This is a genomic window from Occallatibacter sp. (assembly GCF_035317045.1).
In the GTDB taxonomy this organism is placed as follows: Bacteria; Acidobacteriota; Terriglobia; order Terriglobales; family Acidobacteriaceae; genus Telmatobacter.
In genome coordinates this window covers 115,343-173,013 of record NZ_DATHHT010000002.1, presented here as the reverse complement: position 1 = coordinate 173,013, position 57,671 = coordinate 115,343, and the positions used below count along the sequence as shown (strand labels likewise).

Annotated in this window: 45 protein-coding genes (1 of these 45 cut by a window edge); 25 read left to right on the top strand and 20 right to left on the bottom strand. The window is 56.0% G+C overall.

The genetic code is table 11. The annotated features are described in order from the left end of the window. The first annotated feature begins 54 nt into the window (after positions 1–54). From VK574_RS00800 to VK574_RS00775, 6 genes are all read left to right on the top strand, one after another. Entirely contained in the window at positions 55–489 is a 435-nt protein-coding gene (locus VK574_RS00800; protein WP_472797871.1) for a MerR family transcriptional regulator, read from the top strand. Between the two features lie 268 nt (positions 490–757). Next, complete coding sequence (locus VK574_RS00795) at positions 758–1,477, top strand: (2Fe-2S)-binding protein (protein WP_472797870.1); 720 nt, start codon at positions 758–760, stop codon at positions 1,475–1,477. 30 nt (positions 1,478–1,507) lie between these two features. Beyond that, complete coding sequence (locus VK574_RS00790) at positions 1,508–2,497, top strand: FAD binding domain-containing protein (protein WP_472797869.1); 990 nt, start codon at positions 1,508–1,510, stop codon at positions 2,495–2,497. A gap of 20 nt (positions 2,498–2,517) precedes the next feature. Next, positions 2,518–4,803 carry a xanthine dehydrogenase family protein molybdopterin-binding subunit gene (locus tag VK574_RS00785; protein WP_472797868.1) on the top strand — a complete coding sequence of 762 codons (2,286 nt, stop codon included), beginning with the start codon at positions 2,518–2,520 and terminating at the stop codon, positions 4,801–4,803. A 51-nt stretch (positions 4,804–4,854) separates the two neighbouring features. Continuing rightward, positions 4,855–7,086, top strand: coding sequence for a xanthine dehydrogenase family protein molybdopterin-binding subunit (locus tag VK574_RS00780; RefSeq protein ID WP_472797867.1), 2,232 nt, complete (start codon positions 4,855–4,857; stop codon positions 7,084–7,086). Positions 7,087–7,102: 16 nt separating this feature from the next. Beyond that, a complete protein-coding gene (locus tag VK574_RS00775; RefSeq protein ID WP_472797866.1) occupies positions 7,103–8,248 on the top strand; it encodes an XdhC family protein in 1,146 nt (381 codons plus the stop codon). Positions 8,249–8,254: 6 nt separating this feature from the next. Here VK574_RS00775 and VK574_RS00770 read toward each other — a convergent pair whose 3' ends face one another. Next, on the bottom strand, positions 8,255–8,845 hold the full coding sequence (locus VK574_RS00770) for a DJ-1/PfpI family protein (protein ID WP_472797865.1): 591 nt from the start codon (positions 8,843–8,845) through the stop codon (positions 8,255–8,257). Between the two features lie 291 nt (positions 8,846–9,136). On the opposite strand from VK574_RS00770, the gene VK574_RS00765 reads away from it, so the two are divergent. The 3 genes from VK574_RS00765 to VK574_RS00755 all read left to right on the top strand — a co-directional run bounded on the left by VK574_RS00765 (position 9,137) and on the right by VK574_RS00755 (position 11,830). Continuing rightward, positions 9,137–9,739: a uracil-DNA glycosylase gene (locus VK574_RS00765; protein WP_472797864.1), complete on the top strand. Its 603-nt coding sequence runs from the start codon at positions 9,137–9,139 to the stop codon at positions 9,737–9,739. A gap of 96 nt (positions 9,740–9,835) precedes the next feature. Then, a complete protein-coding gene (locus tag VK574_RS00760; protein ID WP_472797863.1) occupies positions 9,836–10,318 on the top strand; it encodes a cupin domain-containing protein in 483 nt (160 codons plus the stop codon). A gap of 186 nt (positions 10,319–10,504) precedes the next feature. Then, the gene (locus tag VK574_RS00755; RefSeq protein ID WP_472797862.1) at positions 10,505–11,830 is read left to right on the top strand and encodes an outer membrane protein assembly factor BamB family protein; all 1,326 of its coding nucleotides are present in this window, start codon (positions 10,505–10,507) and stop codon (positions 11,828–11,830) included. Between the two features lie 81 nt (positions 11,831–11,911). Here the strand turns inward: VK574_RS00755 and VK574_RS00750 are convergent, their stop codons facing one another. The 4 genes from VK574_RS00750 to VK574_RS00735 form a co-directional block, all read right to left on the bottom strand. Then, entirely contained in the window at positions 11,912–12,409 is a 498-nt protein-coding gene (locus VK574_RS00750; RefSeq protein ID WP_472797861.1) for an SRPBCC domain-containing protein, read from the bottom strand. 322 nt (positions 12,410–12,731) lie between these two features. Next, on the bottom strand, positions 12,732–13,481 hold the full coding sequence (locus VK574_RS00745; RefSeq protein ID WP_472797860.1) for a LytR/AlgR family response regulator transcription factor: 750 nt from the start codon (positions 13,479–13,481) through the stop codon (positions 12,732–12,734). 13 nt (positions 13,482–13,494) lie between these two features. Beyond that, a complete protein-coding gene (locus VK574_RS00740) occupies positions 13,495–14,562 on the bottom strand; it encodes a sensor histidine kinase (RefSeq protein ID WP_472797859.1) in 1,068 nt (355 codons plus the stop codon). Between the two features lie 84 nt (positions 14,563–14,646). Beyond that, on the bottom strand, positions 14,647–15,696 hold the full coding sequence (locus VK574_RS00735) for a tetratricopeptide repeat protein (RefSeq protein WP_472797858.1): 1,050 nt from the start codon (positions 15,694–15,696) through the stop codon (positions 14,647–14,649). A gap of 838 nt (positions 15,697–16,534) precedes the next feature. Between VK574_RS00735 and VK574_RS00730 the strand changes: the two genes are divergently transcribed. Continuing rightward, on the top strand, positions 16,535–17,293 hold the full coding sequence (locus tag VK574_RS00730) for a LytR/AlgR family response regulator transcription factor (protein WP_472797857.1): 759 nt from the start codon (positions 16,535–16,537) through the stop codon (positions 17,291–17,293). 257 nt (positions 17,294–17,550) lie between these two features. Here the strand turns inward: VK574_RS00730 and VK574_RS00725 are convergent, their stop codons facing one another. The 9 genes from VK574_RS00725 to VK574_RS00685 all read right to left on the bottom strand — a co-directional run bounded on the left by VK574_RS00725 (position 17,551) and on the right by VK574_RS00685 (position 30,749). After that, positions 17,551–21,330, bottom strand: a complete 3,780-nt coding sequence (locus VK574_RS00725; protein WP_472797856.1) for a carboxypeptidase-like regulatory domain-containing protein — start codon at positions 21,328–21,330, stop codon at positions 17,551–17,553. A 1,103-nt stretch (positions 21,331–22,433) separates the two neighbouring features. After that, positions 22,434–23,231: an FAD:protein FMN transferase gene (locus tag VK574_RS00720; protein WP_472797855.1), complete on the bottom strand. Its 798-nt coding sequence runs from the start codon at positions 23,229–23,231 to the stop codon at positions 22,434–22,436. Between the two features lie 38 nt (positions 23,232–23,269). Beyond that, positions 23,270–24,718: a flippase activity-associated protein Agl23 gene (locus VK574_RS00715; protein WP_472797853.1), complete on the bottom strand. Its 1,449-nt coding sequence runs from the start codon at positions 24,716–24,718 to the stop codon at positions 23,270–23,272. Between the two features lie 64 nt (positions 24,719–24,782). Further along, positions 24,783–25,451 (bottom strand): discoidin domain-containing protein, encoded by a 669-nt coding sequence (locus VK574_RS00710; protein ID WP_472797852.1) that lies wholly within the window; start codon positions 25,449–25,451, stop codon positions 24,783–24,785. Between the two features lie 4 nt (positions 25,452–25,455). Continuing rightward, a complete protein-coding gene (locus VK574_RS00705) occupies positions 25,456–26,781 on the bottom strand; it encodes a Gfo/Idh/MocA family protein (protein WP_472797851.1) in 1,326 nt (441 codons plus the stop codon). Between the two features lie 5 nt (positions 26,782–26,786). Beyond that, on the bottom strand, positions 26,787–27,329 hold the full coding sequence (locus tag VK574_RS00700) for a hypothetical protein (protein ID WP_472797850.1): 543 nt from the start codon (positions 27,327–27,329) through the stop codon (positions 26,787–26,789). Positions 27,330–27,352: 23 nt separating this feature from the next. Further along, positions 27,353–28,246 carry a sugar phosphate isomerase/epimerase family protein gene (locus VK574_RS00695; protein WP_472797849.1) on the bottom strand — a complete coding sequence of 298 codons (894 nt, stop codon included), beginning with the start codon at positions 28,244–28,246 and terminating at the stop codon, positions 27,353–27,355. Between the two features lie 123 nt (positions 28,247–28,369). Continuing rightward, positions 28,370–29,785, bottom strand: a complete 1,416-nt coding sequence (locus VK574_RS00690; RefSeq protein WP_472797848.1) for a Gfo/Idh/MocA family protein — start codon at positions 29,783–29,785, stop codon at positions 28,370–28,372. Between the two features lie 454 nt (positions 29,786–30,239). Then, on the bottom strand, positions 30,240–30,749 hold the full coding sequence (locus tag VK574_RS00685) for an acetamidase/formamidase family protein (RefSeq protein WP_472797847.1): 510 nt from the start codon (positions 30,747–30,749) through the stop codon (positions 30,240–30,242). A gap of 280 nt (positions 30,750–31,029) precedes the next feature. Between VK574_RS00685 and VK574_RS00680 the strand changes: the two genes are divergently transcribed. Together VK574_RS00680 and VK574_RS00675 are read left to right on the top strand one after the other, a co-directional pair. Then, a complete protein-coding gene (locus VK574_RS00680) occupies positions 31,030–31,203 on the top strand; it encodes a hypothetical protein (RefSeq protein WP_472797846.1) in 174 nt (57 codons plus the stop codon). A 141-nt stretch (positions 31,204–31,344) separates the two neighbouring features. Further along, positions 31,345–31,698: a hypothetical protein gene (locus VK574_RS00675; protein WP_472797845.1), complete on the top strand. Its 354-nt coding sequence runs from the start codon at positions 31,345–31,347 to the stop codon at positions 31,696–31,698. 299 nt (positions 31,699–31,997) lie between these two features. Here the strand turns inward: VK574_RS00675 and VK574_RS00670 are convergent, their stop codons facing one another. Further along, on the bottom strand, positions 31,998–32,630 hold the full coding sequence (locus tag VK574_RS00670) for a glutathione peroxidase (RefSeq protein ID WP_472797844.1): 633 nt from the start codon (positions 32,628–32,630) through the stop codon (positions 31,998–32,000). A 305-nt stretch (positions 32,631–32,935) separates the two neighbouring features. Between VK574_RS00670 and VK574_RS00665 the strand changes: the two genes are divergently transcribed. Both VK574_RS00665 and VK574_RS00660 read left to right on the top strand, forming a co-directional pair. Further along, positions 32,936–36,169 (top strand): PSD1 and planctomycete cytochrome C domain-containing protein, encoded by a 3,234-nt coding sequence (locus tag VK574_RS00665; RefSeq protein ID WP_472797843.1) that lies wholly within the window; start codon positions 32,936–32,938, stop codon positions 36,167–36,169. A 32-nt stretch (positions 36,170–36,201) separates the two neighbouring features. Further along, a complete protein-coding gene (locus tag VK574_RS00660) occupies positions 36,202–37,647 on the top strand; it encodes a DUF1501 domain-containing protein (protein WP_472797842.1) in 1,446 nt (481 codons plus the stop codon). A gap of 511 nt (positions 37,648–38,158) precedes the next feature. Here the strand turns inward: VK574_RS00660 and VK574_RS00655 are convergent. Then, positions 38,159–39,067, bottom strand: coding sequence for a glyoxalase (locus VK574_RS00655; protein WP_472797841.1), 909 nt, complete (start codon positions 39,065–39,067; stop codon positions 38,159–38,161). A gap of 426 nt (positions 39,068–39,493) precedes the next feature. On the opposite strand from VK574_RS00655, the gene VK574_RS00650 reads away from it, so the two are divergent. The 7 genes from VK574_RS00650 (at position 39,494) to VK574_RS00620 (ending at position 48,830) form a co-directional block, all read left to right on the top strand. Further along, on the top strand, positions 39,494–40,186 hold the full coding sequence (locus tag VK574_RS00650; protein WP_472797840.1) for a hydrolase: 693 nt from the start codon (positions 39,494–39,496) through the stop codon (positions 40,184–40,186). Positions 40,187–40,329: 143 nt separating this feature from the next. Continuing rightward, the gene (locus VK574_RS00645; protein ID WP_472797838.1) at positions 40,330–41,070 is read left to right on the top strand and encodes a 3-oxoacyl-ACP reductase family protein; all 741 of its coding nucleotides are present in this window, start codon (positions 40,330–40,332) and stop codon (positions 41,068–41,070) included. A 72-nt stretch (positions 41,071–41,142) separates the two neighbouring features. Next, positions 41,143–42,951 (top strand): amidohydrolase, encoded by a 1,809-nt coding sequence (locus VK574_RS00640; RefSeq protein ID WP_472797837.1) that lies wholly within the window; start codon positions 41,143–41,145, stop codon positions 42,949–42,951. 49 nt (positions 42,952–43,000) lie between these two features. Then, a complete protein-coding gene (locus VK574_RS00635) occupies positions 43,001–43,261 on the top strand; it encodes a DUF1427 family protein (protein WP_472797836.1) in 261 nt (86 codons plus the stop codon). Positions 43,262–43,270: 9 nt separating this feature from the next. Further along, positions 43,271–44,692 carry an alginate export family protein gene (locus VK574_RS00630; RefSeq protein WP_472797834.1) on the top strand — a complete coding sequence of 474 codons (1,422 nt, stop codon included), beginning with the start codon at positions 43,271–43,273 and terminating at the stop codon, positions 44,690–44,692. 13 nt (positions 44,693–44,705) lie between these two features. Further along, on the top strand, positions 44,706–45,419 hold the full coding sequence (locus tag VK574_RS00625; protein WP_472797833.1) for a YoaK family protein: 714 nt from the start codon (positions 44,706–44,708) through the stop codon (positions 45,417–45,419). 357 nt (positions 45,420–45,776) lie between these two features. Then, positions 45,777–48,830, top strand: a complete 3,054-nt coding sequence (locus tag VK574_RS00620; RefSeq protein WP_472797832.1) for a PAS domain-containing protein — start codon at positions 45,777–45,779, stop codon at positions 48,828–48,830. A gap of 271 nt (positions 48,831–49,101) precedes the next feature. Here the strand turns inward: VK574_RS00620 and VK574_RS00615 are convergent, their stop codons facing one another. After that, positions 49,102–50,283 (bottom strand): rhodanese-like domain-containing protein, encoded by a 1,182-nt coding sequence (locus tag VK574_RS00615; protein ID WP_472797831.1) that lies wholly within the window; start codon positions 50,281–50,283, stop codon positions 49,102–49,104. A gap of 573 nt (positions 50,284–50,856) precedes the next feature. Between VK574_RS00615 and VK574_RS00610 the strand changes: the two genes are divergently transcribed. Further along, the gene (locus VK574_RS00610) at positions 50,857–51,996 is read left to right on the top strand and encodes a PP2C family protein-serine/threonine phosphatase (protein WP_472797830.1); all 1,140 of its coding nucleotides are present in this window, start codon (positions 50,857–50,859) and stop codon (positions 51,994–51,996) included. Between the two features lie 358 nt (positions 51,997–52,354). Here the strand turns inward: VK574_RS00610 and VK574_RS00605 are convergent, their stop codons facing one another. From VK574_RS00605 to VK574_RS00595, 3 genes are read right to left on the bottom strand one after another with little or no spacing between them, the layout of a single operon-like run. After that, on the bottom strand, positions 52,355–52,627 hold the full coding sequence (locus tag VK574_RS00605) for a hypothetical protein (RefSeq protein WP_472797829.1): 273 nt from the start codon (positions 52,625–52,627) through the stop codon (positions 52,355–52,357). A gap of 56 nt (positions 52,628–52,683) precedes the next feature. After that, positions 52,684–53,649: a 2-hydroxyacid dehydrogenase gene (locus VK574_RS00600; RefSeq protein WP_472797828.1), complete on the bottom strand. Its 966-nt coding sequence runs from the start codon at positions 53,647–53,649 to the stop codon at positions 52,684–52,686. A 29-nt stretch (positions 53,650–53,678) separates the two neighbouring features. Beyond that, complete coding sequence (locus tag VK574_RS00595; protein ID WP_472797826.1) at positions 53,679–55,064, bottom strand: NAD-dependent succinate-semialdehyde dehydrogenase; 1,386 nt, start codon at positions 55,062–55,064, stop codon at positions 53,679–53,681. 279 nt (positions 55,065–55,343) lie between these two features. On the opposite strand from VK574_RS00595, the gene VK574_RS00590 reads away from it, so the two are divergent. The 3 genes from VK574_RS00590 to VK574_RS00580 all read left to right on the top strand — a co-directional run. Beyond that, a complete protein-coding gene (locus VK574_RS00590) occupies positions 55,344–55,778 on the top strand; it encodes a universal stress protein (RefSeq protein ID WP_472797825.1) in 435 nt (144 codons plus the stop codon). Between the two features lie 63 nt (positions 55,779–55,841). Further along, positions 55,842–56,987 (top strand): HlyD family secretion protein, encoded by a 1,146-nt coding sequence (locus tag VK574_RS00585; RefSeq protein ID WP_472797824.1) that lies wholly within the window; start codon positions 55,842–55,844, stop codon positions 56,985–56,987. A gap of 148 nt (positions 56,988–57,135) precedes the next feature. Further along, positions 57,136–57,671: the 5' end (the start) of a TolC family protein gene (locus VK574_RS00580; protein ID WP_472797823.1), read on the top strand. It continues 889 nt past the right edge of the window; 536 of the gene's 1,425 nt are visible here — the first part of the coding sequence; its start codon is at positions 57,136–57,138; its stop codon lies beyond the right edge, outside the window.

The window sequence follows — 57,671 nt, the reverse complement described above, 5'->3', positions numbered from 1 at the left end:
AAGCCTCCGCCGCTCTATTGACTTTGAGCGCGCACCAAGTTGTAGGTTGAAATTGTGAGAGACGCTGGCTATACCATCCGAAGCATGGCAGAGAGGTGCGGAATGACCGCGCACACTCTGCGCTACTATGAGCGCGTCGGCCTGATCCAACCGGTCGGGCGCGCGCGCAACGGTCACCGCCGCTATTCTGAAGCCGACGAGGCGTGGCTTAACTTCCTCCACTGCATGCGGGCCACCAATATGTCCATTCGCGAGATGCAGCGCTATGCTGAGCTCCGCGAGAAGGGCGACGCCACTTCACTCGAACGGCGCAAACTGCTTGAGGATCACCAGTCCGCAATCGCCGCGAAGATCGGCGCGCTGCAGCAGGCGCACGCTCTGCTGACCCACAAGATCACCAACTACAAGAAGATCGAAGAACGAACCCGCATCGGCGGCCCTCAGCCTGCCGGGCAGGAACTCGAAAACGAGCTGGCGACGGCAAGCTGATTTGGCCGTCGTCCCGCCGCCGGCCAAATCCGGGTAAACGCCTCTAGCGGAGCTCTGCATCGAATCTGTTGATCGGACGTGGATCCCAGCTTGATCGGGTGGCAAATCCGCCCGATTTGCGTGAGCTCAAAAGTCCATTTCCCACTCGTAAGGGGATTTGGATACGATAGCGGCACGGCGTCCCCGGTTGGGGCTGTTCCCTCTGCTCTCATACGCCGGACACGCTGACGTCAATTCGAACACCGTCCTGTCCCAAGGAGGTCGACCTGTGGCAGACACTCTCGATCCGCACCTGAAGCACTTGCTCCCACGCTCTCCCCAGAAGACGAAAGAAGGCCTCGCGCCCGACCAGCAGTCTGTTGATCTCGAAGCTCTTACGGAGAATTCGAGCAAACGCGGGTTTAGCCGGCGCTCCTTTCTTTCCGGCCTGGGAGCTGCCGGCGTTCTCGCCGGTGCCGCTCCTCTGGCCGCTGCCGCTCCAGCCATGGAGCCTTCAAACCAGGATCAACCTGAAACCGCCGGCACGGGCAACGTCACGTTGCGGATCAACGGCAAAGACTACCCGCTGCGCAATCTCGACCCGCGCGCCACTCTGCTCGACACTCTCCGCGAGCGCATCCACCTTACCGGCACCAAGAAGGGTTGCGATCACGGGCAGTGCGGCGCCTGCACGGTTCATGTCAACGGCCGCCGCGTCAACAGCTGCCTTTCCTTCGCCCTGATGCATGAAGGCGATGAGATCACCACCATCGAAGGCCTCGGCCAGCCTGGCAATCTGCATCCCATGCAGGCGGCCTTCGTGGAACATGACGGATACCAGTGCGGCTACTGCACCAGCGGCCAGATCATGAGCGCTGTCGCGTTGCTCAAGGAACCCATCGGCCAGTCGGACGACGAAGTCAAGCAAGCCATGTCGGGGAATATCTGCCGCTGCGGCGCTTACACCAATATCCTGACTGCGGTGAAGCAAGTGCGCTCGCGCGCCTAGACACCCTTCGCCTGAAGGAGAAGAGACATCATGGAAACCTTTAGCTACGTCAAAGCTCCAAGCATCGACAAGGCTCTCGCAAGCGCCAGCCAGGGAAAGTTCATCGCCGGCGGCACGACACTGGTCGACTTGATGAAGCTCAGCGTCGAGACTCCGAAGACGCTCGTCGACATTAATCTCTTACCTTTGGACAAGATTGAGACTTTGCCAACCGGTGGCCTGCGCATCGGCGCCATGGTGCGCAACTCCGATCTCGCGTGGAACGCGGATGTGCAGAAGTCCTACGCCGTGCTGTCCGAGGCGCTCCTTTCCGGCGCATCGCCACAGTTGCGCAACATGGCAACAACAGGCGGCAACCTGCTGCAACGTACGCGCTGCGCATACTTTCGCGAGCCGGGCGCCGGCACTCCCGGGGGCTATGGATGCAACAAACGCACGCCCGGCACAGGATGCGCAGCGCTGGAAGGGTTCAATCGCACGCATGCCGTTCTCGGCACCAGTGAACACTGCATCGCGACTCATCCCTCCGACATGTGCGTGGCCATGGCGGCCTTGGAAGCGATCATTCATGTCGAAGGTCCGAAGGGCAAGCGAACCATTGCCTTCGCAGACTTCCACAAGCTTCCCGGCGATACACCGCATATCGAAAACGCGCTCGAACCTGGCGAACTCATCACCTATGTCGATCTGCCCAAGCCGGTCGAAGGCGCCAAGTCGACTTACCTGAAACTGCGTGACCGCGCCAGCTATGAATTCGCGCTCGCGTCGGCCGCCGTCGTCGCCCGTGTCGAAGGTGGCCACATTCGCTATATTCGCGTGGCCATGGGTGGAGTGGGCACCAAGCCGTGGCGCTCGCATGAAGCGGAATCAGCCCTGATGGGCAAGCCGGCGAACGCCGCGACCTTCAAGGCTGCGGCAGAAGCCGCGCTGGCCAAGGCAAAGCCGCAGAAGGACAATGCATTCAAGGTGGAATTGGCCAGGCGTTGCCTGGTGCGCTCGCTTAAAACCGCAACCGCGTAGTTGCATTTGACGGAGACTTTATGGCGACGGACACACTTCCTCACGCAAGTATCATTGGCGCGGTCGTGCCTCGCATTGACGGCCCTTTAAAGACAACCGGAACCGCGCGCTACGCCTGTGATCACAACATTCCGGGTCTCGTACACGCGGTGCTGGTACAAGCCACCATCGGCAAGGGAACGATTCGCAGCCTCGATACATCCGCGGCGGAAAAGATGCCGGGGGTGCTTCTCGTCCTGCACCACGGCAATCTGGAGGGCGTCTACCGCACCATCTCGCATGACGAGGATGCGAGCATGGCAGAGTCGCGTCCCCTGTTTGCCGACGACACCGTCAGCTACTGGGGCCAGTACATTGCTGCGGTGATTGCTGAGACGCTGGAGCAGGCTACCGCTGCGTCGCAGGCTATCCGCGTGCAATACGACGTGGAACAACCGAACGTGCAAACCGATCTTGGTGCCAGCTTTACCGGCGAGCCGAAGAGCAGCTGGAAACGCGGCGATCCCGATAAGGCGCTTTCCACCGCACCGGTCACCATCGACGAAACATATTCCACGCCGATTGAAGTCCACAACCCGATGGAGATGCACGGCACGGTTGCGGTGTGGGAGGGAGACAACCTGACGCTCTATGAGAGCACGCAGGCCGTGGTCAGTTCGCGCGTTGTGATGTCAGAGTCGCTCGGCGTTCCTCGTGAGAACCTCCGCGTGATTTCGCGCTTCGTCGGCTCCGGCTTCGGCGGCAAACTCTCCGCATGGCCGCAAGCAGCTCTGGCCGGAGCCGCTGCACGCCAGTTGAAGTTGCCTGTCAAAGTCAGCGTCGATCGCCGCATGATGTTCTCCAACGTCGGACATCGCCCGCGGACGCAACAGCACATCCGCCTAGGCGCGACGCAGGATGGAAAGCTGACAGCGATCCGGCACGATTTTCTGTCGGAGACATCGCAGCTCGACGAATTCATGGAGCGCTGCGGCGAGCAGACACCTTTTCTCTATAGCTGTCCGAACCTGGTGGTTACGGCAGCAATGGTGCAGAGGAATGTGGGCGCGCCGGCTCCCATGCGCGGGCCGGGCGCAGTACCGGGACTTTTCGCGCTTGAATCCGCCATGGATGAGCTTGCCATTAAGCTCAAGATGGATCCGCTGGAACTCCGCTTGAAGAACGATGCCGAGCGCGATGAAGGAAGGAATCTGCCCTTCTCGTCGCGACACCTGAAGGAGTGCTACACCACCGGCGCCGAGAAAATCGGGTGGAAACATCGCACGCCCGAAATCGGTTCCATGCGGCGCGACGGAAAGGTGATTGGCTGGGGCCTGGCAGGAGCATCATGGTCCGCGGCGCGCATTCCCTGCACAGCCTCAGTGGAATTGTGCCCCAACGGACGCGTGTGTGTTCGCTGCGCCACGCAGGATATCGGCACCGGGACGTACACCGTTTTCGCCCAGGTGATTCACGCGAAGACGGGAGTGCCGCTCGATCGTATCGACGTCTTTCTCGGCGACAGCTCGCTGCCGGATGGGCCGACGTCCGGCGGGTCGATGGCGACCAGCGCCGTGCTGCCGGCGGCCACCAGCGCGGTTTCTGAGGCGATAACGCGCCTTCTTCACATCGCCGCAACCATACCCCAATCGCCGTTCCATGGCATGGACCCATCCGCCCTCTCTATGACAAACGGCCTCGTGCATGCGAAGCAGCAACCTCAGGTTGTTGGCATCGCAATGCATTCGGGTGCGAACCTCACTGCAAACGGAATTCCGTTTGAACAAGTGCTCAATCTCGCCAATCTTGCGGGGCTGAGCGCAACGGGCCGCACCGCTCCGTCATTTGACGATCCCAAGGCAAAGCAATACTCGCTGCACTCCTACGGCGCGCATTTTGCCGAAGTTGAGTGGGAGCCGGAGATCGCTCGCCTGCGCGTGAGCAAGACATTTTCAATTTTCGATTGCGGCCGGATCATCAACAAAGGAGCGGGCACAAACCAGATGCTGGGCGCAACCGTGATGGGCGTGGGCATGGCGCTATTCGAAGACACCATCTTCGATCACCGTTCAGGACAGCCCATCAACAACAATTTCGCCGACTACCTCGTACCGACCTGCGCAGATTTGCCGGTGCAGGATGTCACCTTCCTCGATTATCCCGACTACATCGTGAATGAGTACGGCGCGCGCGGTATCGGCGAGATCGGCATGGCCGGCGTTGCCCCCGCAATTACGGCCGCAGTCTACCACGCGACAGGGGTACGTGTTCGCGAATTGCCGATTCGCATTGAGGATCTTTTGAAATCAAATATTCGCGAAGCATGACGTTCGAGCAGAAGCACGACTAGAATCTGTGAGCACGAAGGGAAGCAAACCATGAGCACGACCTCCGCTTCGATTATTGGAAGACCGACACCACGCGTTGATGGGCCGCTGAAGACCACGGGCACCGCGCAATATGCCGCCGACTTTCACTTCGAAGGCATGGCGCACGCTGTACCGGTGGTGGCTACCATCGCGAGCGGCCGCATCCGCGCTCTCGATACGTCCGCGGCTGAAAAAATGCCGGGCGTGCTCCTCGTGCTCCATCACGGCAACATCGGGCCGTTGTACCGGACCGCCCCTGGCGACGACAACGCAACCAACAGCGAAGTACGCTCCGCCTTTGAAGATGATGTGGTCCGTCACTGGGGCCAATACATCGCTGTGGTTGTCGCGGAAACTCTCGAGCAGGCGAGAGCAGCGGCTGCGGCCGTTCACGCCGAATACGATGCGGAACCGACGCAGTTGCGGACAAGCCTGGATGATTACAAGGGCGAGCGCAAGAAAGGGAGCACGCGCGGCGACTTCGATAGCGCATTCAAGGATGCGCCCGTAAAGGTCGACCAGACCTACGTCACGCCGATCGAGACGCACAATCCAATCGAATTGCACGCATCGGTCGCTGTTTGGCAGGGCGACCACCTCACCATGTATGAGACATCGCAGGGCGTCGTGAATCATCGTGTAGTGATGGCCCAGACGCTCGGCATCCCGGTGGAGAATGTGCGCGTGGTGACGCGCTTCCTCGGATCCGGATTCGGCGGCAAACTTTTTCCCTGGCCACACTGCGCGATGACGGCCGTCGCCGCGCGCCGGCTCGGCCGTCCAATCAAACTAAGCGTCACGCGAAGCATGATGTTTTCAAGCGTCGGCTACCGGCCACGCACCGAACAACGTATTCGTCTCGGCGCTTCGAAAGACGGCAAACTGCTTGCTCTCAAACAGGACTACCTCAACGTCACGTCCATACTCGACGATTATGACGAGGGCTGCGGCGAGGCCACGCCGTATCTCTACAGTGTGGCGAACCTCGGAGTGACAAGCGGCCTGGTGCATCGCAACCTTGGCGCACCGATGTATATGAGAGGACCGGGAGCTGTTCCGGGCTTGTACGCGCTCGAGTCGGCGATGAACGAGCTGGCAGATGAATTGAAGATGGACCCGCTAAGGCTTCGAATTCTGAACGACGCCCAAACTGACGAAGATAAGAAGATGCCCTTCTCATCGCGACATTTTCGCGAATGCTTTGAAGTGGGCGCAAAGAAATTCGGCTGGGAGCGCCGCACGCCGGAAATCGGCTCGATGCGGCGCGACGGAAAGATCCTGGGATGGGGACTCGGCGGCGCGAGTTGGGTAGCGCTGTCGCTGCCGTGCACGGCACACGTGGAATTGCACGCGAATGGACGCGTCTCCGTTCGGTCCGGCACGCAGGATATCGGCACCGGCACCTACACGATATTCGCGCAGGTCGTGCACGAAAAGACCGGCATTCCACTCGATCGCATCGATGTGGTGATCGGCGACAGCGCTTTGCCGGAAGGGCCCATGTCTGGCGGCTCGATGGTAACGGGATCCGTGCTGAATGCGATTGCCGCAGCTTCGACCGAGGCAATGAAAAAGATGACGGCACTTGCCACCAGCACGGAAGGCTCGCCACTCAAGGGCGCAATGCTGGAGGATCTGGTCTTTGCAGATGGCCGCATTCGCAAGAAGGATCGGGCGGCCGGCGACCCCGAATTCGCCGACATCCTGCGTCTTGCCCGCCTCAATGGTTTGAGTGCGGAAGGCAAGACGGTACCAACCTGGGAGAATCCGAAGGCCAAGGGAGTCTCGTTGCATTCCTATGGCGCGCAATTTGTCGAAGTGGAGTGGGAGCCCGAGATTGCACGCTTGCGCGCGAGCCGCGTCGTCACCGTGATTGACGCCGGACGGATCATCAATCCAAGCGCCGCCGCAAACCAGATCGAGGGCGCAGTGGTGATGGGCGTGGGAATGGGGCTCCTGGAGGAGACGCATCACGATCAGCGCACCGGTCAACCGATCAATGGCAACATGGCAGACTATCTGATGGCGACTTGCGCCGACACACCGCAGATTGATGTGACGTTCCTCGATTATCCCGATCCTGCAATGGGCGAATATGGCGCGCGCGGCGTAGGCGAGATCGGACTTGCCGGAGTAGCGGCCGCAATTACGGCAGCGGTGTATCATGCCACTGGGGTGCGGGTGCGCGAACTTCCAGTGCGCATCGAGAATCTGCTTGAATCGAAATTGCTGGAAGCGTGAGCGAGATTAGGAGTTCATGACCGACCTCGAAAACATTCTGCCGATCTGGCACGCGTTGGAATCCGCCGGGTCAGACTACGTCCTCGCCACAGTTGTGGATGTGGACGGACCGAGTTACCGCAAGCCAGGTGCGCGCATGTTGATTGCACCGGACGGCCGGCGCGCAGGTACGGTGAGCGGCGGATGCCTGGAGGCCGAGATTGCGAAACGTGCTTGGTGGCTGACCGAACTGGGGCCGGTGGTGGAGCGCTATTCGACGGCGGAAGATGATGGCGATATGCCATACGGGTCCGGCTGCGGGGGCGTTGTTTATGTCCTGCTGGAGCGCCGGGTGACCGCTGCCCCGCTGCTAATGGCGCTTGAGGCAGCCTTCCATGCGCGCGTGCCGCTGGCAATCGCAACGGTTCTCGATGGCGCCGGGATCGCAAATCGAGCGTTCGCCCGACCGACCACACAAATCGGCCACAACGAACCAATCAACGCAGAAACGAGAGAGGCGATCCTCGGTAATCTTGCTCTCCTCGCACTCGAACGCATGCAGTCGATCGACCAGCGCATGGCGATTGACGGAAGCGAGACACGGATTTGGGTCGACTATCGCGCCGCGCGGCCGGGCTTGTGGATCTTTGGCGCGGGCGACGATGGGAAGCCGCTGCTGCGTCTCGCGCGCCAACTCGGTTGGTTTGCAGTCGTCGCGGATGGACGCAGCCACCTCGCCACCAACGAGCGATTTCCCGGCGCGGACAACGTACTCGCAATGAATGCTGCGTTGCCCGAACCCGGATCTTCGTTCCTTGCCGACTTGAAGGTAACAGACGCAGTTGTCCTGTTGACCCACAGCTTCGAACAAGATTCCCACATCCTCGCGGCACTATTTTCGGGCGATTTCGTTCCCGCCTATCTTGGCGTACTTGGTCCGCAGCGCAGAACCCTCGAAGTTCTCGCCGAGTCTGCTCGTCTGCTTGGGTTTTCAAATCCAGCTGAACACGTGGAGCAATGGCTCGCACTGATGCACGCACCGACCGGCCTCGATCTCGGCGCCGAAACACCGGCCGCCATCGCACTCTCAATCATTGCGGAGATTCAGCAGACGCTGAACAACGGCTCTGCCTTGCCATTGCGGCAGGTGCGCGCAGTGCATCCGGTGCTGAGCCGTACCTGAACGAACTCAGGCGGCCTCTTCCTTCAGGTGAGCTTCCAGAACATCGAGAAATTTGGCCAACCATGCTGGATGCGCCGTCCACGCCGGCCCCGTAACCAGTTTGCCGTCCACCGTGGCGTCGGCAAAATCGAGCGAAACAAACATCCCACCGGCCAGGGTCACTTCCGGCGCGCATGCCGGATAGCAATTGACTTTGCGGCCCTTCAGCACACCCGCAGCCGCGAGCACTTGCGGGCCATGGCAGAGCGCGGCGATCGGCTTGCCTTCCTTGTCGAAGTGCCGCACCAGTTCGAGCACCTTGGGATTGAGCCGCAAGTACTCTGGTGCACGCCCACCGGGAACCACCAGCGCGTCATAGGATGCAGGATTTACTTCATCGAAAGTGGCATTCAATGTGAAGTTGTGACCGCGTTTCTCCGTATAGGTCTGATCACCCTCGAAATCGTGGATCGCCGTGCGCACTTGTTCGCCCTTCTTCTTGCCCGGACACACCGCATCCACCTTGTGGCCCACCATCTGCAGGGCCTGAAATGGGACCATGATTTCGTAGTCCTCAACGAAATCGCCGGCTAGCACTAGAATTTTTGCTGATTTCATTTGTAAGTCTCCGGTTAAAGTCTCCGTGGTGATCTTCGGCAGCGCATCCTCCGAGGTTCGACCTCAAGCGCATCCGAAAGAAGTCAGACACATGTTATCTGATGGGTGGGCCGCGGTGAAGATTCAAGCCTAAGCGGCAGGTCAAAGCGCGCGCGAACTCCGGCTGCTCAACGTTATAACCTAGAGTCTGCCATGCTTGCTGCCCCACTTTCACTTGACGCTTTGAATGCCCGAGTCGTAGCCTGCGAACGCTGTTCGCGCCTTCGAACACATTGTGCTGAAGTGGCGCGTGTGCGGCGGCGCGCTTATGCGGATTGGGAGTACTGGGGGCGTCCGGTCCCTTCATTCGGCGATCCCAAGGCGCGGGTGCTTGCCCTCGGACTTGCACCCGGCGCGCACGGCTCCAACCGCACTGGCCGGCCCTTCACGGGAGATGGATCGGGAGATTTCCTCTATCCGATCCTCCACGAAGCCGGCTTTGCCTCCCTCCCGCAGGCAAGTTCGCGCGACGATGGTATGAAGCTCACGAACCTTTGGATCACGTCGGTTGTCCGCTGCGCTCCGCCAGGCAACAAACCAACGCCGGACGAATTGCGCAGTTGTTCCTCATGGATGGATGACGAGATGGCGCTGCTCAAGAATCTGCGTATCGTAGTCTGCCTGGGCCGAATCGCATTCGATGGGCTCCTTGCTTACGAACAGCGCAACGGCGCAAAACTTGTTCGCGGTGATTACACATTCTCACATGGAGCCGAGTACACGCTGCCCAGCGGATTGACCGTCATCGCCAGCTATCACCCTTCCCTACAGAACACGAACACCGGTAAGCTGACCCGGCCGATGTTCCTGGATGTATTCATGCGCGCCAGGCAGTTGGCCGGGTTGAAATCGTGAACGATGGTCGTGTCCCGCTCAGAGGAACGATTCTATCGACGGATCCATCTCCGTCGGATAGATTTGTGTGTGCCGGGCCGCACGAGGAGACATACGATGCAAAAAGCAGTGAGCAGGTTCTTGCTTTCCGCACTTATGCTGGGTGGAATGGGGGTTTACGCACAAACGATGAAATCCGATCACTGGTCCACGCCAGAATTACTGGAACGGGCGAAGCACCTCAAGGAACTCGCTGCGAAGGGCGACGGCTCCGCCAGCGAGACGCTCGAGAAATATCCGCACCACTACACGATGCTGGCCTATCGCCAACACAGCGGGGGCGGCGAGCTGCATCAGAATTTCGCGGACGTCTTCTTCATCCTTGACGGCCATGCGACGGTCGTGACGGGTGGCAGTCTTGTTGATGAGAAGACAACAGGCCCCGGCGAAATCCGCGGCAAGTCCGTCGAAGGCGGCACACGGCAGGAACTGAAGGCCGGCGACGTCGTGCACATCCCCGCCGGCATGCCCCATCAGACGCTGGTGGCCGACGGTGAATCGGTTACTTATTTTGTTGTGAAAGTGGAAGAGACCCGCTAAGCACGCCAAGGCATCGATGGAGCAACTTGAGGGTTGAGAGCGTGGGGCACTACCGGGCCAAGAGTACCGGCTGCCTCCGCTGGCAGTCCGCTTCGCGCCCCGGGCGCTGCTGGTCACTGAATGTCTTCAGGTTGTCCCAATTGCCTCGCGCACCTGCAAGATCGCCTCTACACTGGGGCTCAACCTATGAAACCCAACTTGCACGTGCAAAGGATCCTTCGCGTTCTCCTTCTTGTTCACCTTGCATCCACGGTCGCTCTCTGCCAGGACACTCCGATGTTCCGGGGCGATCTTACTCACTCAGGCATCTATGCGGCGACCGGAGTGCCCAGGCTTAAAGGTGCGAAGTGGACTTTTCGCACTCAGGGGGAAGTCGTCTCATCCCCAGCCATCGTCGACGGAACCGTTTTCTTCGGCAGTAATGACGGCAATTTCTACGCGGTCGATCAGGCGACCGGCACAAAGAAATGGAGCTTCACTAGCGGGTCCCGCATTCCTTCATCGCCCGCCGTGGCCAGCGGCCTGGTGTATTTCAATAGCTACGACGGGAATTTCTACGCTCTTGAAGCGGCAGATGGAAAGGTCCGCTGGAAGTTCAAGAACGCAGGCGAGCGGCGCTTTGCGGCGACCCATCTGCACGGCTCGATGCCGGTGGGCGAAACCATGCCGGACCCCTTCGACGTATATCTTTCCTCCCCCGCCATCTGGGGCGGCAGTGTTTATTTTGGGAGCGGCGATGGGAATATTTATGCGCTGGATGCAGCTACGGGCGTGCTCAAGTGGAAATTCCAGACCGGGGATGTAGTTCACGCTTCGCCCGCCATTGTCGACGGAAAACTTTTCGTGGGGAGCTGGGATAGCTACTTCTATTCGCTCGATGCGGCGACAGGCAAGGAGATCTGGCGCTTCAAGACCGGAGAAGATCACGACATTCATAACCAGGTTGGCATACAGTCTTCGGCCACAGTAGCTGACGGCGTTGTCTACTTTGGTTGCCGGGATTCGAACTTCTATGCGCTGGATGCCGAAACCGGTAAAACACGATGGACCTTTTCAAACAAGGGATCATGGGTCGTTGCATCGCCGGTGGTACAAGCGGGAAAGGTGTACTTCGCTACTTCGGATTCAGCTCTGCTGCATGTGCTCGACGCGCAGAGTGGCGCACCCATCGATGTTCTGGCGTTCAAATGGGCGATCTTTAGTTCACCCAGTATCGCCGGCGGCCTGCTGTACCTCGGCGGGCAGGACGGCAAACTGGTCGCCATCGATCTCGCCTCGAGGAAGCCGGTTTGGGTGTTCGAGACGGAAGGCTCGCGCCAGAACCTCGCGACATTTTCAAAGGCCGACGGGAACCCCGACTACCGGGTGGCTATGCGCTCCAGCTTTTATGACGACATTCTCTCTGGCACAACGAAGCTACATAGTGTTGGCATGATCCTCTCGTCTCCCGTAGTATCCGGGACGGTTGTGTACGTAGGCAGTACCGACGGCAATCTTTACGCGCTCGAATAAAAAGAAACGGGTTGCAGAATGAGCGAAAGATCGAGACGATCAAACGCTCCTCATTCCAGCGCGTCACTGGCTCATTTCCGCTTACCGATCCTGTCCGAATAAGGCGCTCAACCTGTCCAACGACCGTTGCCACATTTCAAGATGCCAGGCGCGCTCCTCCGCAGATGCGAGGCCAATGTGACGAAGGCACAATCGAGTCCGAGCGAATTCACCATAAAGGCGAATGAGCACCAGGCTCTCAGGCCCGCCTTCACGGGCATTGCTTTGCCAGGTAAAAATTAGCTTGGTCCGTCGAAACGTCTGGTAGGAACCGGAAATGTCAACCTCTCCGTGGGGGCCATATCGCTGGATTCGATAGCCGTTCGCGGTGCGCGAAGCAGATACCGAAGGCATCGTGTCGCCTGGCAAACACAGCCATGCTTCCATATATTCCGGGACTGTCAAGGCTTGAAGAATGCGGCTGCGATCTGCATTCGCGATTGACGAGACGGCGAGTTGCCACCCGCCCGCAGGAATTCGACCACCGCCAGCGGGAATTCTCAGTGGTTTTATCTGCTGCTGCAAGACGTATGTACTCATGATGAGAGACCACCTGTTACAGAGGTGTGCATGTCTCCATCCAATGCGTTGATGGGACGGACTTATGTGACGGTTGCACCCGTCAGGAGCTCGGCGTGGTCGATAACAGGGACAGGATGTAGACTTGCGAAGGTCACGCGGAGCTAGCTGGCGCACTCAACTTCCAGAGTTAAGAACAATCCGTCCGATGCTTACGTCTTTACATAAGTTGGGATGGACTGCATCAGAAAGAGGACGAATCGCAGCCACGCTAAGTCAGACGCCAGAGTTTTTCTGGAAATCGAGGAGATAAACTTCAGATTAATTCAAAAAAGTGGAATTGCTACCGATGAAGAAGACGTTGAACGCTCGACCGGTAGCTTCGGCTCATGGCGATCTTCTCGCCGTTGGTCAAGATTACGGTGGCGTCGCCATCCGCATCGTTTTTTACCTCTCGTACATACTGCAGATTGACAATCGCAGAGCGGTGTACGCGCAGAAATATCTGGGGATTCAGTCTGGACTCCAGGCTGGCCATTGTTTCCCGTAACAAGTGAGATTCCCCGACTGTACAAATGCGGACGTAATTCTCTTCCGCGGCAATCCAGCGGATGTCAGCGACGGACAGAAAGAGAATGCGGCCTCGCGATTTAAAGACAATGCGAGAGGCATACGGTTCTCGCGTCGACTCGGAAGTAAGCTCAGCGGATATCGCGACGCTGGAGTGAATTCGCTGCCGCACTCGCTGCACTGCCGACCGCAGCCTCTCCTGCGTGAACGGCTTGAGGAGATAATCCACTGCATGAATCTCAAAGGCGCGTACTGCGTATTGATCGGCCGCTGTCGTGAAGACGATGTGCGGCAATGGACTGGGTTGACGGGCAGATAAGGCACCAATCACGTCGAATCCGTCCATATCGGGCATGCAAATATCGAGAAACAGGAGTTCAGGCCTCGTTATACCTACGAGCTGAATGACCTCAGCGGCCGAGGCGCACTCGCCGACTATTTCGATGTCCTGTTCTTCTCGAAGAAGCTGGTGCATCTTCTGGCGCGCCAGCACTTCGTCGTCTGCCACGACTGCATGGATCATTGCGCAACCTACCTCAGGGATAACGTGAGAGCTCGATTGGGAGGCGAACCATGACCTGAACGCGCGTGAAATCGAGTTCGGTGATCGAGAATGAAGCTTTGTCTCCGTAGTGAAGTTTCAGTCGATTTTGGATGTTCGACAATCCAACTGCGAAGCCGTCTGAACTCGGCATCTTGTCCTTCCCCAGTCCGATACCACTATTGATCACGCTGATCTGGCTTCTCTCACCATCACGCTCGACGTCGACTCTCAGCCCACCCTTCGTGATTTTTGAAAGGCCATGAATGTACGCATTCTCCACGATTGGCTGCAAGATCATGGAAGGAACCAATGCGTCATACAATCCAGGATCGATTTTGAGCACCTGTTCCACCCGCCCCGCATATCGACGTTCCTGCATAGCCATATAGGTCTCAATGAAATCGATTTCGTCCCGCAGGGTGATCAGCTGTGCATCCCCGCGCTCAAGCGTGATACGCAAAAGACTACTGAGTTGTTCCAACATCGCATCCGCGGCATCGACATCCACTCGCATGAGGCTGGAGATGCTGTTCATTGTGTTGAACAGAAAATGGGGATTCAACTGCATACGAAGAGCGGATATCTGGGCGTTGGCCAACTGAATCTCCAGCTGCGCCGCGGTGCGCTCATTTTCGCGATATCTTTCGTAGTAACCCATTCCACGAAACAAGAAGAATGCGCACCAGAAAATGACCATGTTATAGACGAGTTCCTCATCAAGAAAAAGCGTGAGGCGGTGCCAATAGGTCAAGTGCGAATAGTTGATCGGAATGCCCGGAAATGACAAAACAAAAAGCATTTCCTCAACCACGCTAACGACGACGCTGAGGGGAAGAAAGAAGAGAAGCATCATTGCGACGCTTGCCTTTTGAACCGAATCCCTGAAAAGGCGCCACAACAGCCAGCAAATTGTTCCCCACAAGAAGAAATGAAGTCCCCATACCTCAAAGAAAATGATGGCTCCCCAGTGAGAGCCCATGCGCCTGGAAAACACCCACTCCTGCAACGCAAACAGAAAGCCAAGGCACACCGCCGTGCCTATGAAGATTACCGGATTCATGAAAAGTGGATCTTGCCGGCTTTCGTTCCCCCGCATGATGGCTGTTTGGGTACCTCGGCTTTCACTGGCTGGGATGCGGGATTCTCAAGACTGTCCCTGGGTCTGAGGGTTGGCGAGGAGCCGGCCGGCGTGAGCGTTGCTCTCGGGAGACTGGAGTGCATACCCCGGAAAGTCTTTCCAGCTTTCTCCAGCCTTAAAGACGAGATCCAAAGAGAGATGATGGTTCCGATACCACGCTGAGGCTTCCTGATCGACCTCTTTCACTTTTTCTGCTCCCAAAACTGCAGTAAGGGTGTTCAGGTCATTAGCAACCATGCGGTTGGCTGTTTCTCCTCCCTGAAGAGCTGCAACACGGAAATGAAAGTAGGCTTCTTCCCTGTTGATGGGCATTCCCTTGCCCTCGCGCGCGAGCACACCAAGCACCACTGAGGATTTCCATGAGCCTGCCAGAGATGCTTCATTGAGGACGGAAATTGCCTCGTCCGGTGAGTTTGCCAGTTGAGGGTGTTGCGCTAACAAAAGCCCGAGTTGATGCTTTGCAGGAATCAGTCCTGCATCCGCGGATTCCCGCAGCAGAGTTGCCGCTCTCTTGAAGTCATTTGCGTGGGATTGGTCAGTCGAGAGCATTAATCCCAGACGAAATTTGGCATGCGAATCGTGCAGTTTCACACCAGTCTCGTACCAATGTTCAGCCTCGGCTTTGTCAATTTGAACGCCGTCGCCGAGATAGTACATGTCTCCCAGGTAGCAGGCTCCCAGCCCATTGCCTTTTTTGACAGCTTCTTTGAATAGCTGTGCGGCAAGAATTTCGTCTTTTCGCACTCCTAGTCCAAAAAGATACACGACGCCAAGATTCACTTTTGCCTTGCTGAATCCGCTGGCGGCAGCGCGCTCATACCAACGTGCGGCGCGCGCGAGGTCCTTGGGCACACCAATGCCAACTTCATAAAAGTACCCGATCTGATTTTCCGCAGCGGGGTCGCCGGAATTCGCAGCCTTTTCATACCAGTACGCTGCGAGCTTTTCGTCTTGATTCACCCCGTGACCGACGAAGTAGGCTGCAGCAAGCTCAATCTGTTCCTGGATTAAGCCTCGCTCCGCCTCAGTTTGAATCTTCGGAATGTCAGGTTCCATCGACCTGGCTCCGAGGGAAGGGCAAAGAATGAAGGATCCAACTACGAACTGGGTGAGCAGGAAAACGATTTGGCGACGACTCGAGAGAATGTGTCTCATAATGTTTTCACCCGCCTGAATTGCTCGAATTTGCGCTCTGCGCCGGACTGGGAGCAATTCTGATGGCGGATAGACTCCGCGCATGGAAGCACGTTATCAGGAGAATCGGAGCTGCGGGTGAGGCACTGTCGTCGCTACACGCCATCACAGCTCAGTCTCACACCCATTCGTCATCGTCGCGCGGCAATTGGTCACAAATTGAGAAGTGCTCAACACATGTGCTTGCTTTCTGACGATCAGCCGAGCATTCAGATTTGCCGCCATTGGAATTGCAGGGGCCTGATCCTCGCATTTCCGCGGTGCCCGCACCGTCAATAGCCTGCTCTTCAAGACGAGCGCGATCGATCCGATTGCGATTGCCTCGACCATGGTGGGACTGATCGGGATGACCGTGGCAGCAGCAGGCATTCCACGCGACGCGCTTCCAAGTTAGACCCGACGGAAGCGCTTCGCACCGAGTAGTCAACCTTTCCGGATGAGAAGACCCGGCTGAATCGCGTAAGGCTACGGGCCGCTGGGATTGGCAAATCGAGTGTCCGTATTCGAACGATTGACATCGGAAGCGAACAGTCCGCCCGTCATTCGATCGTCGGCTGCGATCCCAAACTATTGATTCCACAATGACGGCACGATACTCGAGACTGGCACTCATCGTGCGACTAGCAAGGCGAAGACGGTCTACTCCCCCTGGCGCAACTGGTGAACAGAAATCCCACGGCTGAACGAAGAGGCTACGGTTATGGTCATTCAGACGCTGATTGCCGATGATGAAGTCCTGGCGCGGCGAAAGCTGCGCCAGTTCCTGAGCGAAGAGCCGGACATTGAAATTGCAGGCGAGGGCTCTACGGCATCGGAGGTCATGGAACTGGCGCGCGCTGCTGCTCCGCAATTGCTTTTCCTTGACGTCCAGATGCCGGGCATGAACGGCATTGACCTGGCCTATGCACTGGCGGACTCAGTGGATATTGCAATGCCTCAGATTATCTTTACGACTGCTTATGATCGGTACGCATTGCAGGCGTTTGACCTCCATGCCGTGGACTATCTTCTTAAACCTTTCACGGCGGAGCGCCTGCGCTCGGCGGTTGACCGAGCCCGTTGCCAACTCCAAGTCAAGCAAAAATCAGCGGATCGTGACCAGGGCCACGACAACGGCGCGGATTCCTTTGCTTCCCGGATTGTCTTCAAATCGCGCGGTCGCATTCTATTCCTACCCGTTTCTGAAATTCGATGGATCGGCGCCGAGGAGAACTATGTGCGCATCTGTGCTGGAGCAGAAACACATCTTCTGCGCGAGACGATGACGTCGATGGAAAAGCGGCTCGATCCGTCCCTTTTCTTGCGCGTTCACCGATCGGCAATCGTAAATCTTCAATATGTGAAAGAGGTCCGCACCGAGGCGCGCGGAGATTTTATTGTTCAGCTCAAGAATGGCCAGAAGGTTGCGATGAGTCGCAGCTATCACTCGCGCATCGGTGAGATATTTGCGACTGCGTGATCTTCGGGCCGATAAGAATGCGGTCAGTCGCGAATCACCCACGCCAGAGTTGCAACGATGACCCTGCTCTGCCAGCGATTCCGGAATAGGAGCGAACGCTGCATCCGAGGTCCAAGGCGACATGATGATTCCAATTCATCATGCTTTCCATCCAAGCCAGTCGTCTCCGATTGCAATTACACCAGTCGTGGTGGATCGGGCCAGGCGCAAAGCCCGATCCACAGCTAAAAGGGGAAGTCCACACGACTACGATTCGATCAGAACTGCAGGCGAAGAGAAAACTGCGCGACCCGAGCGTCGTCTGCTGCTACGGCCGACGATGCCGGGTTGGCGTTGCTGGATGTGATCTGACCAAAGTTGGAAGCGTTGGTTACGATGCTCAGCGCTGGTGGTCCAAAATTCGGATGGTTGAAGAGATTAAAGGCATCCGCACGGAATTCCAGGTCGAGTTTCTCGCGAACAAGTGGAAATGTCTTGGCAATTCCAGCATCAAGGAAGAAGGCTCCAGGTCCGCGTACCAGGTTTCTTTGCCCATATTCAATTCCGATTGGCCCTCTGAATTCTGACAATACTTTGGCCGCCCCTGAGGCTCCTCCCGCAAATCCATAAACCGTGTTGGTGGTGTGATCGGTGTTGACTTTTACTTTCAGGTCAGACTTCTTGCCTGTGAAGATCGCAGGATCTTTATTGTCAAATGAAGCGAGAAATGCGTCTGAATAGGGAGTCACCGTCAATCCCGTACGATAACTCGGCAAAGCCGAGAAACTCCATCCACCGATTGCCTCATCGACCCATCTCGGCGACGTTCCCAGGAACGTCCGACCATGTCCGAAGGGCAGATCATAGATAAGGTGTGAGGTAATTTCCTGCCTGACGTCAAAGTCGGAGCTAGCCCGGCAGGCACGCGGCCTGAGAATATCGCAGACAAATCCCGTGTTACTGAACAGTGCGTTGGCGTTTGCGCTCTCTGACGCGTTATCAATCGAGTGGGACCACGTGTAGTTAATCTCTCCACGCAACCCACCAGACAGATTCTTGTCCAAAGTGAGGAGGAAGCCGTGGTAGTTGGACGAACCCATGTTTGTGAGATAAGCATTCGTGCCGAACTGAGAAGGTATCCCGATATTTGTGGGAAGGAATCCGGTAAAGCCGAGGAAATAGCTGTAGTCGGCTATCGTGGCAAGGCTGTCGGTGATGTCTCCCCGATTGCCCAACTGGCCTATCATGGCCACTACCAGGTTGGTATTGTTCCCGAGTCCGATCGACTCACCAGTTCCAGGCGCGAGAACATCTTCAAACCAGGGCTGCGGCGTTAGTGGAGTACCTGCCCGCAATTGCGTTGTCAGTCCCGCGAAAGCGCCGCCCATGGTCTGGGTGGAATTTCCCGTGTAATCGGGAACGTCGATCACCTGCGATGCATCTGCATCTGCGATGAGGCGTCGCCCGAGCCTGCCAACATAGTTTGCCTTCAGGATCAGGTTGCCTGGAAGCTCCTGCTGGATGCCTGCATTCAGGGTGATTGAGTAAGGATCTTTCAATTTCGGGCTGATGACGAAGCTTGTCTGACCGGCGGCCAATCCAAAAGGAGTTCCCATGTTGTCAACGTAAGGCGTGTATGGGGCCGTGATCGGTGCTGGAGGAGGATTGAGGCTTGCCGCATAAGCGAGATTGCTTCCAAGGCGGGGATCGCTGGCAAGGGAATCCCGCGCAGAGCTGGCGCCGAATTGATTCACCTGCTGGTTAAAGAATAGATAGGAAATCTGGTCCTGCAGGAAGTTGATCGCGTTAATCACCGTTCGATCATAGACAATGCCGGCTCCGCCGTTGACCACCGTCTTTCTGGAATTGAAGGGACTGTACGCGAAAGCAAGACGAGGTGCAAAGTCCTTGTAAGACATTCCATAAAGGTTCGGTCCGTGGTTGGCCTTTCCGCCAAGAACGTAACTGTAAATTGGAAGCCCAGTATTGCTTGTATCGCCGGAAGTGCTCTGAGCGAGGCGGTCCTTGATATAGGTGTTGAGTTCGATGGGGCTGGAAACCGACTCGTCTCCATGCACTTCGTAGGGCACCGAATAGAGCTGATAGCGCAAGCCATAAGAGAGAGTCAGGTTGCGAGTCAGCTTCCAGGTGTCGCCTGCATAGGCTTCTGTCTCAAAAAAGCGGTATGCCCTTGGTCCGCCAGCACCAGCCGGTTGCGCCTGTCCTTTGTTGTTGTAGGTGTAATTGGTGGCGATATCGCCAATCACACCAAGAGCCGAGGCAAACAGTGTGTCATAGTCATTGATTGCAACGCTGTTGGCGTTGTTGTCTCCGCCGGTCGCGATATCCGACGGACGAACCGAAGGATCCAGGCCGCCATTCAGCGCGGAGCCCTGCAGCCCGGCAGCGACGAAATTGAAATTGCTGACGAGGTTTGAATTCGTTTTGACGAATTTGAAGGTACCGCCGAATGTGAAGCTATGCGTACCTCGTTGCCAGTTGAAGTCGTCCCGGACGACGGGCACTGGAATCCGGCGCTTCTGGCCGTCGAAGTTTGTGAACGGACCATTGAATCCGCTGAAGCTATACTGGTTGGCTCCTGTCGGATTGTAAAGGTCGGGGAAATTGTATTTGCTGACCGTGTCGCCGTAGTAGAACTGGTTTACCTTGTTTCGTCCGATTGTCCAAACATGGCTCACGACGTAGCCGTAGCTTCTATCCGTGAATGGGTGGGTAACTGGATCGGAGGGAAACTCCGGGAGACCGGATATTGCGTCTCTGCGTGTAATCGTGAAACGGCCAAACAGTCTCTGCGTTGGAGTCAGGTTATAGTCAATTCGGCCGACATAGGTGGTTTGGAGATCAGGAGTGGGCACCTTGAACCGATAGCCGCCAGTGTTGACGCCATCGCCCTGTGTGAGGTCGTTGGCTTTGGGATATCGCTGGTCGATGTAGGACATGACGTCGGAATTAAAGCCGGTGCCCGCCGGATCCAATCCTGCAAGTTGTCCGGGGCTGAGGGTGTTGATGCAACTCGGCTGCGTGTTCAGGCGGCTCGCGTCGCCGCATCCGGTTCCATTGTTGATATAGTTCAGGGTTCCGTTGCGAAAGGCATCGAGCGGAACAATGGGTTCGGCCGCAGACGACTGAATGATCCGCGAATCTGCGAAGTCAAAAAAGAAGAACATCTTGTTGCGCTTGATCGGACCACCGATACTGCCGCCGAATTGATTCCGGATCAGCGGAGACCTTGGAAGCCCATTGAGGTTATCGAACCAATCGTTCGCTTCGGTGGTCGTGTCGCGGTGATATTCGTTGAGGTTGCCGTGAAATGCGTTGCTTCCGCCCCTCGTCACCAATTGAAACTGCCCACCACTTCCAGTCCCGATCGAAGGAACCAAACCGGCAACCGTACCGCTGAACTGTTCCACGGAATCGACGGGCGCATTGGCGACGATTAAGAATGTCTGGCCGGTGGCAAAATCATTCACATCCATACCGTCGAGCGTCACCGCAGTCTGATCGATTCGGGCGCCCGTCACCGCTCCCTGAAACGAGTCCACACCGGGTTGCTGGGTGAACAACGTCGCGATTCCCGCGGTGCGATCATAGATTGGCAATTGATTGAGCTGATCGACGGCCATATTGTTCCCGATCGACGCGTCCGAGGTGTCCAACGTCACCTCAGTTGTTCCGGCCGACACCTCCACCGTTTCGACATTGCCCGGCACCAAGGTGGCATTCTGGGTTCGCGTGACTCCGACAGCGAGCATGATGTCCGACACCTGCGATATGGAGAATCCATCATGGCTGAATGTTGCTTTGTAACCCGGATTTGCTGGCACGCTTACAAAGCGATAGGATCCCCGGCTGTCTGTCTTCTGCGTAAACGTCACTCCCATGGAAGGATTTGAAAGGGTAACAACCACGCCCGTGATCAGGGCTCCGGTTGAGTCAGTAACCACACCGGTCATTGAGGAACTGTCCTGCGCCATTACCTCGACGGTGAGTGAAGCGGCAAGCATTAACAGCGCGAGCTTCATTAAGTGGCGTCGCATCGTGTGTGGTCTCCTTTGATGGTGATTGCTGACTGAATGTCAAGTTTCGGTAGAGCGCACATAAATCTCACGGACGTGAAGCTGGCACTCAATCTTTGCTGTTCGCTGGGAAGTGCGTGCTGGCAGTTGGTTGTCTCCGCATGCATCAACGGCTGCTTTGAATTGCTACAGAGCAGTAATGCATGCACGGAGCCAAGTTCAATTGACTAGGCAGCAAAGTGACGAACGGTTGGGGTTGGGTGATGGTCTTCCATCTCTCGGGGACGAGCGCTGTTCGTTTGTGACAAAGAGCCAGCGGAGAGCGCCGAAGCGAAGAAGGCGGAAATCTTATTATCTGTACGCGAAACGCAAGAACCTACGTAGTCGTGTATTGTCAGGAATCTGGTTAAATGTGATTTCTTGCATCCGCACAACCCTCATCTCACTGTTTTCAGGGACGAATCGCGGGGGACGCGACGCAGATCCTCGCTAATCGCACTCTCTCCAGACCATAAGACGATGCCGCCGTATTTTCGGCGCCTGCTCAAGAATTGCTGGACGGATGTCGAGTGAGCAACGTCAGAAATCAAGAGAGAAGCATCGACAGATCGCCCAAGAGCTTCATTCGGACGGCATCCGGGTAAATCGAACAGCCTCCGCCCGATGAATGGGAAAAGATTTCCGTAAAGAAGAAGCGAAGATCGATCGTATCTTATTGATTATATGGAGTGGGAGACCGGATCGAACCGGCGACATTCAGCTTGGAAAGCGGGATAGGTTTCATACTTTCAAGAGCTTACCCTGCCTTCTTTGAATTTCACGAACCGATAGAACCAGCAACCTGCGAAGGTACAGAAAAATCTGGACCAAATCTGGACCAAGGTTTTTGCAGAGCCACTATTTATGGGCCTTTCGCACTGATGCTCCCTCACTTGGTCCGACCTTGGTCCAACCTGCAGCCCACGACCTCCGATATTTCCCTGAAGAACGAGCTCGATGAGTGAATTGATCTTTGCAAAGTTGAGGGTTTCTGTTGAATTCCTGCGCGCTGATTGGCATCTTGCCCGCCATTTGTTGAACCCACGCCCGCCCTCCAGAATCTACGAATCGTCGGTCACGAGACGCTACGATTGAACCGGGAGTACGCGCCTTCCAAGCGGGCGGTATCCGTCGTCTGTTTCGAGAAAAGCCAGCCAGGAATCGTTCTGGGCGAGTACCTCTTCGAGTTCCGGCTCGCTGAGAACCATGCAGGCGGTAGAAAGCGCATCAGATTCTGCAGCAGTATCGGCGAGAGCCCACGCACGCGTTTGCCGCGATGCTGTGCGTCCGTTTCGGGGATCAAGAATGTGAGGTCCCTGCACCGCCAGCCCTGAACCGCTCAAGGAAGCGTGCGTGAGGAGAACCCTTTGCGACGCGTTATCTTCACCAAAGCCGCAGGACCATCCTGGCGTTTCGGGAGGCGGGTCTCCCGCAAGGACGCTGCTGCCACCGGCGTTCAACAAAAATGAGGGGCAATCCCACCGGTTCAGCAATTCTGCCACGCGGTCGAGTGCGAAGCCCTTGCCAATAGCGCCTAGATCGAATTGGAGTTGGCCGCTCAAGCAGAGAATTGACTGCTCATCCTGCGCTAAATCCCACTTCGGAAGAGAGACCTGACTTTTCAGGGCAGCGGGAGTTGCGCAAAACGCGCCGTGTGTCGCCCGCTCCATCCGCTCCGCGATTTGCAGGCAGGCAAAAGCCGGCTCGCTCAAGCGCATCTTCTCGCCAGGCGCCAGATCTCCGATGCGGGTAATATCGCTGTTGCTTCGAAAGCGGCTCAGGCGCGCTTCCAATAAATCGACCAGATCAAATCCGGCCTGCGCAGCCTGCGCGCCGTACGTTCTCTCGTCGCAGTTGATGCGCACCTGAAAATGGGTTGCCATGGCAGCATGGTTGAATTGATGGATTTCACGCATAGGAATCATTTTGGCGCGGGCGACCACAACAGGATGAGCACACCCTGACGGACCCCGAAGAACTCCGCACGAAAATTCTTGAGTTGATCGGCGTATTGGTCCGCAGCCTCGGTGGAAGTGATATAGAAATCCGCATCTTTCGGCTGCTGGCCCGGCTGCCAGAAACCAACTACGGAAAAGTGTCGCAAGTACCACGGAAGAGGCCAGGGATCGGAAGCAATCACCGTGATGCGTGGCGTGGCGATTCCATTCCGGCGAGCCAAATCCGCGATCTCTCCAGGAAGTCCGAGAATGTCTTCCGAAGTGTGGGCATATGCATAGGGATTGCTCTCGTCCACGGGATGGAGAAAAACGCGCTGGCGCGTGTCGTGAGCGATCAGGGCCCCTGTCAATGCTACGAGAATGCAGAATGCTGGAACCGTTGCGCGTTGACGGAATCTCGCTATGCTCCACCGCCAGAGTGACTCGACCGCCATTGCCGCGCATAACGTCAGCGGAAGCCACAGATTGAGCGCCAGCCATGGTGTCTTGTACGGAATCAAGCTGTAGATAATGGTGATCAGCGAACCGTAGTAGGCGAGCCATTGATAAGGTGAAGCGACACGTCTTCTGACAATGATGAAGAGCCCGAGGCAGGCGAATGCGACTAGCAATCTTCCGGACCAGCCCCGCGTGAGAAGCCAGCCGAAATACCAGAAGGGTTTCTCGTGACCTTGACCAGCCGCGCGTGCAAAGAGATCGGGCGCCGCATGTAATAACGCGGGCAGGGCGTTCCAGTTTCTGCCAAACCAAGTGAATAAGGTGGTGCTGAGCACCAGAAAAGAGATAGCTGCGACAAGTATTGTCTTTCGCTGGCCCCATCGCATTTGACCTGATCCGTGCGCGTTCCTGAACTTGAACACAATTGCAGCGGCTCCAAGAGCGAGAAAGTGAAGGAGCGCAGTCTCCTTGCAAGCCAGCATGAGAGCAGCACATGCGCCTGCAAGCGCTGCCTGGCGGGCAGAGCGCGTTGTCGCGGCGCGCCAACCAGACAGGATCAGTCCGAACGTCGCCGCGCAGAACAGCGATTCATGTATGAAGTACCTGTCGTAGTAAATAGGCAACGGAGCGACGGCAAACAGAATCGCTGCGAGCAGGCTGGGGATGAAGCCGAACATTTCGACGGCAGCGCCAAAAAGCAAAATGGTGATGGTCCCAGCCACGACCGGCACGACCCGCAACTCTGATTCCGTCAAGTCAGAGAATGACTTCGCTCCCTGCATCCTGACTATCGGCAGAGCAAGGGCCGCCAGCGCGGGACCATGGCGGTCCTGCGGATCGTAGATGAAAGGCTCTTTGGCAAGCAATTGTCCGACGATGTAGGCATTGACGGCTTCGTCCGTATGCATGGGCCGCGCGTCCAGTTGCGGGAGGCGAATCGCCAGGCCGATAAGCGCGACGATGAAGAAAGCCATCCACCGAGCCCAACGCGAAGGAGTAACTGCGCTCTCCATCAGTGCGCTGCCGGAGCGACTAAGTTCAAGCAGGCTTGCCCCACACTTCAACCTCAATGTAGTCGTTCAATTTGTTAGTCGTGTTCCCGTTGCTGTAGAGACGCACATAACGCCCATTCGCGCCCTTGGCATCGATCAACTTACCCTGGTAGGTTTCGACGTAATTCAAGTCCTTACCACTGCCGGCTCCAAGTTCGCCTTTGAAGTCATTGTTGAAGATGGTGGTAACACCAGACTTGAACATAGGGTCATTGGAAACTTGAACCACGACATCGCGGTAGACGCGCGCCTGGGAGTGGAAGTGCCAGAGAAGCACAGCATAGATGTTGGCGTTCTTCGCCAGGTCAATCTGCACCCATTGCTTGCCCGGCCCGAGTTCGACCCACGAGCCTTCGTCGCCGGCCTTGTCACCATCGGTGACCAGGTCCAGCGTTCCGACCACAGGATTGTTGTCGCTGGATGTAACTTTCTTCCCCTTGGCGAGATTGAGAGTGCCCGCGGGAACCATAAAGTCCGGGCGCTTTCCCTTCATCGGCGGCTCAAGGTTGGGCACATTGAGCGGAACGGGTGTGCCGACGAACAGAGGGCGAGGCAGTTGTGTCTTCAGCGGGACTTTGTCCTGCGCCAGAGCAGCACTGGCAACAACTACGAATGCGATGACAAAAGCGCAACTACGGGAGAGTTTTGTTTTCATAATCTCAGGCCTTCACTTCTTCGCTGGTGATCAAAAGCTTCTTCTCGACACCCACCGCTTCGTTGGCTTTATGAATGACGTATTCACTCGTGAAAGCCTCATCGCCAGGGCAATTCAACTTCGCCGTTCCCCGAATTGTGTTGAAGAAATTCTCGAGATGCGATTGATGCGGGGGTTTATTGAAGAACACAGGGATCTCGTATTGTGCGAGTTGCGCGGTTTCCCGCACGTCTACTTTTGTGGCGTCCACGGGTATCGGAATTGCACGCACATAGCCCTTCTGTGCCAGGTCATCCCATGAGACCGCATCGGCGCGAGCTTCACGATAGATGGCACAGAGCGACGGATCCTCTGACATTTTGATGGTGCCGTCATCCCCCATGAACGTTTCAAAGTAGCCGCCGCCGGCGCTGGTCGTTGTCTGCACCTGGTAGAAAGCGCGTGCGACACCCTGGGCCAGAGGATATTCGTAAATGACCATGGCGTTGTCGTACCAGTCGTGATTTTTAAAGTAGTCGAGGCCGCCGCTGGCAACTACGGACTTGGGCGTCGTACCAAGCCACCAATTAAAGATGTCAATCTGGTGCGCTCCGAGATCCGATAAGGGACCGCCGCCGAGGCCTTTGTACCAGCGCCAGTTGCGGAACTGGTGCATGTCTTTGTAGCCATACTTTGTGAGCATGGTCGCCGGCATTTCATATTTCTTCGGCCATCCGAAGTCCTCTTTGACGGCACGATTCCATTGTCCCTGCACGGCAGTGAGCCTTCCGCAAAACTGGGCATCGTGAAGCAGTTTGTTCAGCGCGAATACATACCGCGGGTTGCTGCGGCGTTGATGACCGATTTGCAACAGCTTTCCAGTTTCGCGCATGGTTTGCACCATGGAGCGCGCACCTTCAATCGTGTTGCTCATCATCTTTTCGCAGTACACATGCAGACCCGCCTTGAGGCAGGTATTGGTCATCGGTGCATGGCAGAAATCCGGCGTGGCGATGAGAACCGCTTGCAGGTCTTTCTCTTTGGCGAGCAGGTCCTCGTAATTTTCGTAAACACGAACTTCGTTTCCTAACTTCTGCAGGTAGCGTTCGCCTTCGCCGCGGTGGTACTCCCAGATGTCACAGAGGGCGACGAGCCGGACACCTTCGATGTTAAGGAACGACTCGAGGAGGACCTGCCCTTCCTCGCCATAACCAATGAGAGCGACATTGATGGTATTCAGCGACGACTTCTTGATGACGGCCTTCTGTTCACCGGAATCGGACTTGCAGGCCTCCAACAGCATGGCGGCGCCCGCCACCGCTGTAGTGCTGATAAACTCACGACGATTCAACTTGTCTACCATTTTTTCATGACCGCAAACCTGTTGTGCTGGACCAGCATAAATGCGGCCGCCACCAGGCCGATGTGAATGCCAAGGTAAGCCACGCCATCGTTCGCATCAATCAAAACCAGCCCGACGGTCAGGGCGACGAAGAGCAATCCCTGTATGAGCAATGAGACGCGCGTACCCAGTCCGACGATGAGCATGACTCCAGTCAGAATGAATGCTGGTCCGAGCATGCGATCGAACAGCGTCAACGCGAATTTCGGAAACATCGGATCATGCGCGAACTTGTCTCTGAGCCCGACAGGGATACCCGCGTAATTGGCCAGTGCGTAGGACTTCACGCTCACGTTGACCATCACGCCGCTTGCATCCGGCTGGCCGGTAGAAGGATCGATGAGCGGCGTTGCAACCGCTTTATACGCGGCATATTTTTGAATGCCGACAAACAGGGCACGGACACCCAGCCATAGTCGCAGAGCCATGAACGCGAAGGTAAAGTCCCAAGCGACTTTCTGGACAGGAAGCACTTTTATTTCAGTTGTGGCAGCCATGTATCCTCAAGCAAGAAGGTGCGCTAAATCGTAAGATTCTTCATGTACTCCGCATCCACCTTCAACGATTCCTTCCAGGGCATATCGAATTCCTCCTGCTCGACGAATGCGTGCGTAATCTTCTGGTTTTCTGCAGCCTGCGCAAAAATCGGCCGGTAGTCGATCGATCCGCGACCCAGCTCAGTCACCTTCGCATCGTCATGCGTCTCGATCGAGATATTTGGCGGAAGGTGGAAGTCTTTTACATGGAGCATGGAGAAGCGGCTGGGGTACTTCTTCATCAGGGCGACAGGATCCTGCCCTGCGACCTTTACCCAACCGAGATCCATTTCGAAGCTCATCTTGTCGGGCTCGCAGAGGGTGAGCAGTTCCTCGTAGGGCACCTTGCCATCGACCGGCTTAAACTCCACCCAGTGGTTGTGGTAGCCAAAGGTGATGCCGGCCGCTTTCAGCTTGTCACCGGTTTTGTTGAATTCTTCGGCGTTGTACTTCCAGTCATCTATTGTGAGTGGCCCAGCCTTTTTGCTGGAGTCAGGAGGGCTCTTGCGTCCCGGCCCGGGACAGATGATATAACTCACGCCGATGGTCTTCTCAAATTCTGTTGTGGCGTCCAGGTCTTTGGTGACGTCGAGAAACGAACGGTGTGAGCTGACACACTTCAGCCCTGCCTGGTCGAGCGCCTTGCGGATCTCTGGCGCGGGTTTCTTCGGCAGCGAAGCGGACTCCACCTCAACGTACCCAGCCTCGCGCACCGCCGCCAGAGTTCCTTCGAAGTCCTGTGCCATCTGCTGCCGCACGCTGTACAGCTGGATGCCCGGCATAAGACCCAACGGCATTCCAAACGAGAACTTCGTAGCTGAGACGGCTGCAACTGCGGCTGCCCCGCCGATAAAGTTTCTGCGCGTTACTGATCGCATTGTCCCTCCACCTGAATCGACCATTCTATCGTCGGCCGGTGATTCGGCCAAACTTCGGGAACTCGAAGTCACGCCGAGAACCGGTACTCGACTCGATGAAGGCCGGGAAAGAACATCGAGCTTCTAGCTCATCTTCCAAGGCCCGCGATATTCGCGCGTCATCAGTTTGCTCGCTCCCGGATCGCCGATGATCTTCTCTTCCTTCGCATCCCACCGGATCTTCCTTCCGGTGAGCATCGAGATAAGGCAAAGGTGTCCGGGAATCGCCGAGTTGTGTCCGACTTCCACGGGCGTCACGGTCACCTGACGCGTTTTGATGCAATCGAGGAAGTTCTGCTGATGATCGGATGAGGTGTATAGCTTGACCTTGCGCAATTCCCGCGGCAGGTATTTGCCCGGCTTCCACGCCGGATTCGAGGCGTCAAATCCCTCGCGATCGACCCATACCCAGCCCTCGGTGCCAATCCACTTCACGCCCGTCTTGATCTCGGGATAGCCGCCGGCAATAGTCATTGTGACGCCGCGCGGGTATTTCAGTTCGAACCGATATTTCGGCGCGGTGTTCCAGACCGCGTGGGCAGGTGGGAGTTCACCACTGCCTTCGACCTCCAACGGTCCGGTGCGATCGAAATCGAGGCCCCAGTGGGCAATATCGCAATGGTGACCGATCCAATCCAGAAGTTCGCCACCGCCCGTGTTGTAGTTCCAGCGCCAGGATTTGTGGGAACGAGCCCTGATGTACGGCTCCATCTTCGACGGGCCAATCCACATCTCGTAGTCCAGTTCCTTGGGAGGATCGGTGACGAGCATATTCCAGGCAGGCGTGCCTGACACGATCTGCTCCAGGCTGGCCACGTTTTGCCCTTCGGAGGCCAGGTTTGCCAGCGCCTTCTTCCCCACTTCGTCGAAGTCTGCGTTGCCGCCAGGCAAGCCGACTTCGACATGGGTCACGTCGCCAATCAGCCCGTTTCGAACGATTTCTGCGGCTTTGTGAAACATGGGAACGGAACGCTGCCACGAGCCCATCTGCCAAATGATCTGATTCTTCTGGACGGCGCGTACGATGGATTGCTGTTCGGCAATGGTGTGAGCCAGCGGCTTTTCGCCGTAAATGTCTTTCTTGTGCCGAGCGGCCTCGGTGGCGACGATCTCATGCCAGTGGTCGGGGACGGCGATCATAACGGCATCGATATCGTCACGAGCCAGCAGCTCGCGATAATCGTGATAGCCCTTGCAGTCCTCGTTTCCATATGCGTCATTGACCTTCTTGACGGCAGCCTGCAGATGATTGGCATCGATATCGCACGCGGCGACTACCTGGCAGTCCGACAAGGTCAGGAAGGCTTCGGTGTTGCCGGGCCCTTGCCACCCCATCCCGATCACGCCGAGGTTGATGCGGTTATTGGGCGCTGTTGGCGGAGTCTGAGCTCCGGCGCGGCGAAGAACTGCGGGAAGAATGGCAGCAGATCCGGCAGTCTTCAGAAAGCGACGACGATTGAAAGGGCGAACGAGGGATTCATATCCAGATTTTTGTGGCATCACCTATCTCAATATCACTTCATGCAGGGAAACTAAGATGATTTATATCACTTTCCACCGGCAGTTCGACATCGCCACTGCGTTGCTGACCGGTTTATCCACGCAATCGAGTCACCCACTTACTTGTTAGGATTCAAATTGATTTGCACGCTGAAGCCGTCCTGTCGTCCCTCAATGATTTAAGGACGCCACATTTTATTTCTAAGAATGCTCAATTCTCAGATGTAATAGCGGATCTGAGAACTCAAGCATGGCTTCTTTCCGAAGACGCCAGTTCTGCGTAGCTGACAGCCCAAGTCTCGAGAAGGCAAGTGTCCAGAGGTCTCCAAGCGCTCCAACCTCAACTATTGACAATGCGCGTTTCCAGGCTTGCCGCGGCCGGATTTCATACTCAGCGATTTGGCATAAATCCAGAACCTGATGCCACCGCCGCATTTCGCCACAGTAACATCTCCTATTTCACGATCGTGGCGAGACGGGCTTTGCTGATCTTCAACACCATGCCGGCATTCCTGTCAGCAACTTCACTGACATGGTATTCAGCGGCAGTTCCGAGCACCTGCGCAATCTCTGAAGGCGTAAGCTTGTAGTCCTCTTCGAGCCATGAAGCCATATCGCTTGTGGCTTCTTTGAAAGCGTCATCGAGCGAACCGTCAAGCCCCATGGTGATGATATCGGTGACCGTCTCCACGCGAGGGTCTCCGATGCGCTTGTTGGGGACGACGTCAACAGTCAGTTCCACGTCCATGGATGTTTCGAGGGCATTGCCATTAAGCTCGCCGTCACCTTGCGCTGCATGTGCGTCGCCGAAATAGAGCAGTGCGCCGGGGTTTGCCACACGAAGATAGACGGTCGCGCCTTCCCTTATTTCGTTGAAATCCATGTTTCCGCCGTAATATCCCGAGTCGCCCGTACCGGGTGGGGCCTGCGCAGTGCCGGGAGCGGCAGAGATACAACCGAGCATGGGCCTTAGCGGGATCGCGTAGTGCTTAAGGTGTTCTGCGGGGGGGCATCGCTCTTCTGTTGCTCAATGCATTGTGGCTCGCCGGAAGCCTTGCGCATGCCGCCAAAGTTTCTCGCCTGCCCAAGCCCTCGGGACCTTACGGCATCGGCAGGGCAGCGTATGACTGGACAGACGATTCGCGTCGCGACAGCTTTGTGCGGGAGCCGAAACGCAACCGCGAACTCATGGTTACCTCTGGTTTCCCACCGAACGTCCGGCGGCGGAGCCGCACGGCGTGTAAATGCCGGGAGCGAAGCTGATCGATGCCGATCCCGATCTACGCCGCCGGATTAGCGAGGAATTTGGCACCGAAGAGTGGGCGCAGATTCTCTCTGGTGCCGTCTACTCGCACGTAGTGGAGAATGCGCCGGCGGCCCGCAGCAAGTATCCCGTTCCTTTCGCCGACCGCGCGTGAGAAGGTGTAAGCGCTTGAAGACCAATATCCCGATCGCGGCGTTCAGTTGGAAGCGGCATGGGCAGCCGCCGCGCGCGGCGTGGAGCGCGGCTTCGAGACGCTTGAAGCGAAATGCATTGTCCGCAGGAGGCATCCGCCGCGATGCACTATTTAACCGAGCTCGGCGCCAAGGATCGGATTCCACTGAAATCGAAATCGGACGACTTCAAGGCTATCGCCGAGATGTGCCAGTGGCTTGCGCATCCCAATGAAATGGGGAGTCCGCCGCACGACATTCGTCAGGTCGACGCGCGTGAGCTCTTCTGGCTTCCCACCAGCGATCGCCGAAAACTGTGGGTATTTCGTTATGAGTATCCGCCGCGCCACAGCAAGACAGAGCCGGAAATCGACCATGGATTGGTCGGCTCGGTCACATTCGCATTGTTCGGCGAGTCCACACCCAACCTCTCCGCTGAGCAGGTGTACGGGCTGCACTGTGCCTGGGAGCTGGAGTGATTCGCATGATTACGTTCATCATGGACCAGCCGGCATACGTGCGCATTCCGCAGCTCGGTTGGGGTCACACAGATCGGCATGCCAACGCGGGACGCCAGCGGCCTTGCGTGGCAAAAAAGAAGGGCAATCGTCTTGCACCATCGCCCGCGTTCAGAGTGACAATTTTAGAAATTGAAGCGCAGCGACATCTGCACTTGGCGCGGGCTGCCGCTGATCTCTTCCGAGAAGCCAACTTCAACTGCCATTCAGGGTCTTTGCTTCGAACGCTCTAACTAGTGAGTCTCTATCAATCTCCAAAGCTAATTTGTTTCATTTTCCTCGTCGGCAGACTGATCTTTCTCCTTTGCAACCTGTTTCTTCAGCTTGCCGGCAAGAGCGAGCTCAATGGTGACGCGGAAACTCAGATCGGCTGGATCTTCGCTGACCTCGTAGCGAGCAAGTGGTTTTCCTTCCCTGTCGATGATGAACTTGGTGAAGTTCCAGTGCAGTTCTCCTCCGGGTACGCTTGCTTTCGGATCGCACAGAAAGATGTAAAGGGGAATCGCGTCAACGCCGTGAAGCTTCGCGGGAGTGAAGAGCGGAAATGAAACATGAGCGGTGTTGTTGTAGTACCCGCGCAATGCCGCAGCATCCTTTAATTCTTTCCCACCAAAGTCCGATGATGGAATCCCGAGGACAACAAGACCCTCGGCAGCATAGCTCTTCTCCAGATCGTTCAGAGCCGCAATCTGATCGCGATAGGTGGATTGGCTCGCAAGATTAACAATGAGCAATACCTTGCCCTTGTAGGTGGAGAGCGGGACGGTCTTGCCATTCACGTCGATCAGCGAAAAATCGTAGACCGTCTGCTTTGTAGCTTGCTCGTCGGGAAGTGCCCGCTGTGCGCAAGCAAGAACAATCATTAAGAGTGGCGAAATGAGGCGGCGATACATGAAGACTCCCCCGAGTTTTCCGGATCGATGTTCGCATTGTCCCATCCGAGCCGCTCGACGACCTACCTTTTTCCATTCAAAGGCCTCTTGGAGCTACAAACCAGGGCCACCCGGCCTTCCCCGTGGAGATCGATTCACTGCTGAGAATCTCCCGGTATCCGTAGGCAAAGATTAGAGTTCCCCAATTCGCGCAAACGTGGCAAACTTCTTGGGTACAAATCTTCGTGGATCTATCGAGACGAAGCATTTCCCGGCCCCGTACATCACCTGTTATGAGACATCTTCTGGCAGTCGGAAGCACGTGCATGGTTGTGGCTGGCGCAGCCCTGATAGCCGGGATCAATGTGTCAGCATCCGACGAGCCCGGCACAAGTGAGTTTTATACGAAGCGTGTCGTGCCGATCCTGCAAAACAACTGCCTGAAGTGTCACGACGAAACGGCGAAGGGCGGCCTGCAACTTGATGCCTACGCATTGATTCGCAAAGGCGGACAGGACGGTCCGGTCATTGTCCCGGGAGATCCAGAAGCCAGCATGCTGATTCAGGCAATTCGGCGGGCCGGCGATCTGAAGATGCCCCCAAAGTACGCATTGAAAGAAACTGAAGTCGCGGATCTAGAGGCGTGGGTCAAGGCAGGTGCGATGGGTGCAGATCCTGCTCCACAAATGGATGCAAAGTCCGCAACGGCTTCGTCTGATTCTTCACCGAAGGCCTCTGCGCCGATGGGAGGTTCGCCGGCTTCGAAAAATGCTTCTGTTGAAGTCGACGCGGATTTCTTTGAAAACAAGGTCCGCCCGATTTTTGCCAACAGTTGCTACGAATGCCACACGGACCAGTCCTCAGGGGGATTGCGGCTTGATTCCAAGGGTGGATTCGATCAAGGCGGCGGCCGCGGCCCGTTGATCGTCCAAGGAAATCCGGACAAAAGCCTCCTGATTCAAGCTGTCAGACAGACGGGCACGCTCAAGATGCCCAAGGGCGGCAAACTCCGCGAAGACGAAGTGGCCATTCTGGAAGCATGGGTGCAAAAGGGTGCTCCGTGGCCGTCGACTTCTGCTGCTCTGATTACGTCGATCACCGCAAGGACCGGCGCAATCACCGATAAGCAGCGCGCGTTCTGGTCATTTCAGCCGCTCAGGATCGTAACTCCGCCGCAGATCGCTGACCCGCGATTGGCGCACTGGCCTCGCACCGCAATCGATCGCTTCATTCTTGCCGGCGTGCATTCGGCCGGGCTTACACCTGCTCCGCAAACGGATCGCCGCACGCTGATCCGGAGAGCTACCTATGATCTAACAGGCCTGCCGCCAACCCAGGAGGAGGTCGACGCGTTTCTCCGTGACAAGTCAGCGAACGCATGGGAAAAGGTGGTCGATCGTCTTCTCGCTTCTCCCCGCTATGGAGAGCGGTGGGGCCGGCATTGGCTCGACGTGGCCCGCTATGCGGAAGATGATGTGCGTGGCCTCGATCCAAAGCAACGCGGATACATGCCGTTTTCGGGCGCATTTCGCTACCGGGATTGGGTCATCAAGGCCTTCAATACCGACCTTCCCTATGATCGCTTCGTGACCATGCAGCTTGCCGGCGACAAGCTTCCGTTCAAGGATCAGAACGAACACCAGGACAACCTGACCGCCACCACATATCTCGGAGCGGGCCCGTGGGTGTGGGACCAGGCTGAACCGATTCAAGGCCGCGCCGACGAACGCAATGAACGCGTCGACGCGGTTACACGCGGCTTGATGGGGCTCACTGTCGCGTGTGCAAGATGCCACAACCACAAGTACGATCCGATCCCGCAGAAGGATTACTACAAGGTCGTAAGCATCTTTGCCAACTCAACCTACACCGAGTATCCCGTAGTTTCAAGGGTTGCCGCAGATGCCTGGGACAAGAAGAATCTTGAGGCTGCGAAATTGCGAGCGGACTTGAGAGACTACACAGAAGCAGTCGGCAAACAGCTGGGCGAGGCGCTCTCGATTCAAACTTCCGACTACATGACTGCTGCCTGGAATGTTGCGGGAAAGCCAAAGAAGACCGTCGACGAAGTCTCGGCAGGCAAGCATCTTGATCCTGAAGTGTTGCAGCGGTGGGTTGACTACCTTTCCAAGGATCATCCCTATCCGTTCCTCGACGATTGGAAAGCGATGACGGCTTCGCCCGACAGCACCGAAGATCAGGCAAGGGTGCTTGGCGATGCATTCCAGAAGCTCGCCGTCCGCCTAGACCACGAGAACGCGAAGATCGAAGAAGAGAACGATATTGTCCGTGCCAAAAACGGAGTTCCAAAACACCGCTTGCTCGACGCGAAACCAAGTGAGTTTGAAACCTTCGATCAGTTTTGTCCGGGTTGCGAGCTTGAATTGAAAGCGCTGCCGACATTCGAAGGCAAGCTTTATCTCGATCTCTTCGTCACGCAATCAGGGGATATGGAGGAGAAGTTCATCCCCGGCGTGATGTTTTTCACCGGCTGGAGCCTCACGCGACGGCTTGGGCCACAGTGGCAGACTTACATCGAGACTCAGCAAAAACAAATCGCAGCCCTCGAGAAAGACCTGAAGGAAACCGAGTACCCCTACGTTCACGGCATGTCGGATAAGCCGCAGATTGCGGATGTGAAGCTGAATGTTCGCGGCAATCCGCATGCCTTGGGAGAAGTCGCGCCGCGCGGATTCCTCGCTGTTCTGAGCCCTCCCGGAAAACCCTCTTACTCCAATGGAAGCGGACGACTGGAGTTGGCCAATGACATCGCGCAACACCCGATCACCGCGCGCGTCATCGTGAATCGCATCTGGAAGTGGCATTTCGGCACAGGAATTGTGAACACGCCGGACAACTTCGGCATCATGGGTGACAAGCCGTCAAATCCGGATCTTCTGGAGTTTCTGGGGAAAGAATTCGTTGATCACAAGCAATCCGTCAAATGGCTGCAGCGCCAGATTATGCTTTCTGCCGTTTACCAGACCAGTATTGAGGAGTCGCCAGAAGCTCATGAGAAGGACGCGGCCAACCGGCTCTATTCACATTTCAATCGCCAGCGACTCGACGCCGAAGAACTGCGCGACAGCATGCTGTTTGCAGCCAGTGACCTCGATTTAAAGCAGACATCGGGCCCGTCGACCGACTTCTCACCGGAGAACGTGCGTCGCACCGTCTTCTGCAAAGTGAGTCGCTATCGACTGAACAACTATCTGATGGTCTTCGATTTTCCGAATCCGAGCTTCACGTCCGAGCAGCGCTTTTCAAGTAATGTGCCACTTCAGCAACTGCACTTCATGAACAATCCATTTGTGTATAAGCAGGCCGGAGTTCTGGCTGAACGCGTACATAGCGAGTCGACTGAGGAAGCCCGGATCGCCAAGGCCTATCAATATTTGTTCCAGCGAAAGCCCTCGGCAGACGAGGTGCAAGCCGGTCTCAAATTTCTGAGCACCACGCCCGAGAAGCCCGGCTACACCGTCGGAGGAAAACCCGTGACAGGCTGGAGTGAATATGCGCGGGCGCTTTTCAGCTCGAATGAGTTTCAATTTGTGAATTGATCAGACTAATTACCGGCATGAAGGAGTAAGACATGCGACACAAGCCTGCGGCAAACGCGATCACGCGACGCGACGCGCTCAGAACCATGGGTTGTGGCTTTGGCTATCTGAGCCTCGCGAGCCTTGTCGGACAATCATTGGCGCGCGCCGAGAGTTCGCTCGATCATCCCGGATGGATGATTACCGACCAGCCTAAGGCGAAGCACGTCATCTTCCTTTTCATGAACGGGGGCTTATCGCAAGTCGACAGCTTCGATCCTAAGCCGGCGCTTGAGAAGTATCACGGTCAGCCGATGCCAGGCGGCGATCTGCAGCACGAACGCAAGACCGGCAACCTGATGAAGTCGCCATTCAGCTTCAAGAAATACGGACAGAGTGGAATGGAAGTGAGTGAGATTTTTCCTCATCTTGCCGAATGCGTCGACGACATGTGCTTCGTTCGTTCGGTATATACCGAGATTCCGAATCACGAGCCTGCGCTGCTCATGATGAACACCGGCGCCAATTTCGCCGGTCGCCCATCGATGGGATCATGGCTTACTTACGGATTAGGAACCACGAACAAGAATTTGCCCGGCTTCGTGGTGTTGTGCCCCGACGTGCCGACGACAGTTGGTCCTCCGCTGTGGTCTTCGGCGTTTCTCTCTCCCGTGCACCAGGGAACTTACGTCGCCGACGTGATCGATAAATCGGAATTCGATCCACTCAAGCTGATTTCCAACATTCACAACGACCGATTCGATCTGAAGCAACAACAGAAGGAAATCGATCTCGTAAAGCAGCTCGATCAGTTGCAAATGAGATCCACTCCGGGGAGTGCGCATGATCCCCAGCTTGAGGCGACCATTGGCGCGATGGAGACGGCCTTTCGCATGCAGACCGAAGCGCCCGATGTGTTCGATGTGCGCAAGGAATCCGAGGCGACCATCAAGATGTACGGCGAAGGCAGTACTGCACGCGGCTGCCTCACTGCGGCCCGCCTGATCGAACGCGGTGTGCGCATGGTCCAGATCTATTACGCCAAAGGCGATCCGTGGGATCACCACTTCGACATTGAAATGCACCGCAAGACAGGTCGCGACTCCGACCAACCCTTCGCAGCGCTAATCAAGGACCTGAAGGCGCGAGGGCTTCTTGATGAAACCATCATCGTGGCGGGCTCTGAATTTGGGCGCACTCCAGTGGTCGAGGTCGGCAGCGCTTTCATGGGCGGTCAGACACACAATGGTCGAGACCACAATCCGCATGGATTCACAATGTGGCTTGCAGGCGGTGGGTTCAAGCAGGGCTTTTCGTACGGCGCGACCGATGATTTTGGCTGGAAGGCGATCCAGAATCCTGTGCACGTTCACGACATCCACGCAACAATTCTCTATCAACTTGGCATCGATCACACCAAGCTCACCTATCACTACAGCGGACGCGACTATCGTCTGACAGATCTCGCAGGCAACGTAATCCACGATTTGCTAGCCTGATCAAGTCCGGACTCGGGATCCGGCATCAAGATAGTTGCCTTTTTTGAAATGTTCAACAAATCATCGATTCCTGTCGAGTCGCCGCCTATCCGAAAATTGATATGTGGTGAGCGGTCAAGTGTGCTGGTCGTTCTTTTCGAACGAGGACACGGTCGGCAGTAGCCGTGGAATCCGATATTCGGGGGCTTCCATCAGATCTAAAGTGAAACTGCCAAACAGGGAATTATCACCCTGGTATCAGGGAATTGACATTCCATGATACCGGTTCGGAAATGCGACTCTTCACTCACATGGACGGCATTCCACGGGATAGTCGGCTACATCGAAGAAGTCGGCGCTTTGCAAATGCACATCCCGTTGTGGATCGCGGGCAGTGATGCAGCCAACTTCAAGTCGCCTCGAAGCGCAACTCGGGGTCGGCTTCGTCCTGCGTAAAGACGTCAGAAACCATGGTGAACTGGCCCATTTCACGGGAAACGACCTGATTCGCCAGTCTCTTGAACAGCGAACACTACCTATTTATCTCGTGAATCTCTGCAACGTATCCGCCGGGGAATTCGACGATTGCAGCAGTCCGCCCACTCGATGAATATGGCTGAACAAGAATGCTGACGCCCAGCGACGCAGCCTTCGCGAGCGTATCGGAAAGACTCGAAACCTCGTAGCCAGTTAGCTCCCGTCCATAAGGGTACGGGAGATGACCATCCGTAACAAAAACAGTGAGCTTGCCGAAAAGAGATTCGACGCGGACGCGCCGGAATGCGTCACCTGGTCGGCCAATCTCAATCCCGGGCGCGTGAGGATCATCAGAAACGATCTTGCCATGAGAGAAGGTCAGGAAACCTCGAAGGAAGTCGTTGACACGAACGGACGAAACATAGACGCGGTTCTCGGGAATCGTCTGAAATGCCACGTATGAAGGTTTAGTTGTGTGCCAGTAAAGCTGCATGTCGATTCCGCCTGGCCACTGAATGACTGCATCGCTTCCAATCGGATCAGGAAACAGCGCCACCAGGACATCCGCACCCGCAGACTTTGCGGAAACGATAGCCCTATCGAGGTCGGTGACAAGATAGCCAGTCCTTTCAGCACCGAAGGGATACGGAACGGGAGTCTTGAATCCAAACAGCGACACTGTGCCTACGGGAGTCTGCAGAAGCTGGGAGCTTGTACTGCTCGGAGTCGGAGTGACGGTGACCACGACTTGCTTTGTGGTGGTGCCTCCAAACGTACCAAGAAAGGCTTTCACGAAGGCGTCAACATTTTCTGGCGCGACATAGACGTGCGTTGTATCGTACTGCGGACCGACAGCGACAGTGGGCGCCGCTTTCACAGAGCGCGTCTCCGCCAGACTGCCTGAAACGCCGAAGGTCAAAATCGCCACCGTGCCAAGACGAAACGCAGAATGAAGTGCTCGCATAAGGTAGTACCCTCCTCACAATTCTGTGGTCCGGCTTCCGGAATCAAAGATAGTGCCCGCGGCGTTCTACCAACAATCCAAAGCGAGAGCGACAGCACTTCACCCTCTTTGGGGCAGACATATTCCCAAGCTATGACCTAGAACATTCTTCCAAACTCGCGTCCAGATGTAATTACCAGAAACATGTAATTTCAATGCTGTTTTCCTCTTGCTACTATCGCATTCGTTGACGGCAGGTCGTCGATCCAAATGCACAGTATCGATCGGCATTCCTTTGATGTGAACGTCAGAACCTGACTTAACGGGTCACTTATTGAGTAAGGGACTCTTGACTCGATTTGGCGCAACTACCACTCGGGTTTGGACTCAGCTGACGCAAAAGCCGGCGAGCCACTCTCAGTAATACGCAAAAGAACCGGAGGATACATGAAACTGGAACCAAGAAGCGAAAAGGGGCTGCTGACGCCAGATAACTGTGTCATCACCCTCATTGACCATCAGCCGCAAATGCTGTTTGGCGTCACCAGCATCGACAGACAGTCGCTCATCAACAACGTTGTCGGCTTCGCGAAGGCCGCAAAGATCTTCGATGTTCCCCTGATCCTGAGCACGGTCGAAACGAAGTCGTTCAGCGGAAACCTTTGGCCTCAATTGCAGGCAATTTATCCCGATCAAAAGCCGATTGAGCGCAGCAGCATGAACTCGTGGGACGACGAGAAATTCGTGGCTGCGGTGAAGAAGACGGGGCGCAAGAAGATTGTGCTCGCTGGTCTTTGGACGGAAGTCTGCGTCGCATTCCCCGGGATTCAGGCGATCCACGATGGCTATGAAGTCTATGTCGTCGAGGACCTCTGCGGCGACCTGGATGAAAAGTCGCATCAGACGGCGATGAGACGCGTCGAGCAGGCCGGAGCGAAGCCGGTTACGTGGATTCAGGTGATGCTCGAGTGGCAGCGCGACTGGGCAAAGAGAGATACGTATGACGCAGTGATGGATGTCGTGAAGCACCATGCCGGCGGCTACGGCATGGGCGTCGAGTACGCCTACACGATGGTCCACGGCGCCCCGCCCACGGTTCATCCAGGCTGGGAAGTTCCAGCGGAACTGGTTCACGGCTAGGGCACTCAAGGACGGGGCCGGTTGATCGGGCGGCCCTCAACACTCGACGAGACCAACATCTCATTCGATGGCCGCGGAGCCAAATTGGATATTGCGTAACGATTGCTCCGGAAATTACAGGGAACGGCCAGGAGGAGACGAAGATGGCTGCACTCAGTGGGAAGTCGGCACTGGTTACGGGTGGTTCTCGTGGCATTGGCGCGGCTATTGCAAAGCGGCTGGCGAAAGAAGGAGCGGACGTCGCCATCACCTACAGTTCTTCGCAGCAACGTGCACAGCAGGTCGTCGACGAGAATCTTAACGGAGGCCGCAGGGCTGTCGCGATCAAGGCGGATGCTGCGGATCAGGTCGCAGTGCGCGCGGCTGTGCAGCAAGTGGCACAGGAGTTTGGCAAGATCGACATCCTGGTGAACAACGCGGGGTTGCTCGCCTTCGGGCCGATTACAGACTTTCCGGTCAACGACTTCGAGAAGGTGCTTTCGGTGAATGTGCGAAGTGTCTTCACAGCAACCCAGGAGTCAGTGCGGCATATGCCGGATGGGGGAAGAATCATCACAATTGGTGCGGTGAATTGCGAAACAGTGCCCGTCCCGGGGGCGTCAGTTTACGCGCTGACCAAGGGAGCGGTTGCCAGCTTCACGAAGGGACTTGCGCGCGATCTGGGTGGTCGAAAGATCACAGTGAATAACATTCTGCCGGGACCAGTAGATACCGAGGCGAATCCGGCCAGCGGCCCGTTTGCGGACACCATGCTTGGGTTTATGGCTGTAAAGCGCTATGGCCACGCGGATGAGGTCGCCGCAATGGCAGCATACCTGGCCGGTCCCGAGGCGGGATATATTACCGGCGCTTCACTGCTGATTGACGGCGGATTTGCGGCGTGATAGCAGGACCGCACAATTGGCTAGGGAGTTCAAGCATAGCGCCGGCGAAACGGCAGGCTAGCGGAGGCATTAATGAGAAATCTCAGAATCTTTCATAACGGTAAGATTGCGACCAATTCAAAGCCTTATTTCGCCGAGGCCATGGCCGTTGAGAACGGGAAGATCTCTTCGGTGGGACGAAACTCCGAAATTCTTCGTTTGAAGAAACCCGACACAGAGACCATTGACTTGCGCGGCCAAACGGTCATTCCCGGGTTGAACGACTCGCACCTTCACATCATTCGGGGCGGGCTCCACTACAACCTGGAACTTCGTTGGGACGGAGTACCCTCTTTGGCCGATGCGCTGCGCATGCTCAAAGAGCAGGCGGCGCGCACTCCTGCCCCGCAGTGGGTGCGGGTGGTAGGCGGATGGAACGAATTTCAGTTTGCTGAGCGTCGTATGCCGACACTTGACGAAATCAATGCGGTGGCGCCCGAGACGCCGGTCTTTGTCTTGCACCTTTATGATCGCGCGTTCCTAAACGCGGCTGCTTTACGTGCCGTGGGATATACGAAGGACAGCCCCAATCCTCCGGGCGGAGAGATACAACGCGACAAGCAAGGGAATCCGACTGGCATGCTGATCGCGCGGCCAAACGCGGGAATACTCTACTCCACGCTCGCAAAGGGGCCGCTGCTGTCGTTTGAGGATCAGCTTGTCTCGACACGGCACTTCATGCGTGAGATGAACCGCCTTGGCGTGACCAGCGCAATTGATGCAGGAGGAGGATTTCAAAATTATCCCGACGACTATGGCGTGATCACCGAACTGCATGACCGTAACCAAATGACTGTGAGGGTTGCCTATAACCTTTTCACACAACGCCCCAAGCATGAACTCGAGGACTTCAAACGATGGACTGGCAGCACAATACTCCACCAGGGAGACAGCACTCTCCGTCTCAATGGAGCCGGCGAAATGCTTGTGTTCTCGGCCGCGGACTTCGAAGACTTTCTGGAGCCGAGACCAGACCTGGGCGGAGTGTTGGAAGGCGAACTCGATGCAGTGATTCGTCATCTCGCTGCAGCTCGCTGGCCTTTTCGCCTCCACGCGACCTATAACGAATCGATAGAACGCTTTCTCAATGTTTTTGAAAAGGTAAACCGCGATATTCCGTTCAAGGGACTCCACTGGTTCTTCGATCACGCGGAAACAATCAGCGATCGAAATATAGAGCGAGTGGTTGCGCTGGGCGGTGGCATTGCGGTGCAACATCGCATGGCATACCAGGGCGAGTATTTTGTGAACCGCTACGGTGCGGATGCAGCGCGCAAGACGCCGCCAGTGCGGCGAATGCTGGACCTGGGATGCCCCGTGGGTGCCGGAACCGATGCGACCCGCGTCGCCAGCTTTAATCCATTCGTGTCCCTCTACTGGCTCGTAACGGGAAAGACTGTTGGAGGACTGGAACTCTACCCGGAGAACAATCGGCTGACGCGAGAGGAGGCGCTGCGGCTTTACACGCAAGGCAGCAGTTGGTTTTCTACCGAAGATGGCGCGAAGGGCGGACTCTCCGAAGGCCAGATGGCCGACTTCGCCGTGCTGACCAACGACTTCTTCAAGATCCCGGCCGAGGAGATCAAATACCTCGAGTCGCAACTGACAGTAGTGGGAGGAGAAATTGTTCACGCGAGCCACGACTTTCAGTCACTTGCTCCGCCGCCGCTGCCGGCAGCGCTGGACTGGGCTCCAACCGCGCACTACGGAGGCTATCACCAGGTAGAGGCGGCCACCGCCGGGTCGCTTATTCATCGCTGCGAAGGACACTCGCACGTGCCGGGCCGGCACAAGTTAGGTGAAGCAATCTGGGGCCTGGGATGCGACTGTTTCGCGTTCTGACCTCATGCATCTCGGGAGCCGCAGTTCCCAAAAATGGAGGAAGAGTTCAATGAAAGGTCTGCTCATATCATTTGCGGTCGGAGCATTTGTTGGCCTGCTGTATGGAGTTATTAAAGTGAAAAGCCCAGCACCACCCATCATTGCCCTGCTGGGACTGCTCGGAATGGTGATAGGAGAGCAGGTTGGTGGTTGGGTTCACACCAGGAACACAAATGTGGCTCACGCTGCGGCGGCATGCCTTTCCGGCAAGCGCTGGGACACCGCTATCAAGGCGGAAGAGCAGGTTTCCGGTTTATCCCGAGCTAAGTGAGAAGTTGTTTTGACCAAGTCTCTTTGTGCTACAGCCATCATTCTGTTGGTCGGGCCAGCGCTCATTGCGCTGCGAGGGCAGCAGAATGTGCCGGCATCTGCCCCTGATTGTGGCTACAAGCTACTTCGATCGGACGAAGATTGGAGCGTTCTACGCGATAAGAAACTGCGCTGCGACTTCTGGGATCCAATCAAGTACATTCCGCTCCGGAAGACGGACCGGAATTGGTTCGTAACGTTCGGCGGCGAAGCACGCGAGACGTGGGAGCAGATCGGGAACGACAACTGGGGCCAGTCGCCCATCATGAACGGATATCTGAATGAGAGATACATGGCCTATGCCGACGTTCATTACGGACCCCATGTCAGGACCTTCCTTGAACTGAAGAGCGGCATTAGTTCTTATCGTACTGGTGGGCCGCGTCCGATCGACGAGAAGCGGCTGGACTTTCAGTCAGGGTTTCTGGAGGGTGGCGCTGCGACTTCGTGGGGATCGGTGCATGTGAGAGCTGGCAGACAGGAACTGGAGTACGGCTCGGGTCGGCTTATGGATGTACGCGAAGGCCCCAACGTGAGGCTCAGCTTCGACGGGTTCCTGGTACGTACCAAGACCCATGCCTGGCAAGTGGATGGGTTTGCGATGAGGCCCGACGAAGATAAAGCAGGCTTCTTCGACAACGCTCCAGATCACGCCGTAGGCTTCTGGGGCGCATATGCAACCGGTCACATTCCTGACAAAATGCAGCTGGATCTTTACTACCTGGGCCAGGATCGGAAAGAGGGCGCTTATGAGAGGGGAACGGCACATGAACTCCGCCACTCACTAGGCGTGAGAGTATCGAGGCCTGTCGCCAGCGAACGCCCGGGCTGGGATTTCGACGATGAAGCACTTTGGCAGTTTGGCAGCTTCGGCGCGGCAGACATCCGCGCCTGGACCGTCGCAACGGAGACGGGCTATAGGATTCCGACAATTCCGTTGAAGCCGCGATTCAGCCTAAAAGCGGACATCTCGAGCGGAGATCATCCAGCGAAGAACGCGCTCGGCACTTTCAATCCGCTTTACCCCAAAGGCAACTACTTCGGCGTTCTGGCGACAACAGGTCCAGGACCAATCAACTTCATTGACGTACATCCTCACGTAGAAGCGTCTGCTCCCGGCAATGTCTCTCTGTCTTTTGACTGGATCTTCCAATGGAGACAGAGCCTGGACGACGGCGTCTATGCCGTACCCGGATTTCTCATCAGAGCTTCGGACGGTAGTCGCGCCCGATTTGTTGGAAACAGACCTGGCACTGAAATCCGATGGCAGGCGAACCGTCACCTGTGGTTCCAGGGAGACTACGGCATCTTCTATGCAGGCCGTTTCCTAAGGGAGACACAACCCGGCCGCAATCTGAACTACTGGGCGTTTTGGACCGGCTATAAGTTTTGAAAACAGGACCTTGATGGATTCCCTCACAAATAGCGAACGCGTCCTGTATGGGTCTCTCTATTGCCTGACGTTCGTGACCGGCTTGGTCGATGCCGGGAGCTGGATAGCAATGGGCCATGTATTCACCGCCAACATGACTGGCAATATCGTCTTTCTGGGCTTTGCATTTGGCGGAGTGTCAGGCTTATCGATCGGGCGATCTTCCAGCGCGCTTGGTTTCGCGCTTCTGGGCGGGTTCCTTGCCGGAAAGCTCGACTCTTTGCTCGGGAGACAACGGCGCAATATATGGCTTGCTGCTGCGCTTGGGATCGAGACATTGTTTCTATTAGGCGCAATGACGGTCTCGTGGTACTTCGAAGCGCGGCGAGGACAGATCTCCGCGGCACTCTACGTGATGATCGCTTTGACTGCACTGGGAATGGGGATGCGCAACGGTACGGTCAGGCGGCTCGCAGTGCCAGAACTGACGACAACTGTACTTACGCTTACGGTTGCGGCACTGGCCTTCGACTTTTCACTCACGCCAGGCAACAATCCCCGGTGGCGCCGGCGCGTCGGCTCAGTGTTGATGATGTTTTCCGGGGCATTTGTCGGCGTTCAATTGTTGAAGCACTCTCTGGCCCTCCTGCTCGGTGCCTCGGCCGTTCTGACTGCGCTCTGTACCCTGGCCCAGATTTACCGCGAGGAAACGAAGCACGAGGCAGAATTGCGCGCTTCGCAACGCTGACCTTTCAGTGGATAGATTCTCAGCGAATGATTGAGGTCCAAAGAGCCACGGGAACTGCTTTCGCCCGGGTCCGCAAATTCTCAACCTGGCACGACAATCGGAATGAATTCGGCACTAATGATTCTGGACGGAGATGCTCTAGTCGAATTGATCCGGTTCAGTGTGTGTCTAGTTGAGTTTGCCCCTAGGCTCTGCGATGCCGTAATCTCACTCGGATTGTTGGAGATATGGATCACCGCGGCATCGCAGCTTGAGGCCGCGCTCTTTTGCGGCTCACCTCGAAGTCGCGGTGGCTTTTCTGCCCTTGACATTTTGGGGTCCGGAGAATACTAGGAAGAGCTGTCTGGACGGTTTACCATGTCCACCATGGCGAAAGACGACCCAATCCCGGTCGACGATCAGGGGCTATTTTTTCGCCAGATTGTCGACTCGTCGCCCGCGCTGATCCACACCGCCCGACCGGATGGCTACCTTGATTTCTTCAATCCGGCGTGGCTCAACTTCATAGGGCAGCCGCTCGAGAAGGTGTTGGGATGGCAATGGACTTCCTTTATTCATCCGGAAGATGTCGAAGCTTTTGTACAGAGATGGCGGGAGTCGATCTCGACAGGAGAGGGCTTTGAGGGCACGGCGCGAGTGCGACGGGCTGACGGGGAATATCGCTGGATGCTGCACCACAAACTCGCGATGCGAGGGGATCGTGGAGAAATTATCAAGTGGCACGGATCAAGTGTCGACATTGATGGCCAGAAAAGAGCCGAGGAACAACTCCTGGAGAGCACTCAGGAGTTGCAGAGGAGCGAAGCCTACCTGGCCGAAGCCCAAAGACTCAGTCACACCGGCAGCTTTGGGTGGGGTCCCGACACGGGAGAGATTGTCTGGTCAGACGAAACCTATCGCATCTTCGAGTTTGATTGTGGCGCGAAGCCGACCTTGAATATGCTGACGGAGCGTCTTCATCCACAAGATCGGGCCCTCTTTCAACAGGTCGTCGATCGCGCATCCCAGACAGCCCGTGGCTTCGAGCATGAGTATCGCTTGCTACTGCCTGACGGGCGAGTCAAGTACGTCCACGCGATAGCTCACGTTTTAAGGGATGAATCTGGCAATCGCGAGTTTATCGGTGCGGTTACCGACATCACCGAGCGCAAGACGGCGGAAGAGAAGATCCTCTACAACGAGAGAGAGCTTCGGACCCTCATTGATGTAATGCCCGCCTACGTGGGGACCTGCTTGCCCGATGGGACAGCTGATTTTCTGAGCCAGAGCTGGTTGGAGTACTCCGGCCAGACGAGAGAAGAGGCAATGGGATGGGGCTGGGCGGGTGCGCTCCATCCTGACGACGCTGACAGAGTGTCGGCAAACTGGCGGGCGGGATTGGACTCAGGAGAACCTGTTGAGATGGAGTTTCGTTGCCGGCGGGCGGATGGAACCTATCGCTGGTTCCTGGATCGCAATCTCCCTCTCCGCAATGATGAAGGGAAAATCGTTAAGTGGTACGGGATTCTTTTCGATATCGACGCATTGAAGAAGACCGAAAGTGCTCTTCAGATGCGAGAACATGAACTCCTTAGCATTATCGAAACAATTCCCTCAAATCTTTGGTCATTGTGGCCGAACGGAGAACCCAGTCATCTATCTAAAAGATTCCTTGATTATTTTGGGGTTCCCTTCGAGGAGTTCCTTAATTGGGGGTGGATGAGAATCATTCATCCCGATGATCAAGAGGAGACTGGGAAGGCATTCGCCTGTGCGCTCGAAACCGGAGGATTATTCAACGTAATAAACCGCTGGCGACGCGCAGATGGAGTGTACCGGTGGCATCACACGATGGGCGAACCTTTGCGCGATTCCGACGGCAAGATCATTCAATGGTACGGCCTCTCGGTGGACATCGATGATCGGAAGCGAGCAGAGGAAACACTCCGGAGGAGCGAGAGAGAGCTTCGGACCCTCATTGATGTAATGCCCGCAATCGTAGGAATCTCTTCGCCAGACGGAAAATTGGGTTTTCTGAGCCAGAGTTGGTTGGACTATTCCGGTCAGACGACAGAAGAGGCGCTGGGAGGAGGCTGGGCGAGTGTGATCCATCCCGACGACATCGATCGAGTGTTGGCAAACCGGCAGGCAGGATTGGCCTCAGCAGAACCTGTTGAGCAGGAGCTACGTTGCCGTGGTGCCGACGGAGTCTACCACTGGTTCTTGAACCGTAGCCTCCCTCTTCGAGATGACGAAGGGAAGATCGTTAAATGGTACGGATTTCTCTTCGATATCGACGTTTTGAAGAGGACTCAAAGTGCTCTTCAGATGCGAGAGCATGAACTTCTTGGCATCATCGAAACCATTCCCTCAATGCTCTGGTCAGTGTCGCCGGCTGGGGAAACAACCCATCTCTCTCAAAGATTCCTTGATTATTTTGGAGTTCGCTTCGAAGAAATAATTAGTCGCGGGTGGGAGAGCTTCATTCATCTTGATGATCGAGAGGAGACCGTGAAGGCATTCGCCCGGGCAATCAGCACCGGGGAGTCATATAGAGCAATACACCGCTTGCGACGCGCAGATGGAGAGTACCGATGGTATCAATCGATGGGCGAACCTTTGCGTGATCCCCAGGGCAAGATCATACAGTGGTATGGCCTCTCAATGGACATCGATGATCGGAAACGGGCGGAAGACCACCTTCGCGACACGCGTGACAAGCTCGCGAAAGCTTCGCGGTTGGCGACCGTCGCTGAACTTGCGGGCTCGATCGCTCACGAACTGAACCAGCCACTCATGTCGATACTTGCAAACGCGCAGGCGGCGAAGAGGTGGTTGAAGGCAGCTCCGTCGAATGTGACGGAGGTAGATTCGTCGATTGAACGGACTATACGAGATGCCCGCGCGGCTGACGAGACAATGCAACATATTCGAGCACTCTTCAAGCAGGAGTCCTTCGTCAAGCAAGATGTCAGGATTCCGGACATACTCAATGAAGTTGTCCGAATTGTGCAAGAGGACCCGAAAAAGCGCGCCGTACCCGTCGAGTGCCACTTCGACGAGTGTCTCCCTCCGGTTCCTGTCGATCAAATTCAGGTTCAGCAAGTCTTCATTAATCTGATCGTGAATGCCATCGAGGCCTTGGAAGGACAACAGGTGGCCCCGCTGGTAACGCTCCGAGCGGCTGTTACAGATTCAGACAGGATGCTGGTCCAAGTGATCGATAACGGGCCGGGAGTCCATGATCTGGAGCAAATCTTTGACGCCTTTATGACGACAAAGGAGAAAGGCATGGGTATAGGCTTGGCCGTGTCACGCTCCATCGTTGAAGCCCATGGGGGCCGCCTTTGGGCGGAGAATAACCAAACTGGCGGTGCAGTCTTCACCGTGGCTTTGCCACTGTCTCATGCCGGTCTCGCGACGAGGGCCTAGCGCGTCATGGATTTGTTTTTGATCTTACTCAACGAGTGCACATCAAGACGTGCATCAGGTGGTCTGAACACCGGCGGCGAGTCAATACAAGACACCCAGCTTTCGATGAATGTGTGCACCAGGCGGACTATTGCCAGTTCCGAAGCCTCCGTTGCCTCCCCTGGAAATACGTATTCGAACTTCATCATTGGGATACAACTGATCCAATAACAGTGTCCTGGCCAATCCGGCGGAAGGGCCGTGACTCTCAATCAGGCGCACTTGCTTGGCCCTACGGCGGCGTTCCATGCAGATCCTGCGCGATCTTTAGCGGTTTTTCTATGTCACTCTTCTTAAGCAATGGCAAGTCGGCATCATGCGAGTTTTGAATGCGCTCCTTTACGCGTTTCAATACCCGGTCAATATCGGCGACACTCCTGTTAAGCAGCCGGGCTACATGCATCCGTGAATGTCGAAGAACCTCCCGTAGCGCGAACACTTCATGTTCTGTGTCCGACAACATAGGTGGGTTGCGGATGGCCGGATAGCCTCGACTGAGCCACGCCCCAAAGCCCCCGGATAGCGGCCGAACTTTTTCAAATCCCCTGCGACGCAGCGCCAGGGCAACCCGGGCACTAGTTGAGTCTTTGGAAGACGCACCATAGAGGATCACCTCTCTATCGGTCCTCAGATCTACGCCTCGGTATCGCTTGATGTACCACTCGAGTCGGCGTGGATCCATTCGAATGGACCCTGGAATCGCCAGTGCCTCGCTGGTCGGTTTGTCCCTGCCTTGCAAATCCAGTAGGAGTATTTGATCGCCTATCTTTAGCTTGTCATTGAGTTCCTCAGGAGAGATCTGTGCGAGCCTGAATTCGTAAAGGAAGCGATACCAGCGAAATAGCCTAAGGACAAGGACACATCCAAGTGCAGCTATTGCTGCAAACCCCAAGATCTCTCCAGTCCTCCGAGAATCGGCAGCGATTCGATCAAGCTGATTGTGCAGCTCGTAGCCTGCAATCATGTATGCGGATGACCAAGCCAATGCTCCGAGCCCGTCAAAGATCACGAACTGACTCCAGCTTATGCCGCAGATGCCCGATAACGGAGAGGCAACGGCATCGAGCCCAAAGACGAACTTCGAAATGAGAAGCGACTTCGGAGCCCGGTTTGAGAAGTTTTTCACCAGTGTCTCGACGCATGAGTGGGGATCTTGGGAGGCACGGCAAAAGAAATGCAATGTTTTTGTTCCCCACCGTCGCCCGGCTTCATACCAGGCAAGATCCGTCAGAATAAACGCCGCCACTGAGCACGCGAGAATCGCCACAGGATTTAGCCTCCCCTGGCCAGCAAGTGCACCCGCGGCGAGCAACAACAAGTTCGCCGGTACAGGCAAACAAGCCTGGCGACCGGCCACGGATGCGAACAATACCCAGTAGCCGTGTCTTTCCAGAAGCTCAATGAACTGGTTCATACGCACTCCAACATTTCTGCTACTTGAGCACACTTCGAGTTCGAGTGACGCGAACCCGTTCCTCTTAGTCAAGACCCAGTGAGTAACAAGCCCATTGCATGAGGTAGTCGGGTGCAGATCCCATGCCACACCATGCGAACGTTTGACGTCCGGGAGCTCGCGCTCTTTGCTTGAAACGTGGCCGCGGTCGGAAAGTGGATGCTGCTCAGCTCGGAGATCAGGTTTCGATGCATGGTCATCCTACGACTGCATTGGGATCGAGAACATTACATCTTCCTGCTAACTAATGTGTCTTCGGGCGCCTTCCTCCGCAACGTGACTCGATCTGTTTCAAGTGCGCATCGCGTCATGCAGAAAATGTAATGCGAATCCTGTAGAGCGGTAGGAACCGATGTCTCGAACGGAGCCACTTTTCTGCTCGAGAAGCGCCTCGAGTCGCACTCTGAACGCACGCTAACAGGAATATGTAGTTTTTTTTGTCGCCTGTCTTTTGCTAATATCCCGATGTCCTCAGAACGACACACTCTGTGATGTGGACAAGTAGTCTTCACGTTTTCGTACCATTGAGGTCGTGTGACCATCTCGACAACTATTGATGAGTACCTCCGTAAGAGATTAAAGCCAGTGGAGGGGGTGATTCCGCAATTGGCCGGGATCGAAATGTTCGGCAACTCGATTCCTGCGGCAAATGCGGACGGGGACCTCTTTGAGTACATCAACTTTCAGCAGCGCTATAACATCGATGCTCGTATCGGGCGCGCTAACAAATTGGCCAGACAATATCTCGAGCCGCTTCCAGATGGCTTAACAGCCATAAATGTTGTCGATGCCCATTTGCAGTGGCTGAAATCAAGGCCGGATTACGACTCGATTACGGCCGCCCAATACAGGATGGCCAAGAGTTCAGAACAATCGAGAATTGCTGAGAACCTGCATGAACTCTATACCACCGCCGGAGTGCTGCTGGTAGATGCTCAGGGACATGGAAGCATTGCGGCCAAGATCGCTTCCACCGTACATGACACTTTCCATACAGCAATGCTTTGCGAACTAGACTCCAACGGGAGGACGACGGCGGATGTCTTCGAGATACTGAACCTCAGACTCGCACAGTCCGTCACTGCGAGAAACGCATTGGGCTTCGACACGGAGAACAACACTCGAGAGATCGCGACCATGGTTTACGGCGAGATTCGACCTGACGGCCTCTTTCGCTTCGTAAACTTCGGCCATCCACCGCCACTTGTGTTCTCTGCGGAATTAGGGAAATTCATGGATATTGGATGGGATCGCATGGTGCAATTCCCTTCGCTAGGATTAGAGATTCCCGAAGATCATCCTGACCGGAGCAGGTATGTATCGATCATGCTTCGGCCAAAGCAGATAACTGCGTCTGACTTGGATGAAATCACTCTCATGAATATTGGCGACCTTATCTTCCTCTATACAGATGGAGTCTATGACGGTGACGATGAACAGGATAGGCAGGAGATCGAACAGATCTTCAGGGAATGCAAGGAGAGGCCGGCCAGGGATATTTGCAACGCAATTCTGGATTACGCACTTCGGAATGACGAGCACTTAATACAGACGGGCGAGCTCGACCGTATCGATGATAAAACCGTATTTATCATCAAGAGAGTAACGGCGCCCGATATACCCAACCTTGCCATTGCGACCCTGTCGAGCAATGGCCCGGGCATTCATCAATGATGCCAATCGATTTCGGGCATTTGTGTCCTGAGAAGATACTCGCGCTGCTGAGCAGGACCTGCCGAGGCATAGTCTCTCTGCGCCACAGCCCAAGCGAGGCTACAGGTCCGGTCTCCAGCGGCCGGTAGTGTTGAATGTTTGCGAGGAAACCTGGCACGAGCACAATCGCTGCCAGGTGCAGGAACTTGAATACGAAGATGGATGTGGCCAGAACGATCACTGAGTGAATGGTGTCCAAAGAGGTCCGGGAGCTTGTGTTTTGTGAGCTCCCGGGTTTCTTGTAACCTAGCTCTGCTCTTGATGAAATTCGGGACAGTCGTACTGAATTGGCCAGGATCCAGGTTGATTTCGAAAGCACTCACTTGCTGGCTGCGTCCTTGATCCCTTCTCCAGTCTTTTTCGTGGCCTTCTTCACACCCTTCGCAGAGTCTTTGGCAACTACCTTGGTCCCGTGGCCCGCATCCTTGACGCCAGATTTCGATGCGTGTTCTACCTTCTTTCCTACGTGCTTCACTACGTTTCCAGTCTTGGTTGCTCCCTTGTCCACATCGTGAGCAACATCCTGGCCAAGCGCCATTCCTACGCAGAGAACCAATAGCGCTGGAATCCCTGCAACTCTAAGTGTTTTCATCTCTTCTCCTTTTCAAGTACCGTCTCTGCATTAACGCGTGAGAATTCCACCTGACGCTACGCTTTGGCAAGCGAAGGCGCTGCCGTTCCATTCAAGACGGCATCAATGTTGTCGAGTGCGACCATACCCATGTTGGTGCGGCTCTCAATTGTTGCCGTTCCGATGTGTGGTAGCAGGAACGTATTCTTGAGTTCCACGTAACCTGGATTGAGCTTTGGTTCTCCTTCGTAAACGTCAAGACCGGCTGCGGCGACCCAACCGCTCTTGAGAGCATCGATCAAGTCATCGTCCTTTACCAGACCACCGCGTGCCGTGTTCACGATGATGGCGTGCTCGGGAAGGAGAGCGATCGTCCTGGCGTTGAGGAAGTGGTGGGTTGTCGGCGTTTCAGGGGCATTCAGACTAAGGAACTGGCTCACCTTCACAAGCTCAAGGGGGTCTGCATGAAATACCGCGTCTCCAGCCCTGTCTGCCGGCAACTGCTGAGGGTTGGAGTAATGGATCTTCATTCCAAAACCTCTTGCACGCTCCGCTACCGCTTGCCCGATACGCCCCATCCCGAGAATCCCGAGGTTCTTGCCTGTCACCTGCCAGCCAAGAAGCGCCTGGGCGCTTGGGATCGTCCACTCGCCGTTTCTGACCAACTCCTGTGCTTCGAATGCTCGCCGACTCGCTCCGAGAAGCAAGAGCATCACGATATCCGCCGTCGCATCCGTCACTTCCGCAGGCGTGTATCCAATCGCGATGTTGCGTTCGGCTGCCGCGTGCATATCGATGTGATCGAAGCCCACAGAATTGGTCGAAATCACTTTGACGGACGGGGACACTCGACTGAAAAATTCTACATCGAGTCTGTCAAATGGCGTGATGAGAATCGCATCGGCGCCCTCTGCTGCTGCAAGGAGCTCGTTGCGCGTAAATAATGTCCCGTCGGTCTTTCGCCTAACTTCGTATTCGCTTTCGATTCGCGCTTCGACCGGCTTGATGAAATGGGACGTGACCACAAGAATGGGCTTCTGCATCTAGCGACCTTCTATGCTGTAGGCGGTGGCTAGTGAGCTTCCGCCGGAATATTGGGAACGAGCACGAGCTTCTTGTTTACAAACTCCTCAAACCCCAGGTTGGAGAGTTCCTTGCCGTATCCAGACCTCTTGATTCCGCCGAACGGAAGATCAGGCCAGCTCACATCCGGATAGTTGATGAAGACCATCCCTGTCTCGATACGACTGGCAACGCGTTTGGCCCTCTCTATATCAGAGGAGTAGACTGACCCACCGAGGCCAAACGGCGAATCGTTTGCAATTGCGATCGCTTCTTCTTCGTCCCTCGCCGGAAAGATGAGTGCAACTGGACCAAAGAATTCCTGTTTGTATGCGGGATTGTCAGGCGTGAGACCAGTGAGGAAGGTGGGCTCCAGGAATGCTCCCACCGTTCCCGACCGATTTCCGCCGAGCAAAACCTTTGCTCCATGCCTCGTTGCGTCATTGATCTGCCGCAGAATCAGCTGCAACGCACTGTCAGACGAGAGCGGCCCGAGCGTTACGCTTTCGTCGAGCGGGTTTCCGAGTTTCAACTTTTTTGCGGCAGCTATGAAGCGCGGAAGGAACTTGTCAAGTATCGATTCGACAACGATGAATCGCTTTGCCCCGATGCATGTTTGTCCGTTGTTTCCGAACCGTCCGAGGATGGCCATAGCCACGGTATGGTCGAGGTCGGCGTCGTCGAGGACAACGAATGCATCGCTTCCACCCAACTCCATGGTGGACTTCTTGAGGTTCTTGCCAGCCCTCGACGCCAAGGCCTCTCCTGCACGCTCCGAACCGGTGAGCGCAATCCCTTTGACACGAGGATCATCTATCAAGGTTCCAGCCTGATCGTTGCTCAGAAAGAGATTGGTGTAGACTCCTTCCGGAAGGCCGGCTTCCTTCAGAATCCGTTCAAAGGCGACTGCACACTGAGGCACGCCCGGCGCATGCTTCAACAGCATCACGTTGCCGGACATTAAGTGCGGACCGACAAACCGCGACAACTGGTAATAGGGGTAGTTCCATGGCTGAATGCTCAACAGGACGCCGAATGGAGAGAATTCGAGATGCGCGTCTCCCATGGCAGATTTGATTGGCTTAGGTGCGAGAAACGTCGCTGCGTTGTCTGCGAAATACTGGAGGATGGCGGCGCTAAGTTCGACTTCGCCGCGACTTTCCGCAATGCGCTTTCCCATCTCGAGGGTGGCTAGTTTGGCCAGTTCGCTCTTCTGTTCGAGAAGAAGCTGAGCGGCGCGGGCGATGATCTTCGCGCGCTCCTGGATCGGGCGTGCTGCCCAGGACACGAACGCATTATCCGCTTTGGCCAAGGCGTCCATCATTTCTTGATCAGTGTGCTCAGTGAAGGTTTTGAGAACTTCTTCAGTGGCTGGATTTACGCTGCGATATGGCAAAGTAATCTCCTTTAGCTGTTCGCATTCCTACCGACCACCACCGCGTCCCGCGGTATGCGTCGTCGTGTCCGCCCGAACCGGAATGGAACGCACCCCGGCAGGTGAACAACGCGATGGTAGCAACCCATCCCAGATTGATAAATTACATATTCCTTGTACGCGAGCTGCAAGGACACTCCAGCAACATCCTGCTCACGATGGCATGTAGTTCCGGTACTACCAGAAACATGTAATGGCGATCCGACGAGGTGCTCCTTACGATAGAGCCGAGTTGCTCTCATGTTCTCCAAGATTGTCGTCGCCTTGAATGATCTCCCTGAATCGCAGCGCGCTTTACGCACGGCGATTGATCTCGCTCGTTCATATGACGCAGAACTAGCTACGATTTTAATCCTGGGAGATCTTCCCGCTTACACTTCGTTTTCTGTCGTCGTGGATCCAGGCGCGTCCGCCGCAATGATGGAGGAGCGACAGAAATTTCACAGCGAAATGCACGAGAAGGCGGCCAACACGGCGCGAGAACTAGGCGTTCATACATACGGCTCGATCGTAGTTGGCAAAGAGGTGCGTGCAATTCTCAACTTTTTGAAAGAGCAAAGAGCAGATTTGCTCGTCGTTGGGTTGCATCAACACGACTTCTACCTGTCCCGTCTTTGGAACTCTCTCTATGACCTCGCTCAGGACGCTACTTGCAGCGTACTCGGAGTGCACTGAGTGGTGACACGAATGAGCAAGGCTAAGAAAAATGAATCTAAACGAGGCCGGAGGCTCTGAGGCATGAGTAAAAAATCGTGGATCATTCCGTTGATCATCTTGTTTGCTGCCGCGGGTCTTCTCTTCGGTATCGCTGGGCACTGGACCGGTTGGGAGGGGAGTCGTCCTGACCAGAAGACAGACGATGCCTACCTGAAGGCCGATATGACACCTTTGAGCACACGGATTTCCGGCACCGTTAGAAGGGTCAACGTCGGTGATTATCAAAGTGTCAAGGTAGGCCAGGCGCTCATCGAACTCGACGACGAGGACTACCGGGCTACTTTGAAGCAGGCCCAAGCGGCGTTAGCCGGATCCGAAGCTGCTCTTGAAGACAATCAGGCAGCCAAGAAAATACAGGATGCTCAGATTGACGCCGCAAAGGCCGGAGTTATTCAGGCACAGGCTGCGAGAAATGCGGCAAAGGCCGGCATTGCTGCGGTTTCGCCTGAACTCGACAGAGCCTTGACTGAGTTGCGCCGCCAGCAAGCCTTGTTCGATGCGAAAGCCGCAACGCACCAACAGCTTGAAGCGGCCACAGCTCAGGAAGGACAGCTCGGCGGCCAGCTTGATGCGCGCAAAGCGGACCTCGCGCGCGCCGAGGGGGCTCTTGCTACCAGCGAGAGTCAACTTGAGGCCGCCAAGCGCCAGCGAGAAGCTCTCAACACGAAAGACGATGTTTACAAAGCTGACATAGCGGCCAAGAAAGCTGCCATCGTGGTCGCGGAGGTCAACCTGGCTTATACGCGAATCTTGGCACCAACGGATGGAACCGTTGGAGAGCGTCATGTCCTCGCCGGTCAGTTAGTCTCTCCGGGGACGCAGACAATCGATCTCGTACAAAGTGAGGTTTGGGTGCAAGCTAATTTCAAAGAGACCCAACTGACCAACATGCGAGTTGGCGACTCGGCAGACGTTCGGATTGATACATTTCCGAATCGAGTGTTTCACGGCAAAGTCAACCAGCTATCTCCCGCAAGTGGTTCCCAGTTTGCGCTTCTACCGCCGGATAATGCGACGGGCAACTTTACGAAGGTGGTGCAGCGAGTCCCGGTCAAGATTGTGCTACTCCGAGGGCAGCCCTATCTGGAACGGCTTCGGCCTGGATTCTCGGCAGTTGTCATCGTTCATACGGTGAAGGCTGAGGCCAGATCGGACGGCGAGCAATGACAAGTCCTGACGTCAAGGCGCCTGAGGCTCACCCGACTCTGGCAACGCACCAGTTGCTTGGAGTTGCCGGCCTGCATGTGTCGTCCTGGTTGCTTTCATGTCTGCCAACCCGGTATCGACAAGTCATTGCCGTTCCCGTGGAGGCTAAATGAGAAGCACGCTCCATAAAGGGAGGCAAGTTACGACGCCAGCCTCCATCAGGCCGCGGGGGCTGCGTTCAGCAGCCTGGTTGTTCTTGCCTCTTTCTCTGTTGGGCTCGCTGTTCGGCACCCGGGTGGTGGCACAACAATCATCTCCGACTCCAATGCGACTAACACTCGAGCAGGCAATCGATCTTGCGCTAAGGCAGAATCATTCTATTCGTCTTCGCTCGCTCTCTGTCGAGCAGATGGAGAGCAAGAAAGACGAAGCGCGCTCCAACTATTTGCCACAAATCAAGGCGAGTGGCAGCACACTTCACATAACAGAGCTCGCTGGCATCCAGATACCTGCTGGCGCATTCGGGAGTTATCCCTCAACCGGGCCGGTACCATCTAGATCGCTCGTTATAGATCAAGGCTCTGCTACTGGGTATACAGGGGGAGTGGGGTTGGAGCAGCCTCTTACGCAGCTGTTCCGCATCCACAAGGCGAATATTGCGGCAAAGGAGGATGTTCTCGTTGCGAAAACACAGCTTGATCAAAC

Coding starts and splice junctions, on each gene's coding strand:
- VK574_RS00585 (WP_472797824.1), top strand. CDS start 55,842: ATGAGTAAAAAATCGTGGATCATTCCGTTGATCATCTTGTTTGCTGCC.
- VK574_RS00650 (WP_472797840.1), top strand. CDS start 39,494: ATGAAACTGGAACCAAGAAGCGAAAAGGGGCTGCTGACGCCAGATAAC.
- VK574_RS00675 (WP_472797845.1), top strand. CDS start 31,345: ATGCACTATTTAACCGAGCTCGGCGCCAAGGATCGGATTCCACTGAAA.
- VK574_RS00710 (WP_472797852.1), bottom strand. CDS start 25,451: ATGAAAACAAAACTCTCCCGTAGTTGCGCTTTTGTCATCGCATTCGTA.
- VK574_RS00750 (WP_472797861.1), bottom strand. CDS start 12,409: ATGAGTACATACGTCTTGCAGCAGCAGATAAAACCACTGAGAATTCCC.
- VK574_RS00655 (WP_472797841.1), bottom strand. CDS start 39,067: ATGCGAGCACTTCATTCTGCGTTTCGTCTTGGCACGGTGGCGATTTTG.
- VK574_RS00645 (WP_472797838.1), top strand. CDS start 40,330: ATGGCTGCACTCAGTGGGAAGTCGGCACTGGTTACGGGTGGTTCTCGT.
- VK574_RS00775 (WP_472797866.1), top strand. CDS start 7,103: ATGACCGACCTCGAAAACATTCTGCCGATCTGGCACGCGTTGGAATCC.
- VK574_RS00615 (WP_472797831.1), bottom strand. CDS start 50,283: ATGAACCAGTTCATTGAGCTTCTGGAAAGACACGGCTACTGGGTATTG.
- VK574_RS00720 (WP_472797855.1), bottom strand. CDS start 23,231: ATGGCAACCCATTTTCAGGTGCGCATCAACTGCGACGAGAGAACGTAC.
- VK574_RS00745 (WP_472797860.1), bottom strand. CDS start 13,481: ATGATCCATGCAGTCGTGGCAGACGACGAAGTGCTGGCGCGCCAGAAG.
- VK574_RS00635 (WP_472797836.1), top strand. CDS start 43,001: ATGAAAGGTCTGCTCATATCATTTGCGGTCGGAGCATTTGTTGGCCTG.
- VK574_RS00690 (WP_472797848.1), bottom strand. CDS start 29,785: ATGCCACAAAAATCTGGATATGAATCCCTCGTTCGCCCTTTCAATCGT.
- VK574_RS00660 (WP_472797842.1), top strand. CDS start 36,202: ATGCGACACAAGCCTGCGGCAAACGCGATCACGCGACGCGACGCGCTC.
- VK574_RS00715 (WP_472797853.1), bottom strand. CDS start 24,718: ATGGCTTTCTTCATCGTCGCGCTTATCGGCCTGGCGATTCGCCTCCCG.
- VK574_RS00680 (WP_472797846.1), top strand. CDS start 31,030: ATGCCGGGAGCGAAGCTGATCGATGCCGATCCCGATCTACGCCGCCGG.
- VK574_RS00785 (WP_472797868.1), top strand. CDS start 2,518: ATGGCGACGGACACACTTCCTCACGCAAGTATCATTGGCGCGGTCGTG.
- VK574_RS00620 (WP_472797832.1), top strand. CDS start 45,777: ATGTCCACCATGGCGAAAGACGACCCAATCCCGGTCGACGATCAGGGG.
- VK574_RS00590 (WP_472797825.1), top strand. CDS start 55,344: ATGTTCTCCAAGATTGTCGTCGCCTTGAATGATCTCCCTGAATCGCAG.
- VK574_RS00605 (WP_472797829.1), bottom strand. CDS start 52,627: ATGAAAACACTTAGAGTTGCAGGGATTCCAGCGCTATTGGTTCTCTGC.
- VK574_RS00670 (WP_472797844.1), bottom strand. CDS start 32,630: ATGTATCGCCGCCTCATTTCGCCACTCTTAATGATTGTTCTTGCTTGC.
- VK574_RS00740 (WP_472797859.1), bottom strand. CDS start 14,562: ATGAATCCGGTAATCTTCATAGGCACGGCGGTGTGCCTTGGCTTTCTG.
- VK574_RS00685 (WP_472797847.1), bottom strand. CDS start 30,749: ATGCTCGGTTGTATCTCTGCCGCTCCCGGCACTGCGCAGGCCCCACCC.
- VK574_RS00790 (WP_472797869.1), top strand. CDS start 1,508: ATGGAAACCTTTAGCTACGTCAAAGCTCCAAGCATCGACAAGGCTCTC.
- VK574_RS00760 (WP_472797863.1), top strand. CDS start 9,836: ATGCAAAAAGCAGTGAGCAGGTTCTTGCTTTCCGCACTTATGCTGGGT.
- VK574_RS00695 (WP_472797849.1), bottom strand. CDS start 28,246: ATGCGATCAGTAACGCGCAGAAACTTTATCGGCGGGGCAGCCGCAGTT.
- VK574_RS00640 (WP_472797837.1), top strand. CDS start 41,143: ATGAGAAATCTCAGAATCTTTCATAACGGTAAGATTGCGACCAATTCA.
- VK574_RS00770 (WP_472797865.1), bottom strand. CDS start 8,845: ATGAAATCAGCAAAAATTCTAGTGCTAGCCGGCGATTTCGTTGAGGAC.
- VK574_RS00755 (WP_472797862.1), top strand. CDS start 10,505: ATGAAACCCAACTTGCACGTGCAAAGGATCCTTCGCGTTCTCCTTCTT.
- VK574_RS00700 (WP_472797850.1), bottom strand. CDS start 27,329: ATGGCTGCCACAACTGAAATAAAAGTGCTTCCTGTCCAGAAAGTCGCT.
- VK574_RS00665 (WP_472797843.1), top strand. CDS start 32,936: ATGGTTGTGGCTGGCGCAGCCCTGATAGCCGGGATCAATGTGTCAGCA.
- VK574_RS00735 (WP_472797858.1), bottom strand. CDS start 15,696: ATGGAACCTGACATTCCGAAGATTCAAACTGAGGCGGAGCGAGGCTTA.
- VK574_RS00625 (WP_472797833.1), top strand. CDS start 44,706: ATGGATTCCCTCACAAATAGCGAACGCGTCCTGTATGGGTCTCTCTAT.
- VK574_RS00600 (WP_472797828.1), bottom strand. CDS start 53,649: ATGCAGAAGCCCATTCTTGTGGTCACGTCCCATTTCATCAAGCCGGTC.
- VK574_RS00725 (WP_472797856.1), bottom strand. CDS start 21,330: ATGCGACGCCACTTAATGAAGCTCGCGCTGTTAATGCTTGCCGCTTCA.
- VK574_RS00730 (WP_472797857.1), top strand. CDS start 16,535: ATGGTCATTCAGACGCTGATTGCCGATGATGAAGTCCTGGCGCGGCGA.
- VK574_RS00780 (WP_472797867.1), top strand. CDS start 4,855: ATGAGCACGACCTCCGCTTCGATTATTGGAAGACCGACACCACGCGTT.